We start from the raw sequence: 56,562 nt of genomic DNA, 5'->3' as shown, positions 1-56,562 counted from the left end.
GCGGGCCACGACCGGATCGTCACGCCGTTTTCGTCGTAGACGACCACGTTTTCCTGCATGTAATCGAATTCGGTCACCTCGATCTTGGCACCGTCGTCCGGCAATGCACCAGTGCGCCCGTCCAGATCCCAAGCGTATGCGGCTTTGCTACTTTCAACGAACGCCTTTATGCCCATTTCAGGGGTTGAACCGCTGGGGCCGTAAATCCGCAAAGGAGTGTATCGGCCCGACAGCCAACTACCGATGTGCAACCCCATGAAGTCGCCAACATGGTCGACATGCAGGTGGCTGATGAATACCTTGTCGATTTTCGAAAAGTCCGGCCTGAGCGAGAACAGGTTGCCCATCGATCCCATACCGATGTCGAAAAGGAACGCATCTCCATTGCCAAGCTCGACCAGGAAAGAAATGGACACCGCAGCCTTGGTCTGGTTCGGCATACCGGTTCCCAGTGCGGTGATCCGCATTTCATCAGTGCCCAGGATTTCCGTGTTCGGGAAATAGCTGGCCGGGTATTCTTCGTCACTGATCTGCGTCGCGGTTCGCCCGGCCGGCAGGTTTTCGGCGTGAACCGCCGCAGCGCCGAGAGACATGGCCATCGCGGTACAGGCCAAGGCCGCGTACCGACATCTTCTACCTATGTTTAAAAACATATTCTCCTCCATCGTTTATGCTGTTCACAAGTGGGGCGGTAATGTCGGTTCTCTGGGCTCCGGCCGCTTGTCCGAAACACCGGTTCGCTCCTGTCTCAGTTGCAAACGAGGCCGGGCCCGCAATTGCAAAGATTGTTAGAGTTATCGGGAGTGTCGGCGGCACAATGGCGTACCTCGCGACGGTCGTGTCGGCGATGCACTCCAGCCACCGAACCCGGCGACATTGGCCGACCGAAATGGTCGATGAACAACGTGCCCGGGCCTGTGACCTGCGGAATTTCACCCTTGATCACCTTGACGCCGGAATAGGTCATCGTTCCCTGATCATTCAGCGGACGCTGCGAAAGCTCCACGACCACGTCGACGGGCTGCTCGCCTTCTGAAACGATGGTCAGCACAGCGTTGGGCGGATCTGCGGCAAAGCTTTCATCACCTTCGGACACCATGTCCAGAAAGCCCTGTATGCTTTGCACACCCGCATACCGAACCGGCCGGTCACAGAAGAATGTGACGATCGGACTGACATCTTCCATGGTTATCGTGCCATCGGTCATCGACACTGAACCGGCATTGTGCACGAACAAGGCCTTGCAGTCCTGGGTGTCGCTGTCCTGCGCATGAACGGTGGATATGAGGCCGAACACAAATGGAACGGCAAAAAGCAGCGTCTTGCAGGGGCGTTTCATCATTCCCGTCTCCTTTCGTGCCGGAATTCAGGTCGCGGTATCGGGCGACCGTCATGTTGCATCATTGGCGCCCTTGCGCCTTGGGTCGGGCCGTGGACTGATCGACGTATTCCATCAATTCGATCCTCAAATCCTCGCAGATCTGCCGAAACTCAGCCGCTCGGGCTTGCCCGCGTTCTCCCTGAGCTTGAAAGCTGCGGAATGCGGTCACCGCCTCGCCGAAATCACGGCAAATGGCCTGAAATTTTGGATCGCTCCGCGACAGAGACAAGATGGTGAATTCATCGCAGGGCGATTGTTTCACCAGTTCCGAACATCCGGCGGCAAGATAGTTTTCCACTTGCTCCCCTCCCGGCAAAGCCCGTTGGCCGTCAGTGAGAAGTTGGTTCCAGCGGCCTGTCCGCTTGGACGTCCGTGGAGACATCAGACTAACATCCGAGGCCCCGGGATTGGGGTACCGAACATGTTCGGAACGTGTATCGAACGTTAATAATTCTTTTGTTTGAATGTTATGCTGGACGTGACCCGAGTGAGCCGGGTACTGTTTGATTAGTTTGGATGGAACGAAAACAACCGACAGACACTTCGATGGAAAGTCAGTTATCCGAGCGGAAGTCAGTGCCGCCTCTGGAACAGGCGGCCATAGACGAACAGCTCGACCGTATGTTTGAGAGTTCTCAGTTTGGTGCGAATGACCGCCGACGTGCGTTCCTCAAATACATCGTCGACGAAACACTGGCCGGGCGCGCTGACCGCCTGAAAGGGTATTCGATTGGTGTTTCTGTCCTGGGCCGGTCCGAGGATTTCGACGCAACTTCGGATCCCGTCGTGCGGTTGGAAGCGCGCCGGTTGCGGCGGGAACTGGAACATTATTACCTGACGGATGGCAGCAATGACCCCTTGGTGATCACCATTCCTAAAGGGTCATATGTTCCGTCTTTCGAATTTCGCGACATATCTTCTGGGCCTTCGATGGATTCGGGGCGGACAGGCAGGTCCGGCAGATCGGGTTGGCGGGCTCCGAACTGGCTCCTGCTGGTTTTATTGATGCTATTGTTGGCCGTGACGGGGGTGATGCTGATCCAAAATGTCGGAACCGAAAACCCGCCAACGGATCAGGCCACCGCGGACACCGACTTGTGGGGAGACTTACCTGTCGTTGCCGTGATGCCGTTCAACCCTTTGGGAAACAGCGCGGTTTCATCCGTAGCAGCCCGAGGCATCGCCGAGGATATCACAACCGATCTGGCGCGTGTTCAGGGTTTGCGCGTGATCTCATACGCATCCACAGCCGAACTGTCCGATGGGGGTGTCGATCTGATCGACGAAGGGCGCAAACTGGGTGCGACCCATATCTTGCGGGGTAGTCTGCAGACGATGACAGATGGCTATCGGCTCAACATCGGTCTTGTCGATGTGGACAGCCGGGGCGAGATTTGGGCCAAGCGGTTCGATTACATGACGGCGGATCGGTTCGATACGCAGACCGAGATTTCCCGAGAGATCAGCGCCACCTTCTCGATCGAGCTGTTCCCGGAACTGACCTCGCGGATCGAGGATGCACGCTGGACCCGCCGTGACGCCAGAATCCTGTACCAGCAGGCGTTGGACATTATTCACCCCCCAAGCGACCCGGCGCGGTTTGACGCGGCGCACGCCTTGCTGCAGCGGGTGGTGAGCCTGGAACCGGACGCCCCTCACGGTCATGCGGGATTGGGGTTTGCGGAATCGCATCGAGCTTGGTTCGGCTTGGCTCCGAACACAGAAGAAACCCGCGCGGTAATCAGGCAACACGCTGAAATCGCGTTGGAAAAAGACCCCGCCAACGTTCGCGCCCTTCTGACGCTGGGCAACCTAGGAATGTTGATGGGTCAGCCGCTTCAGGCGGTTGAATATGGCCAACGCGCCATTGAACACGAGCCGAGCTCCAGTCTGGCTCATGGCTATCTGGGAATGTTCCTGTTGTACGCCGGCAAGCCGGAACAGGCGATCACGCCCCTCAAACGGTCGCTGAGCCTGGACCCCCTTAGCATCCGGCGGCCCTACAGGAATATAATGGGTGTTGCTCAGTTTCACGCGGGCCACTACCGGGACAGTCTGAATACGTTGCAGGAGAACCTGGACCTCGGCGGGCCGTTTGGGCCACATATGATGGTCTACCAGGCCGCTGGGAACGCTGCTCTTGGGCAGCTAGACGAGGAAGCGGCGATCCTTGAAAGCCTCTCGGAAATGATCGCCGAAGGCGAGACGTTCCCACTCCGACGCTGGCTGGAAAAGGTGATTTATGATCCGAAAATGATGCAGCCGTTGCTGGACGAATACGAAAAGGCCAAATCTCTGGCCGAGGCGCGATAATGGCCTGTGGCTCGTCATCGGCGCGTTGATTGCATCAACTCCAGCGTCTTACGCTCGTGCAGCATTGAGCCGGGAACCTCATCCAACAGGTAGGTGAAAGGCAATCCGGAGAATGCCCGTCCCCTGCACAAAGATAGCCAAAACAAGCCGCGTGCCAAAATCGAATATTCGTATCTGTCCACTGTTTTAGTGTGGCCGCTCTTGATACGGCGGAAAGTTGAACGACCGCAACCTACCCAACGGCAAACGCTTACCTTTACGCTTTTTCCAACTTTTGCATCGACCAGCGAACAACCCCGCCTACCCAGATAAATCCAAGCAAGCCGCCAAGGTAGATATTCATCGTTCCGCCCGGTGCAATGAACCCGGAATGCCCGAAAACAGTGACCGTTTCGATGGCCTGTTCGACACCAAACACGATGCTGAGCCAGGTCAACCAGGGCGGAATAATTCTGTGCTCACCAAATCCCAACACGGCAATTGCACCGGCCATGGCGGTCGTAGAGGCGTTCACGACCGGCCCCCAGAAGGCAGCGATGGCAAAAATCGCCTGCGCCGCCCCCTCTGACAGGCCGCTCGGATTATAAGCCAGGCCAGCCCAAATCCACGCCTGAACTTGAGCTGTAAGAGCGAACCCGAAGACGCCCGCAAAAAACACATAGCGATTTGGCACGGGAAGAAGGGCTGATACCTGGCCGGCAAAAATCATCAGGCCCAGAGAGACAAAAGTTGAGGCCCAGGCATAGGTTCGTGCCTGACCTCCGTTTTCCGAGAACCAGGTAACTATTTTTGCCCCTGTGGATTCAATTGTCGGCACCGCGCTGCCAAGGGCAACAAAGCTGAACACGTAAAATGCACAGGTCAAAAGAATGTTTATGAGCAAAAAATTTCTGGCAGTCATGCGCATTGGTAGTCCTCTCATCTAGGAATTGGATGTTGGAAATTTATTGGTCGGCACATCGGATGCAGTAGGTCGAATATTGCCACCAGCCAAAAGGTTTGCTTCCCAATCGTCGGACGATGCGGGGGAAACATTGAATTCAACCAGATCGGCGCTGCTGTCATTGTAGAGCAGGAATTCCAGATCTTTCGCCTATGCTGGGGAATGAACGGCTAATGCCGCAATAACCAGTGCTGCGGAGAATAGAGTTTTCATCATGTTGATCCTATTGTTTGATCCGTGAATTGGTTGTGGACCACCTTTGCTCGAGGGGGGTTACCCCACCCGGTATCACCCTGTCTGCGAAGAGAAGCGGGCCTCAGTTGAAGACAAGACTGCAGCGGCGCAACTCTTCCAAAGCGGACGTTGAAAGAAACCGTGCATTTCGACCGACACTCAACACCTAGTTACGGGCATTGCTGCCTTTACCTTGCTAAGACAGACTGGCAACCGCGCCGACAAATTCGATCCACCGTTCGCGATCCACAAACCCAAAGTGTCCTGCATCCGGCCACTCGTGCGCTGTGCAGTTGGGAAGCTCAGAGCAAAGGTAGCGAGGCATTTCCGGTGAGAAAATATCGTCCGCAGTACCATAGAATATCTCCACTGGTTGCTGGATGTCCGATGGCGAAAATCCCCAATCCCAAAGAGCCATCGTCATTTCAAAAGCTCCTTCTTCGTGTTGCAGATAACCAAGGCGAAAGTTCTCTTCGAACACGGCTTGCTGCTCAGGATTGCGGAGCATTGTTTTGGCTTCGTTGGGCATTTGGTCAACTAAAGACTCCACGTATGAAGGGATGTCTTTCAAAGCTTTTTTAGCGCCCGTACGCTCTAGCCAGCGGATTAAAAAGGTCAGATGGCGCAGTTTCGCTATGGTCTTCAGATCCTTCAATACCAGCATTTTGGCGACGCCGGGCTTATCGAAAGGAGCCACTGGAGACGCGAGCGCTACCTTGCGAACACGTTCGGGCATGTGAAATGCCACTGCCAAAGCATGGGGACCGCCTCCGGAATGGCCCGCAACGTTGAAGGTATCAAGGCCAAGATGGTCGGCCAGATCCTCCATATCAGCGCCCCAATCGACCATTTTCCGACCCTTCTTCGGACTCGACCCTCCAATACCGGGTTCGTCCGCTGCAATCCATCGCACTCCAAGCGAAGCGGTTAGACTGTCGTCGGGGTGACGAATTACGTGGGAGTCGCAAAACCCATGGCTAAAAATCACTGGTGTTCCATTTGGGTCACCGTAAGTGCTGAATGCGAGCGTTCTACCATCTCTGAGAGTTATTTGTTTGGTCAAGTTGCTCTCCTAAATCGAAACATTATTGGGTCGTGAGTTAATTTGAGTGCTGGCATATATCCGAAACGAAAGTACGAGCCGTTTTCCTTACTAGCCACCATAACTGTTAGTTCGCGTTACGAGTCACGGATGTCTGTTTGGCTCAATCCAGACTGAGCTGCCTGATTGGTGAGGAACAGATCAAATGCATGTGGAAAGCTCCAAATTCTCGGAGCTTTCGCCGTTACGTATGCGCCCATACCTAGTCGGTGAATGTATATTCGCCCAGATCACACAGGTTCAGTCCAAAATCTTCGGCTTCGGACCCGTCGGCAAAGATGCCACGGATATCATAGACGCAGGTTGTCAGCCCGTCTGCGATATCCACGCCAATTTCATATCCAGGGGCCAGATAGCCACCCGCCAAAAGGTTTGCTTCCCAATCGTCGGATGATGCGGGGGAGACATTGAACTCAACCAGGTCGGCGCTGCTGTCATTGTAGAGCAGGAATTCCAGATCTTCCGCCTGAGCTGGCGAATGAACGGCCAATGCCGCAATAACCAGTGCTGCGGAGAATAGAGTTTTCATCGTGTTGATCCTTCTGTTTGATCGGCAAATTGTTTGTGGGCCACCTTTGCCCGTAAGTGGGGAAGTGAGTGAGCGGTGCGGTGGCCCACGAAAGACGATACGAGGGGGTCGGCACCGTCTTTGTCTCGTGGAGGATGGTTCAGAACCGGAATTCGAAACCCAGTTGGCCTGCAACGCCATAGTCGTCAGAACTGCTGCCAAATCCGCTCTGGGCGGACATTTCCCCGAACAAAGTGGTGGTTGCTGTGATGTCCACGTGGCCACCCAGTGTCAGGGCAAGGTTATTCCTGCCGCGCTCGGTCAGAACTGTGTCGTTGCCAAAAGACACCGAGGTTTCGTCATCAAACGCATGGTAGTAGTCGAACTGGCCAAAGAGGACGCTGGTGCCAAACTCTCGCTCGGCCCGCAGACCGATGCGCGCACTCAGCGTATCGCCGTCAGAAACCGTTCCAGCCGCACCACTTGAAACATCGTTGAGGTCGTCGGCATCAACACTGCTATAGAGAAGTTGCGCCTGAGGAATTAGGTTCAGCCCATTGTTCAGGGCAAACACCTTGCCGACCTCGATCGAGGCGGCATAGCCATCCCCATCCGTATCAACCTCCTGCCCTCCGGCAAGGCGGGTTGTGCTGTCGAAGAACGCATAACGCAATTGGCCATCCAGATAGAGTTGACTGTCCGCCAGCCACAACGCGCTCAGCGTCACATCGTAGGCGTCGGTGTCGATCTTGCCGTCGGCCAATGACGTTTCGCTGTCTGTTGAAAGTGTCGTTGCACCGAACTCAAGCCCACCAATCAGTGCGCCGCTGCCGATCTCGGCAAGGGGCAGGCTGGCGCCGACACGCAGGCCGCCGCTGGTCGTTTCATTCGTGCGATCACCAGACGTATAGCGGTCGCGCCCACCCTCAGCGTTCAGCCAGACCAGTGGTTGATCTGTAGAGCTGAGTTCGGCCAGCGATCGGCTGACCGTGTTCGCGTCTTCCGTACCTGTTCTGCCCGTCAGACGGCGTAGCGCCCCATCCAAGGCAATCTGGTCGCTGAACTGTTGGACACCAGCTGCAAGAAACGCGCGGTTCGGGTTCAGGTTCACCCCACCGTTCGCAGTGAAGGGGGAAAGAATGAATTCACCGGTTGCCGGATCGTAATCGAGCAGGAAAGTATATGCGCCTCCGACGATTGCGGTTTCTCCGCCTTTGGTCACGAAATCACCGTTCACCAGATGGAAATCGTCTGCAGAACTCGTGTCGGAAACCGTGGCAAGCGCATAGGTCTGGAGATTTGCAAGAGTACCGGACTTTTGAATCTGCAGGCCTTGTTGCGCTCCTGTACTGTCGCCTGTCACAATCAACTGGTCGTTGGTTCCGGCATCGAAATCGACATCGAGCGCCACAGTGCCAGACCCCGTCAGATCGCCGCCAATGGTCAGGCGATCACCTCCGCGCCCATCCGCCAACGTGATAAGACCATCGTTATCGACTTCTCCTTCAACCCTGACCGCCCCCGATCCGCCAAACCCAGCTTGGAAGCGGCTGGTCGCGTCGATCCGCAGGTTGCTGTTCAGAGACAAGTTTGCCTCCCCTGCTGCAATGGTTGATCCGTTGTTCGCCGCGAGAGAAATAATATTTGATGCTGAACTGTCCAGAGTCAGAACACTTCCATTGTCTGCCGTCAGGTTTTCCCAATTGGTGAACAGAGTGCCATCTAAATTGCCGTTGAAGGCCGAAAAGGTCAGCGAGTCCTGCGTGCCTATGCCGCCGTCGAACAGGGTTGCCGCGCTGATATCCGCACCCCCTTCAATCGTCAGCGCATCGGTACCGTCACTCAGCAGCACCTCACCTGCAATCGCTGATCCCGACCGCAGAATGACATGGCTATTGCCGCCATCGCTGTCGACAATCGCCTCGCCAGACAAGGAGGAGACCGACGCGCCGCTTTCAAGGGTGATCACGCTCGACCCGGCGGTCGTCCGGGTTAGAATCCCGGCATTGGTGTCCCCTGAAACAGCGCCGGACACGGTAATCGATGTCAGGCCTGAACCAAAGTTTTGGGCGTGGATACCATAGCGCTCACCGTTGACATTCGCGACCTCAATCGCCAACGCACCACTGCCATCGTTGCGCGCGTATATCCCGAACGATCCACCTGACACGGTTCCCGATGATGAAATCGAAATATCCGTGCCAGAGTTTCTGGCATAGATGCCATTGCCCAGGGTTCCGGAGACATCCTTCGCTGCGATCGTCAGGGCTCCACTGCCGTCGTTTCGCGCCTGGATTCCGTGCGTTGCACCGCTGATCGTGCCAGTGGATGTGACCGATAGGTTCGCGCCATAGTTGTTCAGGTTCAGCCCGTTCAGTCGGGTCGATGTGACATCCACGACCGAAACAGTCAAATCGCCGGTGCCGATGTTTCTTGCCGAAATCCCGCGCCAGCTGCTTGTCACCTGTCCGCTTGCCGTGATCGAAAGGTCGGTGCCTCTGTTAATGGCAAGAATACCTGAATTGTTGGCGGTTCCGGTGACATTGGCCGCAGAAATCACCAGCGATCCTCTGCCATAGTTACGAGCGTTGATGCCGTACCCATCATCTGTGCTGATCGCGTCTCCGACGTCGATAGTTATCCCGCCGGTCGTTCCGCGACCACTTGCGTATATCGCATCACGGGCACCCGTCACAGTACCCGACGCCGTAACCGATAATTTGGTGCCGGAGCCGTGATTTGCCGCCCTTATCCCAAAGCTGTTGGTACTGGTGACTTCCGCGGTTGTGATTGTCAGGGCTCCCGTGCCGCTGTTGAGGGCGTAAACACCGAAAGAGTCCCCCTGAACCGGTCCAGTCGCCGTAATGGTCAGATCGGAGCCTCTGTTTTGCGCGGAAATCCCTTCCGCGCCCTGGCCAACCACCTCTTCAACAGCAATCGTCAATGCCCCGCTGCCATTGTTTGTGGCTGCAATCCCCCGATCGCCGCCGATGACCCGGTCAGTTGCAGTGATGGAAAGATCGCTACCGGAATTCGCCGCCGAAATGCCGTCACCTATTGCACTGGAGACACCTGCGGCAGAGATTGTCGTCGCACCGCTACCGGTGTTTAGCGCAAATATGCCAGACCGGCCCCCTGAAACGATCCCGGAGGTTGTGATTGAAAGGTCCGTGCCACGGTCGTTCCTGGCATAGATCCCATCATCCGCCGCACCACTGACATTCGCCGCTGTAATCGAGATGCTCCCTTCCGTCAGCTCACTGTATTTTCGAGCGAAGATACCGTTGCGCGCTCCGCTGAGCGTGCCGGTCGTGGTCACCGTCACATCGCCGCCGCCATAAACGACGGCTCGAAGCGCGTCATTGGATTTCGAAGTGACTGTTGACTCATTGTTGTCGGTAAAGGTCACGCCCAAATTACTGAACAGATCAATGGCGTTATGGGAATTGAAAGGCTCAATGCCAAAGCCCGGCGTCGTTTCTACCGTTATGGGCGCGCCGTTGATGATTGTCACACTGACGTCGTTTACCGGATCAGCCGGTCCGGAGCACAAATAAACGCCGGGGACCTCCAGGCCACAGCTACCCGCAAGCGCAGAGCCCGCAGTCAGTAATGTGGTCGCGCCAAGTGCCGCCGCAGAAACGCCCGAAAGTATGCGTCCCAAAGCCGGGGCGTAACTTGCCACTTGACCCTTGTGCTTTGTCATCCGGCCGCCATGCAGACGGAGTGCTCGATAGTGCGGCACGTTCGTGCTCTGATCTGTTTTACTCATTATGTCCGTACCAATTTTGATTTTATTGTTTAGTTTTCTATGTTTGCTTCGGCAGGGTGATCAGCGTTGCGGCCTCAGGGGTGCCGGGTGCAACTGCCATCGGGCAGAGATGACCCGGCAAAAGCTCAAGGTCGTAGAGCTCGGCCACATCGCCATCTATCCGTAGCCAGTCCACACAAGTCCTGGTCTCAAGATCTATTATCTGGAGTCCGCACCATGGCGCGCTGTCGGCCTCGGTCAGACGGGCATCAAGCTCCAGCCCCTCGAACCGCTTGTAACGGGGCTTGGACAGGCCGACGAAGGCGTAACGACCATGCACGGCCAGACCACGGGCAAAACCGGGACAGAAAACATGCGGTTCAAAACGACCCTTGCCGTTCTGGTCGAACTCGACTGTGCCCAACTCTCCGCGGCCGGAATTCAGCAGCCACAACCGTCCGTCATGCCATCGCGGCGAATGCGGCATCGACAAGTTGTCGCAAACGATGTCTCCCGTCTCGACATCAATAACGATGCCTCCATCCGCACGCCGGTCGCGCCAGCCGTCGATCGTGTCCGACCGGCTGACGGCAGTGACGTATCGGGGGTGCCCGTCCTTCATCGCCAACCCGTTCAGGTGGCATCGATCCTCATCCACCAGCGATGATATGAACGGGGGTCGCCAGACCTCTCGAAAGCTATGGCGCGGGTCCGGAGTTGCGAGGCAATTATATCGTGTATTAACGAAGATCGCCTTGCCTGCGGCGTCGATGCCAAGGTCGTGCAGATCTAGCTGCCCGGTAAACTCGCTCTGACGCGGCATGAAGGCGGCGTCGAACAGATCATTCACACGCTCCTGCGGATCCAGCACGTTCTGCATGTGCAGAATTTGATCGTCCGCTGCCAGCGACAACCCGTGCACGCCATGACGGTGGATGCCCATTGGTCGGGGGAAAGCCATCTGATGGATGTTGATCCCACCACCCGGCTTGACCCCCACCATGTAAAGGAACCCCGACTGGTAGGAGGTAAAGGCGATGGACAGCCCAAGCCCTCCGAGCCGGTCGGCCAGACCCGCGGAGACCGAATAGTCGACTTTGGGTGTCCTCGGAGAAGAACCCGTTGTGTTATTTTCAGCGGCTGCGCCAGACTGAAATTGTTCGCAGAGAACATCGCTCATCGCGCGTCCTCCGGCAGAGACCAAGCCGTAACGGCAAGGTTGTGTGAACTAGTGTTGCCGCCTCTTATGCGGCTGAAAGATGACCTGCTGCGTCGCATCCCAAACCCCTGAGTACCGGATCAGCATCCGAACCAGTAAATTCATTGCCTTAGAACGGATTTGGTTTCGAGCAGGCATTCGCTGAGCTGGACGCAGTGGTACCATTTATGAACGGAATGAATCTCGTGCTGCGCTGGATGCCGGGTACAGGTGAATGCAGGTCGAAAGATCAGGAAAACTCAGCCCTGACCGACACAGTGATTACGTAGAATTCAGCCTAAAGATTCGACGAGAACGCCACCTCGCAAGACGGCAGCCGCTCTCATTCAAATTCAATGTGGTTCGGTCTTTTTTGAACCATTCGACTGCCGCTTTGGAGGCGCAACTGGCAAACGCAAAAGACTGGACTTGGAGCGGGCCCCGAGCCGTAAAAAAGCAGTGCTTTGAGTTGGCAGGAATTGTTGCGAGTTTCATAACTCACATATGCTAGCCTTCCTGTAGGTCCGGAGAGGTCTCCGGTATCCCGGCGTCAATCTAGTGCCGCCGCCTTTAGCGAAGACCTCAGTCTCCAGTCCCTTCCGGTCGGTGGGATTAGTCTTTGAAACTCAGGCAATTTTTCCCGTAGCCCCTCGCGGTAGTCTGTCGGTGAAACACCGTAGTGTTCCATGAACGCTCGGGAAAAGGCCGGGCGAGTTGAGAACCCTGTTTTATAGGCAACGTCACCAATATTGCAGTTGGCATCGGCCCTTAACAGGCCCGCGGCTTTTTCCAATCGTATCAATCGAATAAGGCGCTGAGGTGTGTCCGTTTGCTGGCAAATCTGGTACAATTTGGACCGTGATATTCCGACTGCCTTTGCAATCACTTCCGGTGTCAGGTCACGACGATGGAAGTTCTGATGGATAAAATCTACAACCGTGAAAAGGACGGTTTCATCCCGGATTTCGCGCGTTTCGAGTTCCTGTATCCGCTGATGTCTGAACGCGTCGACAGTGAGGCGATAGAGCATATCAGAAAGCGTTTCGATTTCGCGATCGTCCGCGTGATTCAATTCGCTGAACACGCCGGTAATTGCAGTTTTGAGAATTCTGGTGACCGGGCTGTCTCGCAACACCATGCCGTGTAGCCGCGAGATTCCAGGAACCTCTTCCTGAATCTTCTTCCGATGCAGATTCAACGAGTAAGACGTCGCCCCTTTATGCTGGTAGGAAAACGGTCGCTCGGTGTCGAGCGAAAGCAGGTCCCCCGTCCTGGTATGCGCCGAACCTTCCGAAAGAGGCGTCGACAGATCCTCTCCTTTGAATTGAAAGTGTACTCCAAAGTAGTCCCTTTCCGCGCGCGCCATGCCACGCTCCGATCTGTGGAAGACGCACGGCGTCAAGGTTTGGTATGTGTAAATCAAGAATTTCGGAGTTATTTTGGCTTCGCCAGTGAGGCTAAACGGGTCATCAACAGGTCCGGGGCGATCAACTTCATAACCCGCCAAGTCGAACAGTTCCTCGCGAAACAACGCGTATTGCTGCTTTTTCGGCGACAAGTTGGTGTCAAATCTGTGGGAGATTAACGTGTTTTGCTCTACCATAAGTAACCTTTGAAGACAGTACCTTTATCACTTTGAGTTCCGCACATAGTCAATTTCTCAAGACGGGCACAATAGTGCTGCGGGGGCGTACAGAGAACGTCGAATTCACGGGTTGGGCTCTCGGCTGCGGACAACGTAAGCCCAATACCAATCCTGTGACGTGAGACCGTTTCTCGAGCATGGCCCGGGACCGCCCTTCACCACAGCCGCCCACGCCGCGGTGGAACTGAGACGAAGCGGACATTGGCCGGAAACCTCATCCAACACATAGGTAGCGCAGCCACGGCACGTGTTGGACGAGAGCTTCCGAAAGTGTTCCGACCTATTCCAACAGTCCTTTTTCCTGATAATATTTCAGCGCGCCCGGATGGATTGGCGCTGAAAGACCAGCCGTGACCATTTCCTCTTTGGTCAGGTTGGCGAAGGCCGGGTGGAAGGTGCGAAAATCGTCGAAATTCTCGAAGATGGACGACACCAATGCATAAACCGCCGCATCAGATACGGTGGCCGATGTCACAAGTGTTGCACCGACCCCAAAGGTATCGACGTCGCTGTCGGTGCCGCGATACATGCCGCCGGGAATTGTGGCCGAGCGGTAATAGGCGTTGTTGTCGATCAGACCCGTTACGGCTTCACCAGTCACAGGTACCAGCTTGGCGTCGCATGTGGTGGCAGCCTCGGTCAGGTTGCCCGAGGGATGGCCAGCCGTGATAATGAACGCGTCGATCTGGTTGTCACACAAGGCACTGGATTGCTCGGCTGACTTCAACTCGGCGGCAAGGGCGAACGTGTCTTTGGTCCAGCCTTTGGCGTCCATGAGCACCTCCATGGTGCCGCGCTGGCCAGATCCGGGATTGCCGATGTTGACCCGCTTGCCCGCCAGATCGTCAAAATGCTCGATCCCCGAGTCTGCGCGCACCATCACGTTGAAGGGTTCGGCGTGGACGGAAAACACTGCACGCAGGTCTTCGAAGGGCCCGGCTTCTTCGAACTTGGAGGTGCCATTAAGGGCGTGGAATTGCCAGTCGGATTGGGCCACGCCAAATTCCAACTCACCTTCGCGGATGGTGTTGATATTATAGACCGAACCGCCTGTGGATTCGACCGTGCAGCGCACGCCAGTTTCCTTGCGGTTCTTGTTCATCAGGCGACAGATTGATCCGCCGGTGGGGTAGTAAACCCCTGTCACGCCACCTGTGCCGATTGTGACAAACTCTTCTGCCTGAGCTGCTGCAACTCCAAGCGACAGTGCCATTGCCGTAGCTAAGATCCTGTTCTTTTTCATCGTTTCCTCCCTGTGAATATGTGTTGTTTTGATTGGTAATGAACGCGGTGTCAGAGCCCTGGGTTTTGTCAGATCGGTCCAATCACGTCCTGATATCCGAACAGTGCCGGAAGCCCCCCGGTATGCAGCATGACGACCTTTTGGCCCTTGCAGATCACACCCGCGTCCAACAGTCCCAATAGCCCGGCAAATGTCTTTGCCGAGTAGACTGGATCCAAGAAAATACCTTCAGTGCGCGCCATGAGGGTCAGGGCATCACGTGTCCCTTCCCCGACTTGCCCATATCCGGGCGCGAGTGCGCCATCCCAGACGTTGATGCCGTTCATGACGATCGCCGGGTCGAAATCCATCAAGGCAGCCAATCTGCCGAGGACCTTTTCCATGCGCGCGTATTGCTGATCCTGATCGCGTCGCACACAGATGCCGTAGACGGGCGCACGCACTCCGGACAGCCGTAGCCCCGTCAGAAACCCGCCGTGTGTCGAGCCGCTGCCCGAAGGCACGACTGCGGCATCAAATTCGCTCATTTGCGCGCCCAGTTCCGCGCCCCCCTGCACATAGCCCAATGCCCCCAAAGGCGGGTGGTCGATACCAAGGTGGATGACATAGGGTCGGTGGCCGGCGGCAACCAGCTGAGCCGCCCTTTCATGCAAGGCATTGTCCGCGCCGACTTCATCTTCTCCTACCGGAAAATGCATGTGTTCAGCGCCCAGGATTTTGGCCAGCAGGACATTGCCCGACTGGTAGTACTGCTCTCCCATGCCCGGCACCCGCTCTTCCAGCTGCAGAACGGATTTCATCCCCAAACGGGCCGCCGCGGCGGCCGCCGTGCGTACAAAGTTCGACTGTACCGCTCCGGTAATCAGGACGGTGTCAGCCCGCTGTTGTAACGCTTCGCCAAAATAGAACTCCAACTGCCGAGTCTTGTTGCCACCAAAGCTAAGCCCGGTCAGGTCGTCCCGCTTAAGCCAGAGGTCAATACCCAGGCGGTCTGACAGGCGATCCAGCCTTTCGACCGGTGTGACTTCGGTCATCAAACAAGCGCGCGGGAACTCAGACAGTTTCAGGTCGATTTTCATCTGTTCAGTCATCACTTGTCATCCAACCAGATAGGCGCGGCGGAACAGGGCCGCGCACGCGAGAATCGAGATAATCCGAATGGCGTGGGTAATGGCCTGTTGCGGCAGCAGCGGACCGATCACGTGCCCCAGCAGACTGCCGGCAATTGTGGCCGCGACAAACGGCCAAAGCCACGGGGCGCTGGCAAAGGCCGCCCAGTCCGACAGGCAGTGCAACGCGAAGGCTGAACCATATGCGACCAGTGCCACGGGCTGTACCAACCGACGCGCTTCGTGCGGGGTTCGACCCGAGGCCAGAAAGCCCAGAATCATCAAAGGACCGGGAGTGGCTGCCCACACTGTGGCAAGGCCGGACAGGCCCGAAATTGCCTGAAATCCCCGCGGCCCAACCTTGTTATCCTGCGGCAGCAACGAGGTGGCTACTCCGACAAGTAAAAGAACGCCCGTCAGGACCAACACCATGCGTTCCGACAGATAAGGGTAAATCAAAAGACCCAGAGCGATGCCCGCAACGCACCCAATCACTGCATTCCGGATCAGTGCAGTGTTCATGGACCACACCCGCCTGTTCGACGCGACAAGCGAAACGAGCGTGTTCAGCATGAGCAAGACCGGAACAGCCGTGGTCGTCCCCAGCAACACCATCATCACAGGCGCTACGACGATGCTGAACCCGATTCCCACCCCAACCTGAATCGCCGCCCCTGTTAAAATGGCAAGTAGCAAGATCAGTAGGTCGGCGGGCACGTTTCGATCCATTGTTTCACTGTTCATGAACGGAACGGTAACGCCACACAGCTTTAATGAAAAATCATCTTATTGTATTTATTGATACGCTGGTGTTATCAATTCATATGCGCATAACTGCCCGACAGATTGAGCTTTTCCAGATGGCCTATCGACACCGGTCCACGCGAAAGGCGGCAGATGCCCTGCACATATCTCAGCCCGCTATAAGCCGTGTCGTCGCTGAGCTTGAGGCCGAAATGGGCGTGCCCCTGTTCGATCGATCGGGTCGTAAATTCGAGCCTACCTCCGCGGCGCACAGTCTGCAGCAGGCGGTTCAAAAACACTATCAGGGCTTGGAACGTATCCAGGAGGCCGCAATTCAAATCGCCTCTGGCACTGGAGGACATTTGCGTGTGGCAACGGTTCCGGCAGTGGCCGATACCCGCGTTGCGGTTGCAGCCGGCAAACTTATGGCAGAGCACTCCGCCCTAAGGGTCGATGTCGATGTTCTGGACGAGAGGGCCGGGATGGCCGCGTTGCGCGAAGGACGGGTGGATTGCGCAATTGTATCGTCTGACCCCGGCGATCCAAATCTGGCTTGCATCCGTCTGGCCGACCTTCACCCTGTCGTGATTGTTCCTCGCGATGATCCGCTGGCCGCGGCGCGCGGAGTATCGGCTGCCGAACTCGCGGAGGCACCTCAAGTCATGCTGACATCTCATAGCCCGTTCCGCCGCGCTGTGGAGGTAATGTTCGACAGTTGTGAGGTTTCGTTTCAGGTCAGAGCAGAAGTCCAGACACAATCCGCTTTGGTACGCATGGTCGCCCAGGGCGCAGGCCGCGCAATTGTCGACAAGAGTATTTTGGGCACTTCGCAAGCAGACGATGTTTCCACGGTACCATTAAAATCAAACCTCAGTTGGCCGGTCCGAATGATCACCTTTTCCGCATCAAATGACATTCCCGGTTTGCAAAGTTTTACGAATGAACTGAAAGAGCATCAGGGCCAGGCCAATTGAGCTCAGTAATATACCGTGCAGCAGGTATTTTCTGCATTGGCGAAGGCTGGCTAAGGTTTGAGCGGTCACTAGCCGGCAGCTGCGCGTTTGGTGTCAGTGAATGGTTGTACTTCGGACAAAGCTGAAACTAAGCACATTTATTTAATTGCCATCACTGCTATCAATCGAGCCTGGTTGCTGTCCTCAACGTAATTCAGGTTTCGTGACTAGTTTATTGTCAGAGAGTAAATTTCAACCAACTCGTCTCTGCCGCGAAGCTTGTGTGCCCCGATGCGCTTAAACTCTATTGGTTTGACCAAGGCACTACGAACAGAGCTGGAAACAAGAATATTCGCTTCCGCTTGGGTATCGCCCAATACTTTTCCGGCTTCTTCCAAACGTTGCGCGACATTCACTGCGTCTCCAACGACAGTATAGCTCAGCCTTCCTTCACTGCCGATGTTCCCAATAACCACGCGACCGATGTGAAGCCCTATGCGTAATCTGACAGAATAGGGCAAGCCAGCCGCTATTCGTTCATTTTGATTATAATTCTGAATCCAACGAGCGATCTCAATTGCTGCCTGACACGCCAGATCGGCCGCATCGTCCTGATGTTCCAAGGCACCCCAGACCGCCATGACCGAATCTCCGATGAACTTGTCGATAGTGCCGCGGTTTTTCTGGATGCAGTCCGCCAGCCCAGCAAAGTGATCATTCAGGAATAATGCCGTTTGAGAAGCCGTAAGATGTTCCGACAGTGTCGTGAACTCAACAATATCCGTAAACATAATGACCACATCTCGGTGAGATGAGTTGATCTGTTTGCCTGCGTGGTGGCGCATCAATTGGCGGACCAAACGCTTGGGCACATAAAGTTCGAACCAACGCAGGCCTTCAAGCATGAAATTGTATGATCGTGCCGCCTCATCCAGTTCTCGGAAGAAGGACCCTTCGATTTCGGCAATATTCGAAATATCCAGATCATGTACACGCTTTGCACTGTCGGAAAGCCGCCGCACAGGTTTGGCAATTTTCTGACCGATCAATGCCGCCACCCCGGCCGAAATGACTGCCATTATTGCGCAGAACCATATCGCCCATCTTAATCGAGCTGCTTCCGCAATGATGTCGTGGGTTTCAAAATATGTGGCTACGGTAAGTGCTTGATCGCCATAGTTGGTTAGCTCTTCAAAGAAAATGACATACTCCCAATCAGCGTAGGCAACGAAGCGAGTGTTCGCGCCGGTCAGAAAGTACTTTGCGACGCTAAGGTGATCATTCGGCTGCCACATGGCCGCAACGATTGGATCGGAGAAACGGTCTTGCTGCGGAAGTGGTGCCGCACGATTTAAACCAGCATACCCAAATGCCATGAGTGGGTGGGCCAATACGGCATTTCTACCGTAAAGCATGAACACATTTGCACCGAATTCCATTTCCTGATCAGCCAAGAATTCGGAAAGTTTCACGACCGAAACCCAAGCTGATAAGACCCCGATTATTCTACCTTTCTGAATGATTGGACTTTGGTAGGTCAGCACCGATTGGCCATATTCTCCGCGCCAAAGAATATTGCCCCAACGAGCTTTCCCGGTTTCAATTGCTTCATCGATAAGGTGGCGCAGATCGACATCGTCCCCAAGCTTCAAAAAAATGGGTAGTGTCTCTTCTTCGGTACGTTCAACGCCTGTTAGAATTTGGTTTCTGTCAATAAATTGTATCCGAACAATCTGGGGGGTCGCTGAAACGGCACCCAACAAAAGGCTAACAAACTCTTCTGATCCGTCCGCCTCCACTTCTCCCGAGGCAATCCTGCTCGCAATAAAATCGACTTGGTCAGAAGCTGCTGTCAAATAGCGCTCTACCTGTTGGCGCTGGGTGCCGATGATTAGCTGCGCCTTCTGTGTCAGCAAATCCGAGGTATTGCGGTAGCCAACAACTAGACCCACACCCAATACACCTGCGACTGAAGTTAGTACAAAGAAGCCCAACCCAAGCGCCAAGGCGACCGACATCGAGGCATGCCACTCGCCACCCTTCCCTTGGGAAGTATTTGCTTTTTTGCCCCCCATGACGCGCCCCGTGAACGAGACAATCTTTCGGCTTAATTCGGCGGATTATATACATTTTCTTGAATTTTTAAAGTTTTGCTTACTTGGGGTCACTTTCGGACAAACTTGATCCAGCCTCAGCTACGCCAGTAGGTCAGCTCTGGGGCTCTTCGCGGACATCGGTTGTATCGCTGCATCAGTGGATAATCCGGCCTGAACTACCGCAAAGGACGGCCCTTACCGGGCTTACAGCTGCGCAGCAGGCGGAAGTGCCGCATTGGGGGATTGCAAATGGAAGCAACCAGGGAAAAGCGCTGCTTCGCTGAAATGAGCGTCAGCTCGCGATCCGGCGAAATTCGACCAATACATTTTTAGGTTGTTAAACCGAAGCAACCCGTCTACTAACTTGCGGACCTGGAAACCCTGACAAAGGAGGGATCAAATATGCTGAATCGTCAGATTTCAATCCTTCGCGCAGCAGGCGCAGTAGCCCGTTAAAGCGGTCTGACAGGTTTCCGATCTGAAGGCCGCCTCGTGAGCGGCCTTTTTTGTGTTTTCTTCACGTGGCGGCTTTCCATCATTCATGGAGAGAACAATGCCAAGCTTATCACTATACATCCCCCTCAAACGGCCGCGCGGCCTCTTGCTGCGGTTGATGGTTGATTATGCCTCGCGGCCCAGCGGAGAACGGCCTGTTCTGCGCAGGTTAGCTGACCTGCCGGATTACCTGAGGGAAGACGTCGGCCTCCCGCCACGGATTGAACGCCCACCGCCTTCGCACCATCGGGTGCCATTCTGAACAACTGACTAAGCAGGGGCAGTTTGCTGCCCTTGCACCATTGGGCCTGACCTAGGGCAGTTTTGCGCAGATATTTGCCTTCGCAAAGACTAATGACGGATCACACCTGACATCGATTGGTCATTCATCCTCACCAACATGCCGTCCTCCGGAGAGCGGCCCAGCTTTTTCGGAGGCGTAACTATAACAGCCGCGCTGCTTGATCACATTTCGCAACACCGCCAAGGCATCGAGACTGGCTATGTTCTCAATAAGGGATGCGCGTTCGACTGATGAATTGGCGCAAAGCAAACCGTGAACGCACCACTCGTAAACCCGGCAGCCGCATTAATTTTGTCTGTAGGAACGTCTCAAACTCTTCAAGGCTTTCAACCGCAATTTCCAACAAGAAATCCTGTGCGCCGGTCATCAACGTTCCAGTTACCACTTCGTCAAACAGCGCAACCTGGCGCTGGAAGTCGGCCACTTTATCGGCGTCCTGCCGCTCCAACTCGACCGAGACAAAAGCTGTGATCGGAAAGCCTGCCGTTTTACGGTCAATTCGGGCGCTGTAGCCCGAAATCAACCCAGATTCCTCAAGGCGTGCCAACCGGCGCTTGCAAGGTGTGGCGGACAGACCAATGCGTTCCGACAGTTGGACCAATGACATGCGTCCATCCTCTTGCAGCGCGCGAAGAATCTCTCGATCCACTTGATCAGTAGTGTAAGGCACTATAAATCCTTATATTTGTAGTGAATACCACTAAGTTTGTTTCAAAGTACCTTAGAAAAGCGGTTTTTCAACCCATTACTGGACCATAAGCTGGAAGTGATGATCCTGACGGATCGAATTGATGACACTCCTGCCATGCAAACGAATGGTGAAACCATGCCCCTGATCCTCACAGAAGAAACACCGCCACCCGGATATGAACGTCTGATCTTTGCCGAGGACACCAGCAACGGGTTGCAGGCTTACATCTGCCTGCATTCGACAGTTTGCGGCCCGGCGGCGGGTGGCTGCCGAATGTGGGCTTACGACAGTCGGGAAGCTGCGCGTGAGGACGTGTTGCGACTGGCACGCGGCATGACGGCCAAGAACGTCATGGCTGGACTCGGGTTGGGCGGCGGCAAATCGGTGATCATCGGCAATGCCCGCGAAGACAAAACTCCGGCAATGCTACGCGCCTTTGGCCGTGCAGTCGATGCACTTAAGGGGCAGTATTATACCGCCGAAGATGTTGGGTTCTCGCCGGAAGACATACAGATTGTAGCTGAGGAAACGGAATTCGCGGTTGGCCTTGAAGGGGGCGAGCATGGCAGCGGCGACCCGTCACCCTTTACTGCCGAAGGGGTATTCCAATGCCTGAAGGTTGGCGCACACGACGTGTTCGGAAGCGACGATCTGACCGGGCGTCGTGTGCTGGTTCAGGGTCTGGGCCACGTAGGCATGAGCCTGGCGGAAAAACTGTATGCTGCGGGTGCGTCGCTGATCGTGTCGGATATAAATCAGGCGGCGCTGGATCTGGCCCGCGACCGGTTGCGTGCGGATATCTGCCCCGTGGATCAGGTCTTTGACGCGCAGATGGACATTTTCGCACCTTGTGCTCTGGGCGGTATACTGACCCATGAAAGCGCGCAGAAACTATCGGCGCGGTTGGTCTGTGGCGCGGCCAACAACCAATTGGCTGAAGACGACGTTGCCGAGACCCTTCGCGCGCGCGGAATTCGCTATCTGCCAGATTACGTAGTTAATGCAGGCGGCATCATCAGCGTGGCAGGTGAAATTCACAAGGCCGGTGAGACATATCGCCAGTCCAGGCTCAAGGAGATCGCCACGCGTGTTGCCGAAATCCTGGAAACCTCGAACCGCACCGGCCAATCGACCACACGGGTCGCCGATCAGATTGTCGGTGACATTCTGGACCGTGCACGTGGCCATCAACAGGAGGGGGCAGCATGAGCGATACAACCAAACCGCTGTCGCTGAATGTACCTGAGCCGGGCTGCCGTCCAGGCGACACGCCTGATTTTTCGGACTTCGAGATTCCCCGCGCTGGTGAGGTCCTGCGCCCACCGGTCGACGTGGCCGCGGATGACATTCGTGACATGGCTTTTTCGATTGTTCGGGTTCTGAACAAAGAAGGACAGGCCGTAGGTGAATGGGCAGGGGCAATGACGCCAGATGAGCTGCGTACCGGCTTGCGCCACATGCTGACCCTGCGCGCCTTTGACAAGCGTATGCTGATGGCGCAGCGCCAGGGCAAGACAAGTTTCTATATGCAGCACCTGGGCGAAGAGGCGATCAGCTGTGCCTTTGCTCGGGCGTTGCGCCCCGGTGACATGAACTTCCCGACATATCGTCAGGCCGGTCTTCTGGTCGCGGTGGACTATCCAATGCTGACGATGATGAACCAAATCTATTCCAATGCCGATGACCCGCTACATGGGCGGCAGTTGCCAATTATGTATACCTCGAAAGAACATGGGTTCTTTTCGATCTCGGGCAATCTGGGCACCCAGTTCGTGCAATCGGTGGGCTGGGCCATGGCCTCGGCCATTTCGGGGGATACCAAGATTGCCGCTGGCTGGATCGGCGACGGATCAACCGCGGAAAGCGATTTCCACGCGGCGATGGTGTTTGCCTCAACCTACAAGGCACCGGTGGTTCTGAACATCGTCAACAACCAATGGGCTATTTCGACCTTTCAGGGGATTGCCCGGGGTGGTGTCGGTACATTTGCCGCGCGCGGCCATGGGTTCGGCATCCCTTCGCTTCGTGTCGACGGCAACGACTATCTGGCCGTTCACGCGGTCGCCAAATGGGCCGCCGAACGCGCACGCTTGGGCTTGGGTCCAACCTTGATTGAGTATGTGACTTACCGCGCGGGCGGGCATTCTTCGTCTGACGATCCCTCGGCCTACCGCTCGGGTGAGGAAGCCAGCGCCTGGCCGCTGGGCGATCCAATAGAGCGGCTGAAGCAGCATCTGATCACGATCGGCGAATGGTCCGACGAACGCCATACACAGGCCGAGGCCGAAATTATGGATGGCGTCATAGCAACGCAGAAACAGGCCGAGAGCGTCGGCACCCTGGGCGACGGCAAGGCACCATCACCCCGCGACATGTTCGAAGGTGTCTATGAAACGATGCCACCGCATCTGATCCGGCAACGCCAACAAGCGGGGTATTAAGCGATGGCCCAAATGACAATGATCGAAGCCATTCGCGATGCCCATGACGTGGCCATGGCGGCCGACGACCGTGTGGTGGTGTTTGGTGAGGACGTAGGGTTCTTCGGCGGGGTTTTCCGCTGTACCGCGGGTTTACAAGAGAAGTACGGCAAGAGCCGCTGCTTCGATGCGCCGATCAACGAAAGCGGCATCGTCGGCACCGCAATCGGTATGGCCGCCTATGGGCTGAAACCGGTGATCGAGATTCAGTTCGCCGATTATGTCTATCCCGCCTATGACCAGATCGTGAGTGAGGCCGCGCGTCTGCGACACCGCTCGAACGCCGATTTTACCTGCCCGCTTGTCATCCGCATGCCCACGGGCGGGGGAATTTTCGGCGGCCAGACCCACAGCCAGAGCCCAGAGGCGCTGTTTACCCACGTATCGGGCCTCAAGGTGGTGATGCCGTCCAATCCTGCGGACGCCAAGGGGTTGTTGCTTGCCTCGATTGCCGACCCTGATCCGGTGATCTTCCTAGAGCCCAAGCGTCTCTATAACGGGCCTTTTGACGGGCACCACGACAAGCCGCTGACAACCTGGAAAAAACATGCCCAGGGCGACGTCCCAGACGGCGATGACATCGTGCCCCTGGGCAAGGCGAAGATCACCCGCGAGGGGGCGGATGTGACCGTCCTGGCTTACGGGACAATGGTTTATGTGGCTGAGGCCGCCGCGAAGGAAACCGGTATTGACGCCGAGGTGATCGACCTGCGAACGCTCATGCCCTTGGATCTGGACACGATCACCGCCTCGGTGAAGAAAACCGGCCGCTGCGTGATCGTGCATGAAGCCACGCGCACCTGCGGCTTTGGCGCTGAGCTGCTGAGCCTCGTGCAAGAGGAATGCTTCTACCACCTCGAAGCGCCGATTATCCGGGTCACCGGTTGGGACACACCTTATCCGCATGCCCAGGAATGGCAGTACTTTCCGGGTCCCGCGCGGGTGGGTGACGCCCTCAACACCGTCATGGAGGACTGAGCCATGGGCGTACATATCATCCGCCTTCCGGACATTGGCGAAGGCATCGCCGAGGCCGAGTTGACCGAATGGCTGGTCAAACCCGGAGATATCGTCAGAGAAGACGATATTCTGGCCGTTGTAATGACCGACAAGGCTGCGGTCGAAGTGCCGTCCTCCGTGGATGGCAAGGTTCTGGAACTGGGTGGCGAGATCGGCGAGTTGATGGCCGTTGGTGCCACTCTGATCCGGATTGAGGTCGATGGCGAAGGCAACGAAGGCGACGCGCCTGCTGTGGCCGAGGCGACCGATGTTGAGCCAGAACCAGAGCCGAAGGCCGAACCCAAGCCTGAACCTGCAAAGGCACCTGAGCGGGCCGCACCTGCCGTGGCACGCGCCCAAGGCACCAAGCCGCTGGCCTCACCCTCGGTGCGCGCTCGTGCCCGAGAAGAAGGGATCGACTTGCGCCAAGTGCCGGGGTCCGGTCCGGCCTCGCGGATCAGCCACAACGATCTCGACCAGTGGATTGCCTCGGGCGGCATTCAGCAGGGTCAGATCACCCGTGGCGCCAATACCGGCATCGAAGAGGTGCGCGTCATCGGGATGCGCCGCAAGATCGCTGAAAAGATGCAGCTTTCGAAACGCCAGATCCCGCATATCACCATCGTTGAAGAGGTCGAAATCGAGGCGCTCGACGCCCTGCGGGTGGCGCTGAACGACAAGCACAAAGGCGACAGGCCAAAGCTGACCATGCTGCCCTTCCTGATGCGTGCGATCGTAGAGGCGGTACGCGAACAGCCCGGACTGAACGCGCGTTTTGATGATGAGGCCGGCGTCATTCATCGCCATGGTGGGGTGCATGTGGGCATCGCCACCCAGACACCAAATGGGCTGAACGTACCGGTGATCCGCCACGCCGAGGCGGGCAGCCTGTGGGACAATGCCGCTGAGTTGACCCGCTTGGCCGAGGCCGCCCGTGACGGCACGATCAAGCGCGAGGAATTGCAGGGTGGCACCATCACCATCACCTCGCTCGGGCCCTTGGGCGCGCTGGCCACCACGCCAATCATCAACCACCCCGAGGTGGCTATTGTCGGCGTCAACAAAATGCAGATCCGCCCGGTTTGGGACGGCCAGCAGTTCCAACCGCGCAAGATGATGAACATCTCGTGCAGCTTCGATCACCGGGTGGTCGATGGCTGGGATGCGGCGGTTTTCGTGCAGAAATTGAAATCCTTGCTGGAAACCCCGGCCATGCTGTTTGTGGAGGGCTGAATGTCGGACCTGAAATGTAAGTTGCTGATCATCGGCTCTGGTCCCGGCGGGTATGTTTGCGCCATTCGTGCGGGGCAGTTGGGCATCGACACGATCGTAGTGGACGAGGCCAAGCCCGGCGGCACCTGTCTGAACGTGGGCTGTATCCCCTCCAAGGCGCTAATCCACGCTGCCGATGAGTTTCACCGGATCACTTCGGTGAATGACGGCCCGCTGGGCATCTCCGCCCCGGCCCCGAAAATTGACCTCGCCAAGACTGTTGCTTGGAAGGACGGTATCGTCAAACGGCTGAATACCGGTGTCTCGGGCCTGATGAAAAAGGCAGGCGTCAGGTTCGTGTCGGGCTGCGCCCGGTTTCTGGATGGAAAGACCGTGTTGGTCAGCGATACTGATGGCGAGAGCCGTGAAATCACTGCTGAATACATCGTCATCGCGTCGGGTTCAGCCCCGGTCGAACTCCCCTTCCTGCCATTTGGCGGCGATATCCTGTCTTCGACCGAAGCTCTGGCAATGGGTGACGTGCCTGAAAGCCTTGCCGTTGTCGGCGGCGGTTATATAGGGCTGGAATTGGGCACGGCCTTTGCCAAACTGGGCACCAAGGTCACGGTGGTCGAGGCAGAATCCCGCATCCTGCCCACCTATTACAAAGCGCTGACTGCGCCGGTGGCGAAACGTCTGTCGGCTCTGAACGTCACGGTCATGACCGGCACCAAGGCGCAGGGCTATTCCGAAGGTGTTTTGGCTACGGATCAGGGCAATGTTGTCGCTGACAAGGTACTGGTGACCGTCGGCCGCCGCCCGCGCACCCATGGCATCGGGGTTGAGGAGCTGTCGCTAACGATGGACGGACCGTTCATCCAGATCGACGAGACCTGTCAGAGCTCGATGCGCGGTATCTACGCAATCGGTGACGTCACAGGCGAACCCATGCTCGCCCATCGCGCCATGGCACAGGGCGAAATGGTAGCCGAACATATCGCGGGCCACGCCGTCGAGTGGGACAAACGCGCGATCCCTGCAGTCTGTTTCACCGACCCCGAGATCGTCACCTGCGGCGCCCTACCCGGCGAAATTGATGGCACAAAAGACAGCGACTTTCCGTTGGCTGCCAATGGTCGGGCCATGACATGCGAACGAGAAGATGGATTTGTCCGCGTAGTCTGGCGCGAAAGCGACCATGCTGTGGTGGGCATTCAGGCTGTCGGCGCGCAGATGTCGGAACTCTCGGCGGCCTTCTCGCTGGCTATCGAAATGGGCGCTTGTCTTGAGGACATCGGCGCAACCATCCACGCCCACCCGACACAGTCTGAAGGCTTGCAGGAAGCTTGTCTGAAGGCTCTGGGTCAAGCCCTGCATATCTGAAGTTCAGGTTGAAGCTTGATCAGCCCTGCATCGGCCGGGCTGGTCTTTCCCATGAAAACGAACCAGGTTCTCTTTGACGCGATTTAGCGCATAACTATCCAGGGCCAGCGAAAAGGCTGGTTTTTTCGGCGAACCCCTCAATTTGAAGTTTGTGTGACTTTGTCAGTTACAAGCCGATTGGCCTGCATACATTCCAAGCCCGGCACCAGCTGCCGTTGCAAGAGTTTTGCCTGTGCCTGAACCAATCTGGTTGCCCAATACGCCACCCACAGCGGCACCTCCCAGAATGCCCGCAGCACACCGAGCGTCGCTTTGTGCTTGAGCCTGAGTTGGCGATGTCGGGGCCCCACATGCTGCCAAGAGCAATGCGCCACCAAGCAGGCAAGCTACCGTTGTCTTTCTCATGTCGGCTTCCTCACGTTCACACGTATGCCATCGTCTTTAGTTACCAGATATGTAGGCGCTGCCGAACCGCTCTCCAACCCCTCGGCAGTCAAGGCGCAAAAACCCGCCCAGTGACCGGGCAACTTGTCGCCTGAGCCACAATGTCATGCGGTTCTGGGGTGAAGCACAGCATAATCCACACGCCTGACTTTCATGGTCAGAAATCCCACCGGCCACTTTCCGTGCTTTCATCTTTTTACGTGGGCAAAAGACCAAATTGTGATCAACTGCAGCTAAGAGATCATTTTTGAGTTTGGTCAGTAAAAAACGGCCTCTTCGTCAGTGTAAGAGATACTGTAGTCATCGTAGCGAGCAGGGAAATTTCTTGCGATACTTCGAAAAAAATCCTCTTGTTGTTCGATCTCTTTTTCGTTGCCAAAAATGGCAATTTCCGCTTCCACATCAAATGGATACGGATCTTTCTCCTCAGTTTCTCGCGTGATTTTGTAGCCTCTTTTTTCGAGCATGGCAGCCACGCTGTCGGCGTCATCAGAATCGCGGAAAGATATGTAAAACGTGAAGGGTATTAGCTGTGAGAGGTCCAAGCCCTGGTCCGCAGCGGACGATAACATTTGTGCGTTGGACGGCTTAAAAAACCGATCGATTATCCTCGTGTGAATTTCTGTTAAGAATGACTTCATCGGATCACGTCCTTAACCTTGGTAGTTCACAACTTTAAACCGGTGGTGTCTCAATCTTCAATAAGGCTGGCAATTTGCGCGCAGTGCAACTTTTGCTTGGTCATACAAAGATGGATCGCACGGTTCGGTATCTCAGCGTTGAGCTTGAGGACACCTTTGCCATAGCTGCAGCTATCGAAATTTAGTATTTCTGGGCCGTCTTCACGGGCGGCCCAAACCTGCCGCTAGACCAGCATTTGGAACGCCGCAACGCATGCCAGCCACTGGCCACCAACTTGCCAAAGAAACCGTCCTGTGCCGCCGCATCGTTAATGTGCATCGGTTGTGGGTCAAACTCCTGCGCAAAGCCGATGGCAGCCTCTCGTGTCAGCCGTGCTGACCTGCTTGTGACGCTCTCTCCAACGTTCAAAGCCGCGCGTTCAGCCATGCATCTTTGTTCCTTTGGTGATCTTGTCGACGATCTTCTTGTCTGCACGCAGGGCGATCCCCACGGTGTTGGGCTCATCCGGGCCATGTTCGGCAAAGACGGCCCGGTTCGCCTCGTCGTGGCCTGTGGCAAACATTTCCTTAATATAGGCCACGGTTTCGACGCCCCGGCTCCGGGCACGGTTGCGAATGTTGGTCAGCACATTGGACGCACCCGACAGCACGATCACCGGCTGGACCGACATCGGCAGATGGGCATTGCCGTCGCGGTCTGCATAGGGGGCACCGATCAGGTCGGGGTTCGCACCGGTGATGCCACTCATCAGAAAGGCGGTGACGTTGAGCTTCTGCCAGGTGGCTAGGTCATCGCGGACGATGATGGCAATCTTTGTGTCGAACATTCGGGGTTTCCTTCTCAAATCAGCGTGATCATCGACGCGGCGAGGCCAAAGCCAAGCGTCACGTTGAACAGGCGGGCGATGGTCAGGTTTTGCAAAAGGCTCCGCATAGCTGCACCCCCTACCAGCCAGGGCAAGCAACCGAAAACGGCAGCCAGGATGAAGATCAGGCTCAGCGTTGCGGCCTGTTCAAACACCGATCCTTCGACGGCCATGAAGGTCCCGACAACAGAGACAGACACGATCCACGCCTTCGGGTTGACCCATTGAAGCAGTATCGCAGGCAAAAAGCCAAATTGCAGAGCCCCGTCTTGTTGCACGGTATCTTTGGAAACCGGGGCAGTGGCGATAGCCCATGCCAGCCACAAAATGGCGCACATACCCACGACACGCAGCACGGAAAGCACCGTCTGATTTTCCAGGATAGTCGCACCAAGACCAAGTCCAACGATAAACAATATCAGGCCCGTCCCCAGGGCAGCCCCAATCAATGCAGGCATTCCGCGTAGAACGCCCACCTGCGCGCCAACGGTCGTCAGCAAAACGTTGGATGGGCCCGGCGTCACCGAAGCGATAAATGCAAAGATGAAGAACGCTGAGATTTCCATGGCCACTCCCCAATCCGGAAAAGTATCGCTATCTGGCATGTAAAGCCGCTCTTTCTTCGGCGTTTTTGTCGCGCTATATATCTAACATTCAGACTAAACCGCATCCACCGAATTGATTTCGGCATGGAGGGATGGAAATGGACATTGACCGAACAGATCGACGCATTCTGGCGCTTTTGTCGAAAGATGCTCGGATGACCAACAAAGAGCTCTCGCATGAGGTTGGCTTGGCCGCGTCAAGCGTGCACGACCGCCTCAAGCGGCTGCATGAAAACGGGTTGATCGCGGGAACCTATAGCGAGATTCGACTGGAGCGGCTGGGCCTGTCCCTGAAGGCGCTCTTGTTTATCCAGATGTCGGAGCACAAAAAGTCAGACCTGGACCGCATTCTCAGGGAGATCCTGAAAATTCCCGAGGTGCGCGCAGGGTGGATGATAAGCGGCCGCTTTGATGCGGTCGTAGAGGTTCTGGCCAAAGACACGTCGCATCTGCACCGGCTGGTTGTTGAACGGTTCTCCTCTCGCGAAGAGATTAGCCGTATCGAGACCTCGATTGTATTTGAAAGCGTGTCTCAGCACGATCTCACTGCAACGCTCGATTTGACTGACGAACAACAGAACACCGCCGACTAAAAGAGTGAAGGCTTACCGTTTCAACTCTTGGTTTGCGTCGATACGCCCGCAGGAACGGCCAGATGGCTACTCACAATTTGGGTGCAGAGAGCGGCCCAAACCTGGCCTTTACCCTTGGTAGTCGATGCTGCGACACGGCGCGCCGGATGAGACGTTGGCTGCGGATACGCAGCTCAGCGATCGGCTACAATCACACGACGCGGACGAAGTAAAAATTTGTCAATCTGTTGGTGACGCAATTTGATTGGACAGTTTCCCGCGAGACCAATCAAACACGATATTGAATACAAGCGTATAGACTGTGACAAATACAATCAGCACTGCCTCCAGCTTTATTGCGCTCCACAACGTCAGACCCAAGGCCCAGGCGAGCACAGGCAGGGTCAGCGCGACAAAGGTGCCCTCAAACAGCAGTGCATGGACCACCCGCACCGCCGCCGATTTATGAGTGTTTTTCCTGACTTTTGCCAAATACCAATCAAACGTCATGTTAAAGATCACATTCCACAGCATCGCCGCCAAGGAAAAGAACACCCCTAGGATCAGGGATTTCTGAACATCGACATGCGAGATAAGCGGCAGCAGCAGGGCAATGCTCAGCAACGCAAAAACCTCAAAAAGCACCGCGTGCACCATCCGACCAGCAAAACTCATGAGTATTTTCCTCAATTCATGTCCGCGGAGGAGTTTTACTCTGTTGTTGCGATCAATAAAGCCAGATAGTATCTAATCAACAGATAGATGGTGGAGACCTCCTCGTGCGTGCATCATTCGAACAGTTGGAGGCATTCGTCACCACCCACAGCGAAGGCTCCTTTTCCGCGGCAGCCCGAAAATGCAACAAAGCGCAGTCGGTGATCAGCACTCTGGTCGCCAACCTTGAGGTCGATCTGGACGTCGAGCTTTTCGACCGCAGCCGAAGATATCCGACCCTTACCCAGGCGGGAGAGGCGTTGATTTCGCCGGCCCAAATTCTGTTGGAACGGCGCAGCCGGTTTCTGGCCATCGCTGACGCTTTGTCGATGACTCTGGAGAACCGCGTCACGCTCGCCATGGCGCCGCATATCAAGCTGGCAAACCTGGGTGAGATCATCCGCACCTTCAATGCTGAGTTCCCATCCGTTGATGTGGAAATTCAGTCCTTTACTGCAGGTGAGATTCAGCGATTGATCGTCGAGGGTGGAGTGGACCTGGGCATTATTCTGGAACCCGAAGGTATCCCACAGGCGCTCGACTTTCGCTCATTGGGCACACTCAGGTTGGTCTGCGTCAGCCATCCGGAAAGCCCGCTTGCGCAGATGCCGTCGGTCTCCTGGGAGGAACTGCGTCTGCATCGTCAGATTTTGTTGAAGGAAGCCGACAACCCCAACAGCGCTATCCTTAAGGCCTCGCCTTCGATTTGGCAGGTTAGCACTGCAACGGAGGCCATCGATCTAGTGCAGGCCGACCTGGGGTGGTCGGCGCTGCCTTTGCACGCAGTGGATGTCTTTGTTCAGACCGGAGCGCTGAAAATCCTGCCCCTGCAATTTGAGACCAAACCCTATGCCGAACGCGCGGTGGATATGATCTGGTCATTCAAAAAGCCCATGGGTCAGGCAACAGCCAGACTGTTGGACCAACTATCTGAAAAAGCTGTGATCCAGAACTCCACTGTGACTTAGATCTCGCCGCGAAGTTCCTCGGCAAAAGAGGAAATCGTGTGCTTCGGCGATCCAAGTACCCGCCAGGTTTCAGCAGACACCAGCTCTTCCTTCAGCTGCTGTACGAATGTCAGCACGTGTTCGATAAATGTCGCCTGCTCGTCCGGCAATCCCATTTGGCCTACAGCCTCCATCGGCAACCGGATAACTTCTGCCTCAGGAGCGTAAGCTCCCAGAAACTCGATCGATGCCTCGGTATAGGTCTTGGCTTGTTGACCCTGAACGGCAAACTCTTTGTTTTTGGCTGCGTCATTCCCCACGGCATTGAAGACAAGTTCCGCCAGATCGCTGGAATTGGTGAACCAAATCGGATGAACGTGATTTCCAATAACGGCCAGTTGATTATCCATCAAGAGCTTGGGAAGTGAATCCAGGAAGAACGAGCAATAGAAGAATGTATAGGGAATGCCTGATGTCTTGATGGCATCGATCCCGCCTTTGCGGATGGCATTGGTGCCATAGGCCATACCCTCGGTCGAAAACTCGGGATGCGCGTAGTCGACTCCTGCAATTTGCATGATGTGCTGAACGCCGGCTTCTTTCGCCGCCGCGACGACGTTGATCACACCTTCGCGTTCGGTGTGGAACGGCAAGGTGGTGTCCAGCGACTCGGTGTTTAGTGTGATGTACAGCGTCTCAGTGCCCTGCAAAGCCGTTGTCAGGCCGGCCGGATCCGACACGTCGCCGTGAACAAGGCGTACTTCTGCGGGCAGAGCTGACTTTGCCGCCACCGGATCCCGCACGATGGCGGTCACTTCTGCGCCTTTCTCCACGAGCTTTGCGGTTACGCGATGCCCCAGATGGCCTGTGGCGCCGATAATGGTGATCTTCTTTGTCATGATGGTATCTCCTGTTTCAGCGATGCTTTTACAGGCAATCATGCGATGCGTTTAGTTACATCCTATCTGTTGACCAGATACTAGTTGAAGCGCACTGCGACGAAACAAGGCTCTCCATTGCATCAGTATCGACCACCAAGTTTTTGAACATCTGTTCCGACCACTGCAGCGCGCCAGAGGTCAGAAGAAATGTTTCGGGAACAACGATCCACTCACCGATCCAGACCCCACCGGATCGTTCGTGTTCATGGTGGGTCAGTTCGCCAATCTGCTCTGCCCGCTGGCGTCCCAGCCGGGCGACGGCTTCGCCAAACTCCGATGCCCGTTGATTTCGTTTGTGGGCCATCGCAGAGGACGCTCCTTTTCCGGGCTCGTGCCTTTCAGCGAATTCACCAATGTCGGATGATGACAGTTGATTGACATTGTGGGCAATTTTACAAAGCGTCCCGCAGAGCGCCCCAAGCGCTGTGAGAATTTCGGCGACCCCGTCACGAGCGTTCTGCCAGTGCGGCTCGACCACATTGAGCCCGAGCGCGTGCGCAACGTCCCGTTTTATCTGATGGCCGGTGCCATTTTCATAGTTACGCAAGTCCCCGACGGGACCACCAATCTGAACATTCAATCCACGTTTTGCCGCATCTTGAAGTGCCTCAGATCGCCGGCCCAGTTCAGATCGCCAGACCTCAAGTTTCGTGGCAAGGCGGATCGGCACAGCATGCTGACCATTGGTTCTCCCCATCATCATTGTGTCCGGGTGAGCAGAAACATGATGATGGATTGCTGCCATGACATTGCGGAGGGTGCATTGTATCTGCTCCAGCCCCAGTTTCATCTGCAGCGCCAATGCTGTGTCCATGACATCCTGCGTTGTCGCACGGAAATGCACATGGGCCGCGTGGTCCGGCAGTAATCCGCGCAACTGCTTTACCAGCCCAACGATTGGGCGCCCGACAAGGATCATCTCAGCCTGCAGTTCGGCCAGATTTAGATCGCAGATTGAAACCGCTTCGAGCGCGGCAGCAGCTTTGGTTGGGATCAGCCCCGCTGCTGCCTGACGCGCTGCAAAAACCTGTTCGACCTTTAACCAGGCAGATATCGTCGCGTGCTCGCACCAGATAGACCGCATGTCCGCGCTGGAAAAGCAATCCCGGTAGATACCATAGTCAAGCATCTTCCAGCCCCCCGCGTGCGATGCGGCGTTCTTTGACGATGCCTCTGATCCTGAACGCCAAGGCGGCAAGACCGACGATGATAAAAGCCAACGCTATGGGACGCTCGACAAAGATCATCGCACCGCCCTCGGACATCAGCAGGGATTGGCGGAAAGTTTCCTCGGCACCCTTGGCCAGGACAAAAGAAATTACGAACGCTGCAACGTTAAAGTCGTATTTCCGCATCAGCCAACCCGCAAACCCTGCAAACGTCATGACGGTCACGTCGAACATCGATCCGCGGGCGGAATAGGCTGCCACGAAGGCGGTCAGGAATATCAGCGGATACAGAACATTGGTCGGAATTTTCAGGATAAGACGGGCAACTTGCGTGGCACCGAAATAGCCGATCAAACCATAGGCCAGGATACCGAGCATACCGCAGGCGAAAAGTTTGTAGACCAGTTCCTTGTCTGTCAGGAACAGGGTCGGACCAACCTGAATGCCGTGGATCAGGAAAACTCCCAACAGGATTGCCCCGATGGTCGAACCCGGAATGCCCAGTGTCAGCAATGGAGCCATCGACGGACCGGACACAGCATTGTTGGCGGCTTCAGGCGCGGCAACGCCTTCCAGCGCCCCCTTGCCCCACATTTCGGCGTTTTTGGCGCGGCGCTTACCTTCTCCGTATGAAATGAATGCTGCGATGGCCGAGCCCAGACCGGGCAGAACACCGATACCTGCGCCGATGAATCCACCACGCAAGGCATGCGGTAGACAGGGTTTGTATTCCTCCCAGGTCAGGCTGTTTCCGTCTTCCGTGCTTTCGTTTTCCTCGGTCTCATCGGTCGCCTTGCGACGGGTGTCCAACTGAGCGAATACCTCGCCCAAAACAAAAACGCCAATCATCAGCGGTACAAGCCCGACGCCATTGGACAGATCGAACGACCCGAATGTGTAACGCTCCTCGCTCGAAATCGGGTCCAAACCAACCATGGCGATCAGGATCCCCAACAATGCCGACGCCAGTCCTTTGACGATGGAATTGCCGATGACCGAACCGATGACGACAAAAGCGGCAAAGTAGATGGCAAACGTTTCCGGCGGGCCGAGTTTCAGGGCAATGGCCGCGATGAAGCCAACACCGATGACAAGCAGGATATCTCCCATCAGGTCGCCGATGATGGACGAGATTGTTGCCACTTTCATCGCCTTTCCGGCCTTGCCTGCGCGCGCCAATGGGTAGCCATCGATCTGCGTTGCAGCGCTGGCCGCCGTACCCGGTGTGTTGAACAGGATTGCCGCGATCGAACCGCCATACCTACCGGACTTGCCGATCACGTACAGAAACGCCAGTGCAAAGATCGGCGACATATAAAACGTGATGGGCAGCAACATCGCGATGGCCGCAGAGGCAGTCAGGCCGGGTGTCGCACCAACTACCATCCCCACGACAGCTGCAAGAACGATGGCAAAAAGCAACGTAGGGTCAGTGATCACCGACAGAAGTGCGGGAAAAATCTCCATGGTATTTTACCCCTGAATCCAGCTGAGCAGGTCGAAGACCTCGCCGTATGGCGGGAACACGCCCAGCAGGACGAAAAAGATGAGATGGAAGATCAGCGGACAAAGAACAACGGACAGGGCCAGACCGATCCGGCTGCGTACGCCGAAAATAGAAAGGACAACCGGGGCCGCGATCGCGGTCGGCAGCAGGTAACCAAACCAGCGGAACGACTGCTGATACACCAAAGCAATGATAAACAGACCGATGATCTGCAAGGTCGCACCGCTGTCTTGATCGTTGCCAGTGTCGCCCGCCGTCTGGCGCGTAGCACCCAACAGCATCACTCCGGACAGAGCGAGCAAGGCGAGAGCGGCAGAGAATGGAACGATCCCGGCCCAGGTATCCCCCGGAGACGGCGCAGGCACTTGCCAGGCCCCCCAGAGAGCAAAAAGAGAGATAAGGGCAAGCACCAGACCTTCTGTATAGGCACGCATGTCTTTCCTCCCGAATTCAACAGGTACAAGGGGGACCGGGTGACTACAGCTCACCCGGCCCTGAGGACGTTAGTTGGTCAGGCTTTGAACCAGAGGAGTGGCGTCCTCTTTCATCGTGGACAACGTTGCTTTGGCGTCTTTGCCACTTTGATAAACTGGACCAGTTCCGCGCGAGGCGAGTAGCTCGGCAAACTCGGGCTTTGCCGCGATCTGCTCAAGTGCAGTTTCCATCGCCGCGACCACTTCTGCCGGTGTGCCCTTGGGGGCAAACACGATCACTGGCGATGATACTGCGGCAAATGGAATGCCCAACTCACCAAACGAGGGTACATCACTCATGATACCATCCCGATCCTGGCTGTTGACGGCCAGTGCGCGCAACTGTTCTTCGAAACCGGCCAGTTGCTGAACACCAAGGAACCCGAAATCAGCCTGTTCACCGATCAGAGCAGCCCGGGTCGGCCCACCGCCTTTGAACGGCACATCTTGCGCGTCGATCCCGTTGCTGGCCAGAAAGCCCAAACCGCCGACATGGTGGAACCCGCCACGCCCCGAATGCGCCCAACGCAGATCGCCGGGATTAGCCTTGGCCGCGTCGATCACATCCTGAACGGTCTGATACGGGCTGTTGACAGGCACCATAAGTGACGTCTGCAATTGTCCGACCTGGGCGACGAAATCGAAGCTCTCCAACGCATCAATGTCGGTGTCCCGGGTCATCGTCGACAGCAGGAACGATCCTCCGGACGTCATCATCAATGTGTACCCGTCCGGCCGAGCACCAACCACTGCATTGGCACCGTTCAGGCCACCCGACCCCGGCTTGTTGACCACGACAACCGGCACATCCAGCACGCCTTCCGCAGCGGCCGAGATCGCGCGGGCATAGGCATCAGTCCCACCCCCCGCCTTGTATGGTACAACCAGATTGATCGGCCGTTTCGGCCAATCTGCGGCAAGGGTCGCTGTGGCCGTTGCGGTGACGGCAATGGCGGCAATTGCAGCACCAAGTAGCGTTCTGCGTTTCATGAGTAACCTCCCAATTTAGCTTGGGATCAAACTACGCCAAAACATCAATTGTAAAAAATGCAAAGGTGTTATCTACTCTTGCAAAATACGAAAGCATTCCGGGATGAACATCAAAGCCCTGCGCGCGTTTCGCGCGACATTGTCCGAAGGCTCGCTTGTCGCTGCGTCTGAAATCCTTCACCTTAGTCAGCCTGCGATCAGCCGCCTGATCTCGGGGCTCGAGGCTGAACTCAAGCTGACGTTGTTTGATCGCAGTGGTCGCAATCTGACCCCGACACCCGAAGGGTTGGCATTCTACCGCGAGGCGGGCCGCATCCTGGACAACCTTGATGAAGTTCCGCGCATCGCCGCCGAAATCCGGGCGGGTCGCACGGAAACTCTGCGGATCGTGACCATGCCCCGAATTGCGCAATCCCTGTCGGCTCCGGCTGTAGCGCGCTTTATGAAGAACAACCCCGGCACAAATATCAACCTTGATGTTCGAGCAAGGCGTGAAGCGGGAAAATGGTTGGCCGGACGGGAATACGACATCGGAATTGGTGCGTTGCCAGTCGATCATCCGGGCATTGTCACGAAACCACTGTTGAGAGTGAGAGCCCAAGCCGTTTTGCCTCTGGATCATCGACTTTCGTCCCATAGTGAACTGACGGCGGATGATCTTGCAGGTGAGACCGTTGTACGCCTAATGCACGGTCTGTTGTTGCGTGACCAATTGGACGATATTTTTCGCTCGGCGGGTGTTGTCCCACTGCAAACCTGCGAAGTGGCAGCATCTCAACTCGCGTGCTCGCTTGTCGCGGAAGGTGCTGGCGTAACAATCGCAGACGAGTTGGTTGCCGCGCAAACCAAATCAGACAAACTTGCGCTCGTGCCAGTATCACCTGAACGTTGGATGACGTTTGGCCTTCTCTATCCCGTCTCGGGCTCGAAGTCTGATGCCCTGCTTCTGTTCGAAAAGACATTGTTTGAAGTGGTCGAAGAGCTGGCGATACAAAGTCCGACGCTTGAGCTTGCTCAATGACTGTATCTTCGACCTTGATTGGTTCAATAGACTAGGACAAACGAAAATCCGCAGTGTTTTAAGCTTCCCACCTCCATTTTTCCATCAACCACGGCCTGTTACGGTCATTCATCGAGTCAAACCGTGCTGCAATGCAGCCTAACCGACCCAGCCATTCGCTGCGCCTGTGCGCTCGACGCGCTAACCGAAGTCGGCGGTGCGCAACAATCCGAACCTTCGTCAAACGTCCGCTTCTGGTTTTTGTTTGACTACCTGTGCGAGGTGATCAGCGAACAGCGACACTCGTTTGGGGATGAGGTCGCGGTAGGGCAGAACCAGGAACACGCCGACGTCCGGAAGCTCTTCATCGAGTTCGACAACTTCTATTTCCCCGCTCTGCACCAGTGATCGCGCCACGATCATCGGTGACAACCCCAGACCAATACCGCGCGAAATCGCATCGAGATAGGTTTGTGTGTGATTGGTCACGAATTTCCAATCGGTGTTGAACTTCCTGATCTTGCCATTCGACAAGTACGGCCAGTTGCCGCCATAGCGTTCCGTGCTGAAATTTAGACAATCATGGTGACGCAGATCGCCAATGTTTCTCGGCGAGCCGTGACGTTCGAGGTATCGCGGTGAAGAAAGTAGCCGCAAACGAGTTTCCGTGAGTTTACGAACAATCAGCGAGGAGTCCTCCAGCACGGTTGCAAGACGTATTGCGATATCGACGGTTTCACCGACGATATCTGTTGGGTTGTTGTCGAGCAGAAGGTCAACGCTGATGTTTGGATGGATGTGTTGGAACGACTCTATCGCGTCCAACAACAAGGGCGTTCCAAGTCCCTCGGGTGCAGCCACCTTGATGATACCTGACGGCAGAGTGGATGGATCGTCCGCAACCGAGTGCTCCAAGGCTTCGATCTGGTCAATGAGGCGTTTGCAGCCCTCATAGTAGCGCCTGCCAGCCTCGGTGATTTCCATGGTTCGGGTTGTCCGATTCAGAAGGCGCACCGCCAAGGATTTTTCCAGATTGTCGATGTGGCGACCAACGATCGTTGGGCTGACGTTTTGGTCCTTGGCCGCCCGCACAAAGCTGCCGAGTTCCACGACACGGCAAAAGAGCCGCATGTTTCTGAGTTTATCCATATTATGAACTTTTAGTTCATTATGTTCTGCATTCAACGCTGTTTATCAACAGGCCGACAGGCTCCATGTTCTCTGCATAACCTCAAAACGCTTCCCAAAGATGGTGAACCGGAGATCAAAAAATGGCCGAAAAAACTGACAAAACCACCAAGCGGACAGTCGTCAGTCCGTGGGATGGCAGCAAGATATTCTGGATGTCGGAGACTGAGTACACGGGCGTCGTGGTCGGCAAGGACGCGACCGCGAACGAGTACGTCATCAGCGACGGTTTGATCGGCCCCGGTGGCGCAATTCCGGACCACTACCACAAGTGGGAAGATCAGACATTCCACATTATCGAAGGTGAGTTGCTGGCAAAGATCGGGGATGAGGTCCTCAAGATCGGCCCCGGAGACACCGTACACTGCCCACGCGGCGTGTCACACTACATGAAGAACGTCGGCGACAGCCCGGCAAAACTCGTCAGCTACATCTTCCCCGGCGACTGGGCGGAAGACTTCATGGCGGAAACCTCAAGGCAGAACCATACCAACGAACGCGACTTTGCGCTGATCGAAGAGCGCTTTGGTGTCGTCTATCTGCCAACACCTTCCATCCACGACTGACTTCATTTCCATGACCCGGCGATGCCGGGTCGTTCGGACCGCAAAGGAGAACTCCGATGAGAAAGCTACTGATCGCGCTTGGCACCAGCCTGCTGATGGCTGGCGGCGCACTTGCCGCAGGCGATGATGACGTCAAACCAGTGATGACCCAACTAAAAGATGGCGTGTACCAGTTCCACATGGCGCACTATTCAAGCCTCGTGGTCGTCACCGACGACGGCGTGCTCGTTGTCGATCCCAACCAAGAGTTTCGTGCAGAGGCATTGCGCGCCGAGATCGCCAAGCTGACCGATCAACCGGTGGTGAAGGTGCTCTATTCCCATCCACATTTCGATCACTCTCGGGGCGGTCAGATTTTCAAGGATGAGGGGGCCGAATTCGTCACAAACGCCGGCTGTGCAGAGCTTCTCGCCCGCGATCTGGAAAACCGCGTTGTGCAGCCAGACGTTCTGTATGAAGGAGACATTCACCGCATAGATCTGGGCGGCAAGGTTGTCGAGATGCGCTACTACGGCGCCAATGACGGCCAGTGCAACAGCGCCATCTACATGCCTGAAGACAAGGTGTTGATGGCGGTGGACTGGCATTTGCAGGGGTTTGTAAACCTGCCCGGTCGTCTTAACACCCACGACTATGTGGGGTCACTCAACACGCTACGCCGCGTGACCAATGAGTTGGACTTCGACACTGTTATCTCAGGCCACATGGCTATGTCTTCTCCCGAGCATCTGGCCGAGGATCTGGCCTTTAACGAGGCTCTGTTCAACGCGGTCTGGGAAGGCATGCAGGCGGGTAAGTCGGTTGAAGAGATGAAGGAGACCATAAAGCTGCCCGAGTTCAGCCACTGGATCATGTACGAAGAGAACCTGCCAGCGCATATAGAGCGCATGGCCTACTCGATCTGGCACGGCCAATAGGCCGTAAGCGATGCAGGTCGGGCAGATTGCCCGGCCTCGTGTCGACGGACAAAGGACTGAACCGATGAAGCGAATACTGCTAACGGCGCTTACCAGCGTTATTCTGGTCACCAGCAAAGCAGCGAGCGCCCAGGAAGTCATCACCCGCGAATTGGCTAAGAACGTCTATGCGGTCAGCATACTCCACTACACCAGCCTCGTGGTTCTGGGCGATGATGAGGTCCTGATCACGGATACGGCCAACTCGTTTCGCGCCGCCATTCTTCGCCGGGAATTGGAAAGGCTCACAGATAAACCAGTCGGAAAAATTGTTCTGACCCACGAACATTTCGACCACAATGGCGGCACTGAGTTGTTTCCGGAGGCCGAAGTCGTCGCCCATCGAAACTTTGCCGAGTATGAGGGTCTTGATCCGCTCGGGATGCTGCCGCCGAAGATTCATGTAACGTACACGCATCAGATGACAATAGACATGGGGACGACGGCCGTTGAGCTAACGCATTACGGTGCTTCCGACGGTGTAGCTGTGTCTGTCATTCATCTGCCAAAAGAGAAGACCGTCGTCACAGCAGATATGTATACGGATGGTGGGTTGAATCGCGCCTTCACCCTGACCGACACCAATTTACTGGGCAATCGGCGCCTGCTCAACATGCTCGCTGGATGGGATCTGGAGCACGCAATCAATGTTCATTCGGTCAGCACCGATCTAGCCCCTCTGCGGCGCAAGGCACAATTTCTGAATGACCTCTACGACGCCATGCTGCCAACGCTGCAAGAAGTGGCAGAGCATGATGGCAGCCAGCTTGTTCCGACCATTATCGAGATGAGTGAGACCCTGAAGCTGCCTGAGTACGCGGATTTTGAGAACTACGAAGCATCGCTCTCTACCTACATAAGGAAAATGGGCTTCGCGATGATCCATGGGGGTTGATCATGAAGCTCTATGCCTTTGACAGCTGCCCCTTTTGTACCCGAGTTCGCACTTTGATCGGGCTGAAGGATATTGCCTGTGACATGGAGTTCGTTGTGGCAGGACAATTGCCCCAAGATATTGCAGCACAAATCGACCGCTTTGCAGTACCGATCCTGGAGATCAACGACCATGCGGAAACGAATAGTACGGTGATGCAGGAAAGCGGTGCGATCATTCGTTTTCTTGATGGGCTTGCCGAGCCAAAACTGTCTTCGTCGGTCGCTCCATCAACAGAAGTTCAGAGTTGGCTCGATACCCACCGTAAAACGATCAATGCGCTGTCCTATCCCCGAATGCCGGCTTTGAAGCTTCCCGAGCTCGGGTCGCGGGAAGCTATGAATTACTTTCTGTCGTCGCGGTCCAAGAGCCTGGGAATGTCTATAAAGGATGCGCTGAACGGTACCGACGAACTTGTCGCTCAACTTGAACCGGCTTTGTTTGAACTCGCCGATCTCGCAGAAGTGGAAGCGTTTTTAGATAATAAACGACCGATCAGCTTTGATGATCTGGCCCTGTTTTCCGAAATCCGAAACCTGAGCATGGTCTACGAACTCCGCCTGCCGAAACACCTGACGGACTTTGGGTGGAATATCAGTCAGGCATCAGATGTACCATTCTTTCGAGGCATTGCAGCCTCTGACCTGGAACAGCTCGCAGTCTTATGAGTCCGCAAAAATGTTGCCGATCGGTTCGCCAGGTCGGATGTTCACGGCCAGTGTGAAATGGTGAGGAGGTGGAAATGAACTGCACGCAATACGCTGCCATTGAAACACAGCACCAGCAAGGGCAAGTTTGGCACTCGGTCAGGTCATCAATACGCGTTTGGAGAACGTCAAAGCATGGTCACTTTGGTGATGTACAGCGATCAGATCATTCCGGAGAATGAGAAGGTCGATGCACGTCTACGCGATCTCATGGCCGGGCGTGGACGACGCATCGGATACGTGCCTTCGGGACCAGAACCGGACCGGCGGTTCTATCACGGAAGACAGGCCTACTATGCCAAGCTGAACCTCGAACTTCCGGTCTTCTTCGATATCACGGCTCCAGTCGATGCGGCTCGACTAACCGCCCTGTTCGAATGTGACGCAATCCATCTTGCAGGCGGAGACACCTCAAAATTCCTTCAACTTCTAAAATTCAACGGCCTCTTAAGTCTCTTGGCTGAATGGGTGCGAAAAGACGGTCTTTTGATTGGAACAAGCGCCGGTGCAATACTCATGACGCCTACAATTGCTCTTGATGCCATCTTCAGAGACGACGACCCTTTTGGTGTTCAAAACAGCGAGGCGCTAAACTTCGTTCCCTTCGAGTTCTTTCCTCACCTGAACAAAAGTAGCGATTACCTGCCGCAGCTCTTGGATTATTCCTCACGGACATTGAGCAGCATAGCAGCGTGTAAGGACGGAGATGGCATCGTAGTGAATGACGGTAACATCGAGAGCATTGGCGCAATCGTCTGGATAAAGAATGGGGTGATAGTCGATCCGTTGATGGCGGTCCGCTGAGGGTTTGTGGTGCAGCCGGGAGCACCCCGTAAGACCCCGCTCAGATGAGGACGACCCAAAGAGGTCGCCCGCAGGAGAGGTTCGATGCTGCGGTGCGGCCCGTCAGAGGAGACACTCGCCGCGTGTGCAAAATCCCAGAAGCCACGAGTTTACAGATTGCGGGACAAAGCGGCCGCTCCTGTTCCGCTCAACATTGGCTGCTTTCACTCCGGAACGTATCGAGGATAGGTCTTCTTGCTGAATTTCGCGAAACCCAAGTCGATTTCGGCGGTAGCATAGGGATTGTCGGCGTCGGTTGTTGCCAAGACGTTGCCCTCTGGATCGATGATCCAACTCAATCCGCCCAGGTCGGGGCCGTCGCCTTTGGGTGCCCAGAGATTCGATGAAAGGCAATAGGCGCCTGAACAGACCGCCGCCGCTCGTCCGCCTGCCAACCATTTGTCGACTGAACCGTGAGGCGTAGCGCGTGGGACGCACAGCAAATCCACCCGTGCAGCCGCGTAGTGCCTCGCCCATTCGAAGAACCACATCTCAGTACAGATTTGGACACCCAGGCGCATACCAAGCACCCGTGCTGTGTCGAAGCGCCCGTCGCCACGATCATACCAGGTGTGCTCGTAGTATCCCGGCTCGTCGGGCAGGTAGTACTTTTCGTGGAATGATGTCGCGATATCGGTTTCACTTGCCCAAACATAGGCTTGGTTGCGGCGACTGCCGGCTGCGTTTACCGCTGGTCGCGTCCCCAAAACGCCGCCGACGCCGTAGCTGGAAAGCTGTGAGATATGATGATCATGCGCTGCAACGGCTTGATCCCAGCGGTTTGCATCCGGAGTCTCATCCGCCGCCAGCCAGTCCGAAAACCCCATTTCGGGCAACAACAGGAACTCGGTGCCATTGGCTTTGATGTGCTCTTTGAGGCCCGACAGGAAAGCTTCGAGTTTTGAGGCGCGCGGGTCAATCTGGCAAACTGTTACTTTCATTTCCATGGTTCCTTTTGTTTCGATCGCATTGTGACCAAACAAAACCTGTCGAAACAGATATAATTACCTTTCAAATCGCAAGGATTCTGGCGAATATGGATGCGAATTACACTTTTCGCCAGGGATTCAATGGACGACACAGACAGGGAACTGCTGAGGCTTCTCAGCATGGATTCGCGCCGTTCTGCTGCAGAACTTGCACGCGTTCTGAATGTATCGCGTGCGACGGTTCAGAATCGAATTGAAAGGCTGAAGGCCAACGGAACCATCAAGCGGTTTACATTGGAGTTGGGGATTCACTCTGAACAGGCGTTTGTCGAAGCCTTGGTTTTATTGTCTCTGAAGTCTGGTGACAGCCGCAAGACTATTGACCAACTCAAGCGTATTCCCGAAGTGGAAAGCTTAAGCAGCGCCAATGGGGCGTATGACCTCATTCTGGAACTGCGAGTGTCGTCGCTCCAGCTTCTGGATCGCATTCTTCAAGACGTCAGGCGTATGCCTATGATCTCGGACACGATCAGCAGCATTCGTCTCAACCGCTTCAATTAAAGAAACAGCAGACAGGCATGACTGGCTGACACCAGGTCGGCCCATAGCTGCCGTCCACCGCGCAAATCGAACGCTGCAGCGTGGCCTATCGAACCCGACAGTCGCTGCGGGTGCGCATTTGAAGGTCAGCCAAATTCACATTACCCCAGCAATCGGCACTCAAGCTTCAATCTTTGCCATCGCTGACAACAGCGCGGCGCGTATGTTTTCAATCTCATTCGGTCGGCTTAATTCTTCAAAATGGAGCTTGTCGTGTTCCATCACGTCTTTCATTGCGCGCTCGATGAGGTGTTCGCCTGTTTCGGTCAATTGAACGATCTTGCTGCGACCGTCATTTGGGTTGGGGGTCCGTGCAACCAAGCTTCTGCGCTCAAGGTCGAGTAAAATATTGGCCGCACCGCCTGTGGTCAGGAGCGCAGATTTACAGAGGTCTGATGGCGTTAGCTGGCGCGGTTTCGGCTGCGCTCGAAGCGCGACCAGAACTTCGAAGGCTGCGTGCGTGAGATCGAATCTGGCCAAGGCCTCCTCCGTGCGGGCCCGGATCAGCTCGTTCAAACGGATCACCGAGAAAATGATGTCGGTTTCCGGCGAAGCCGCCTCAGGCCAGTTGAGTTCGATCCGCTCGAGAAGTGATCGAATTGGAATTTGGTCGGACATGCGCACCCCCTCATTGCTGCTTCAAAAGTATTTTACCTTTACAGAAAGGTAAATGGTCATTATACCTTTCCAAAAAGGTAAACTGAGGGCCCTGCGAAATGTGTAATTTGGCGAACGCTTTGATCGATAATCTGCCCAAGGCAGAACTGCATGTTCATTTAGAGGGAACCTTGGAGCCCGAGATGATGCTGAAGTTGGCCCGTCGAAACAAAGTGTCGCTGCCCTATGAGACGGTCGAGGACGTGCGAAGAGCTTACGAGTTCGACTGCCTTCAGGATTTTCTGGATCTGTATTACCTCGGAATGTCCGTGCTTGTAACTGAGCAGGACTTCTTTGATCTGACTTGGGCTTACCTGACCCGAGTGCATTCAGACCGTCTGACCCATGTTGAACTGTTCTTTGATCCCCAACCGCATATGGACAGAAACGTCGCCTTTGAAACTGTTGTCGAGGGGATCACACGCGCGCTTGAGGCAGGGGCAAAGGAGTTCGGTATTTCGTCCAAGCTGATCATGTGCATCGTGCGCCACCTGCCCGAAGAGCATGCTTTTACCGCATTGGAATGCGCGAAGAAGCATAAAGAGCATATCTACGGAATTGGTTTGGACAGCACAGAGCGTGGAATCCCTCCTGCGACCTTTGCACGTGTTTTCAAGGCTGCGCGGGAAGAGGGGTTTGTGCCTGTTGCCCATGTGGGTGAAGAAGGCACCTCTGAAAACGTCAAGGAGGCGCTCGACCTCCTCAAGATCGAGCGCGTGGATCATGGAAACCACGCTCTGGACGATCCCTCGTTAGTGTCGCGTTTGGCGCACCAAAAAACGCCTCTAACTATGTGCCCGCTTTCCAACTGGCGGCTCAAAGTCATCCCGGATTTGACCCAGAGCCCGGTCAAAAAGGCGTTGGACGAAGGCCTCCTGGTAACAATCAACTCGGACGACCCATCTTATTTCGGTGGCTATATCAATGACAATTATCGCGCCGTTCAGAAGAACCTGAACCTCAGCGAAAAAGACGTCATTCAATTGGCCAAGAATTCCTTTGCCGGTTCGTTCTTGAGCGATCCTGAAAAACAGGCGCAGCTGGACAAGATCGACCGACAGGTCGGGACGTTGCAAAAGACCATGGGCTGATCTGGTTCATCGTCTGGACTTTGGAGCATCACTTCGTGTCCAGTTTGATGTCGATCAGCTTGGTCCCGTTCAGGCAATCCATGCCCCGCACTGTGATGCGCCCGTTCGTGATCGCCTCGATCTGCACGCGCGCAGTTGCAATCGGGTTGGGACGGTGGGGCGAGCGTAGCGCAAAGACGCCGCGCGGACTCTCCTCGCACCTGCCGCCCCGACGCTGAACCAGCAGGTTCCTGTCGACTCCTTCGAGCCAATAGAGCACAAGGATGGTTTGCCCGGCTTCAAGGCCCAAAAGCCCTTCGGCAAAACGAGGATCCAAGACAATAGCGCAGAGCGGGCCGTCGGCCTGAATATTGTTTGGGCACTCGTCCAGCGACTGATAGGGCGTTTCGATATGACCGATGAACGTTAAGTCAAATGTCATTGTCTGCTCTTTCACTTCGATGGTCTGTTCGTCAGCGTGGTGTAGGTCAGCAGTGTAGCAAGGATGACACCCCCACCTGCGAAGCTGGCCAGCGGCGGGATTTCCCCGAAGACCCCAAAAGCGAAAAGCGGGGCCAAAACCGCCTCGGCCATCAGGATCATCCCCACCTCGGGTGCTGTGATGTATCGAGTTGCCACTTGCGACAGGACCCGTCCAAACGGCGCGGTAAACAGTCCCATCACCGCCATGACCGCCCAGGTGCTTGCGCTATAGGTTGATGGTGTAGCCAGAAACACCATAACGATGGCAAGAAAGAAACCGCCCATGCCAACGCTCGCCATTCGGCTGACCGCCTGAAACCGGCGCAAAAGCACCATGTTCAGCGAGACAAAGCTGACTGCAATCAGCGCCAGGGCGTCTCCCAACAGGTTGCCCGACCCGAACGAGCCGGACACGACGATTGCGATCCCGACCATCACTGAAGCGATGGCAATCCAGGTGGCGCGCCGCGTCACCTCACCCAAGAAGACCCAACTGAATAGCGCCGCTAAGGCGGGGGATGTGCTGAGGATTACAATGGTATTGGCAACTGAGGTGTTTTTGAGACTGAAGATCAAAGCCGTCGCGCTGCCCAGCATCAAGAGGCCCGAGAGGATAACTGGCCAACCGCTTGCCTTCAGTGTTCCGATCAACCCCTTGTCCTCGCGCAGTTGAATGAAGGCCGACATGGAAAGAGCGGTGAACAGGCCAAACAGAAAGGCCGTGTCAAAGCCGCCCACACCGGACAACCGAATGAAGATTGCGTCGAAACTCATCAACGTTGCCCCGGCCAAGGCGATCAGGATGCCGGTCATCTGAGCATCACCGGACGCCGAGTGGATGGACGTATTAGTCATGTCGATTCCCCAAAATCATACTTGCCGGTATGCTTAATGATTCTTGAGAAGGAGTCAATATTGCCATACTATTTAGTATGATTATTTGAGGTGCCTACACATGAGCAAGATGGAAGCCAAACGAGAGCTAAAGCGCCAAGCCATCCTTGAGGCTGCCGAACAGGCGTTTTTGACTGACGGGTATTCCGACGCCAACATGGACGCTATCGCCGCACAGGCGGGCGTGACCAAGCAAACGGTCTATCGCTATTACCCGTCCAAGGCCGATCTATTCCGGGAAACGCTGAAAGCGATGGGTGCGCGCCATGATGATGGCGCAAGCGATCTACTTGACCTTCCTGACACCCAAGAGGCGCTGCGCTGCTTTGCCATCAGTTTCATGCAGGCCCACCTGTCTAAAGAACACCTGTGCACCTTCCGCTTGCTTGTCTCTGAAAGCGTCCGCGCCCCGGAGATGATCCAGGCCTTCTTCTCGGTCGGCCCCGCCGGAACTGAAGAACGATTGCGACGGTTCTTCACCGAGCGGCTCCATATCCAAGAGCCAGCCCCCATGATCCGCTTGTGGACCGCCATGTTGTTCGCGTTCCAAGATGAGGCCCTGTTGGACGTGCACCATCCGACCAAGGCGGAACTTGAAGAGCACGCAACAAGGGCGACGCAAGTCTTCTTGTCTGGTGTCACCGCGCAAAGCTGAACCCGAAGGTAGAAGCGGACAGCGGCCTTGTGAACTTGCACATACTGCTGCCGCAACTTCTCCTCGCACATGCAACGCGCGGATGCTGGTACGCGGCGAACGTCAACAGACCGGCCATTCGCAACCTTGAACTTCAAACTTTCCTTTCGCCACAGCCGAACAGAATAAGCCGAAATCGGGCTGGGGTAGATGGTGGCTTTTACTGGACAGCGCTACAGCCTCGGTAAGCAACCGATCCAATTTCTGTATGAAGGTGACAGCGCAAACGTCACATTTATCCGAATGGACCTCGCCTCGCTCGCCAGTGTGCGCGAAGCCGCCGCAGAAGTCCTGAAAACTGTGCCTCACATCGACGCTCTTATCTGCAACGCCGCCATCGCGCAGGTGCCAACGCAAATAATCACCGCGGACGGCCATGAAAGCATGTTGAGGACGAACCATTTTGGTCACTTCCTGCTGGGCGGACTGCTCTTCGAACGCGTCGAGGCATCGAACAGCCGGATCGTGGTTATCAGCGGCCTTGGCTACAACATGGGGATCAAAACCATCCAGTTCGACGACCTGAACTGGGACAAGAACTATCACCAGAGCCGCACCTACTGTCAGAGTAAACTGGCGCAGATGATGTTTGCATTTGAACTACGGGATCGGCTGGCCGCCGCCGGAAGAACAACCGTCGAAGTCTATGTCTGCCATCCCGGCGCATTACGCACGTCACTTGTCCAAACCAGCGCGGACCTGAAGACAAGGATCCTGTTCGGCTTGATGTCACTCCTCCCGATTGTTCAGTCGGCCGAGAAAGTCTCCTGGCCCGAAGTCATGTGTGCGACCGGGAATGATCTGGAGCAGCGCGCGCTCTATGGCCCGACCGGGCTTTTGGAGTTTGTTGGTGCGGTAGGCAAGGGCACGCTGCATCCCCACGCTCACGACAAGCAGGTTATGACCAAGCTGTGGGATGTGTCCGAAGAAGCAACGGAATTCGCCTGGCAGTTTTGAGTGAGCAGGGGTTGAACTCGCTCAATTCAACTTGCGCCAAAGCAGACGTTGCAACGCAGTGCGGCAACCTGAGATTTGGACGAATTTTCAGAGCACTTGTGATCGCTACGTTCATCGCCGCATGTTCACGTAGTGCTACGTCGGCATTCAACGCGATGGCAACTAATCGACCGCACTGACCGCAGAGTAAAGCCTGCGAAACCGCGACAATCGCTCGGACATTGCAGATGGGTCAGAGGGTTCAAACATTTCGACAGCCGGCGGCCGAAGCGCGAGATCCGTCATGCTCAATGCCCCGTCGCCACAGGCTGCCAAACGGGCCGCGCCGCAGGCCGGACCGGAGTCCGCGTCCTCTGAGCGAACAATGGGTTTGCCTGTAACCGATGCGATCATACCCAGCAAAAGATCTGATCTGCTGCCCCCTCCGATAGCGGCCAGTTCCGGCAAGCCGTTGATCGTGTCGCCGAAACTCTGTGCCGCATCAGCAAAGCAAAACGCAATGGCCTCCAATACAGAACGGCAAATGTCTGCGCGTGTCGTCGCATCCTCAAGACCAAAGAAACAGGCGCGAATATGAGGATCGCCGAGCGGGCTGCGCTCACCAGTCAGATACGGCAGGAAAATTGGAACGCGGTCACCGCTGACCGTTTCGGCAAGTGCGACAACCTCGGCTGCGGACAGTCCCAGTTGACCGCCAATCCATGAAATCGGCCTTGCGCCATTCAGCATCGCCGCCATTTGATACCAACGGCCGGGCAAAGTGTGTGCAAAAGCATGTACATAGCGTTCGGGGTTGGGTTTGTAAGCCCGATCCGCCACGAACAGCTGGCCGGACGTTCCTAACGAGATGAAGCCTCGCCCCGGTTCGGTGGCACCCAAAGACACCGCCCCGGTTGCGGCATCCCCTCCTCCGGCCACGACGGGCACGTCAGGTCTCAATCCTGTCTCAGCTGCGGCCTGTGCTGTCACAGTGCCAACGACACTGTGGCCGTCGAAAATCTGCGGCAGCCAATCGCGTGCCACGTCAGAAGCCTCGGCAATTCCGGCATGCCAGTTTCGCGACGCCTGATCCAGCCACAATGTCCCGGCGGCATCGGACGCGTCGGTTGCCAATTCTCCATGAAGGCATAACCCAATATAATCCTTGGGCAGGAGAATATGGGAAAGCTGTGCATAGTTGGCAGGCTCATGTTTTTTCAACCAAGCAATCTTGGGCGCGGTAAAGCCCGGCAAGGGAAGGACGCCGGCAATCTGGCCAATTTCCGGCTGGGCCGCGCGCAGGTCCTCACATTCCTGTACTGCCCTACTGTCATTCCACAGGATTGCTGAACGGACCGGACGCAGATCACGGTCCAGCAAAACAGCGCCGTGCATTTGGCCGGACAACCCGATGGCTTTAACCTCCGACAGCGCGATTTGCCCGGCAAGTTGCGTCAGCGCATCACGCGTCGCCTGCCACCAGAGCTCCGGGTGTTGCTCTGACCAGCCGGGCTGCGGCGAGGAGGTCTGGATCCCGACGGAAGACGACGCAAGAATTCGGTCGGTGTCCGCACAGACAAGCTTGACCGCTGACGTTCCGATATCGATCCCGAGATACATTCAAACCCCTTGCCCGACCCATGCCTGGCTATTGATTTTTTTGCGCGCGCAAAGAATATGTAAAACGATGATAAGATCAAGGCGGCGATGATCCGCAGGCAGACTGGCATGACCAAAATTAAGAATATGGAAGAGTTCGCGGCCCTCAGCGGTATCTCGCGGCCCACGGTGTCCAAATACTTCCACGATCCCGACAGTGTTCGCCCAAAAACAAGAGCACGCATCGAAGAGGCGCTGGAGCGGTTCGACTATCGTCCCAATATCTATGCGGTGAACCAAAACCGGAAGCTGACGAAGAATATCGGCATTGTCGTGCCCTATCTGGCCGATCCGTTCTTTGCCGAAATCGCGCGCTATCTTGAGCAAAGCTGTATCGCGGCGGGGTATCGCCCATTCTTGTTTAGCGCACATGGCGAGCAAAAACTGGAAAATGAGATTCTAGACGGCCTGCAATCCCTGAAACCCGCCGGGGTTTTGCTGGCGCCATTAGGACGGATTTCAGACCGATCAGCGATCGAGAAGTTCTGCGCCAATGTTCCGACAGTTCTGTTTGACAGCAACCTGGATGGTCTGGGGGCAGCCTTTATCGGGTCGGACAATTTCAGCTTTGTATCGCAGACCGTGGAATATATGACCCGGACGGGCGAACCGCCTTCGTTTTTTGAAATGCGAACGCCTGCGAACCCAAACGCCAACAAGCGCAGGAAGGCTTATGTTGACGTGATGGAGCGCCTCGGGTTCGAGCCTCATATCATCAAAGTCGACGGCAAAGGATGGGCGTTTGAAGAGATTGGGCACAGGGGCGCACTGAAAGTCCTGGAAGAGCGTGGCCTGAAGACGGATTCGGTGCTGTGCAGCAATGACCGGCTTGCCATCGGCTTTCTTGCAGCCTGTTTCGAACAAGGGATTCGGGTCGGTCGGAAAGAAGATTGCACGCTGCGCGTGGCCTCAAATGACGATCATCCGTTCGCAAAATTCACGTGCCCGTCTTTGACAACGGCAGCGCATGACTATGACAACGTGGCCGCCCGTAGCGTCGAAACTTTGTTCGAACTTATTGAAAGTGGAGGGAAATTCGATTCCCGAACTGAAACCCTCTTCCCCGCAAGACTTGTTTTAAGGGACTCCGCATAACTCACTATTTTTAACGCGCGTAAAGTTTTTATTGACGTCGCGACAATTTACGATCTACGCTCCCTGCATGACATCCAAGCTCAGGGAGGACAGGGATGTATCTGAAGCACGCACTTCGCGCGGCGACTGCATTGACGTTCGTCGCAACGGCCGCGGCCCACGCGCAGACCATCACGATCGCCACGGTAAACAATGGCGACATGATCAGGATGCAGGGCTATACTGACAAATTCACCGAAGCGACCGGCATCGACGTCGAATGGGTGACGCTGGAAGAAAACGTGCTGCGCCAGCGCGTAACCACCGACATCACCACCAAAGGCGGTCAGTTCGACATCATGACCATCGGCATGTACGAAACCCCGATCTGGGGTGCCAATGGCTGGCTGGTGCCGCTGGAAGGCATGTCCGCCGAGTATGACGTGGACGACATCCTACCCGCGATGCGCAACGGTCTGAGCAACGACGGGACGCTCTATGCCGCGCCATTCTATGGCGAAAGCTCGATGGTCATGTACCGCACCGACCTGATGGAACAAGCAGGTCTTGAGATGCCCGACGCACCGACCTGGCAGTTCATCCGCGAAGCGGCGGCGGCGATGACCGATCGCGACAATGACATCAACGGGATTTGCCTGCGCGGAAAGGCAGGCTGGGGTGAGGGCGGCGCCTTTATCACCGTGACCGGAAATTCCTTCGGTGCGCGCTGGTTCGACGAAGACTGGAAGCCCCAGTTTGACCAGCCCGAATGGAACCAAGCGCTGACGTTCTTTGTGGACATGATGGCTGAATCCGGGCCTGCTGGCTATGCGACGAACGGCTTCAACGAGAACCTGTCGCTGTTCCAGCAAGGCAAGTGCGGTATGTGGATCGACGCCACCGTTGCGGCCTCATTCGTAACCAATCCCGACGACTCGACCGTGGCGGACAAGGTCGGTTTCGCCTTGGCCCCGAACGCCGAGGGCGTTGACAAACGCTCCAACTGGCTCTGGGCATGGGCGCTGGCCATTCCGGCGGGCACACAGCAAGAGGACGCGGCCAAACAGTTCATCGAGTGGGCAACCTCCAAGGACTACATCGAGCTGGTGGCCGAAAACGAAGGTTGGGCCAACGTCCCGCCGGGTGCGCGCACCTCGCTGTATGAGAACCCCGAGTATCAGAAGGTACCCTTCGCCAAGATGACGCTGGATTCGATCCTGTCAGCTGACCCAAACAACCCGACAGTCAAACCGGTGCCCTATGTTGGCATCCAGTTTGCGGCGATCCCGGAATTTGCAGGCATCGCCACACAAGTCAGCCAGGAATTCTCGGCGGTCTACGCCGGACAGCAATCGGTCGAAGAGGCGCTGGAAAAAGCGCAAGCCTTCACCGCCGAAGAAATGGAAGCCGCAGGGTACTGAGGCATCCTCCCCGCGGGCGGGCAGAGATCTGCCCCCCGCCTTACCCTTCCACAACCCACGTTTTTCTCGCAGGCTGGTAAGCGCCTGAACAGAGAGGTCTTGCGTCATGGCAACTCAACATTCCCGATCCGTTGCGCGCCTTATGATGGCACCCGCCGTGGTCCTACTGCTTGGCTGGATGCTCGTGCCACTGACGATGACACTGTATTTTTCCTTCAAGAAATACCTGCCGCTGCGTGGTGGTGATCTGGGCTGGGTTGGTCTGGACAACTACATCCGCTTCGTCTCATCCAGCTCGTTCTGGCCCGCGGTTCAGGCAACGCTGGTGATCGTCGGCGGCGTTCTGGTGATCACGGTGGTGCTGGGCATCCTGCTGGCGATGCTGCTGGATCAACCGATGTGGGGCCAAGGCGTTGTCCGCATTCTGGTGATTGCACCGTTCTTCGTCATGCCGACGGTTTCAGCGCTGGTCTGGAAGAACATGTTCATGGACCCGGTGAACGGTCTGCTGGCCCACCTATGGCGCTTTTTCGGGGCCGAGCCGATTTCATGGCTGTCCGAAGCGTCGATGACCTCGATCATCATGATCGTCTCGTGGCAGTGGCTACCCTTCGCCACGCTGATCCTGCTAACCGCGATCCAGTCGCTGGACAGCGAACAGCTGGAAGCGGCCGAGATGGACGGCGCACCTGTCCTAAAACGCTTCTACCACATCGTCTTGCCGCATCTGAGCCGCGCGATTACCATCGTGATCCTGATCCAGACGATCTTCCTTCTGTCGATCTTCGCCGAGATTTTCGTGACCACCGGCGGCGCGTTCGGCACCCGCACACTCACCTACCTGATCTTCCAGCGCGTGCTGGAAAGCCAGAACGTTGGCCTTGGATCAGCCGGAGGTGTCTACGCCATCATACTTGCCAACATCGTTGCCATCTTCCTGATGCGCATCGTCGGCAAAAACCTGGACGCGTGAGGAGGAACGACCATGGCCCGCGCCGTCACAACCCGCCGCAAATCGCTGAACACCGCCCTTGCCTGGGCTGTTGGACTGCTGATCTTTTTCCCAATCCTCTGGACGATCCTGACCAGCTTCAAGACCGAAGCGCAAGCCATCGCCAGCCCACCGCTGTTCCTGAACTTCAACTGGACGCTTGAGAACTATGCCATCGTGCAGGAACGCTCGGATTACATGCGGTTCCTGTGGAACTCGGTCATCATCGCAGGCGGTTCCACCATTCTGGGCGTGATCATCGCAGTGCCCGCTGCATGGGCGATGGCCTTCGTGCCCTCGAAACGCACCAAAGACATCCTATTGTGGATGCTGTCCACCAAGATGCTGCCAGCGGTAGGCGTTCTCTACCCGATCTACCTGCTGTTCATCCGTCTGGGTCTGCTGGACACACGCGGAGGGTTGGTCGTGGTCCTGATGTTGATCAACCTGCCGATCATCGTCTGGATGCTCTACACCTATTTCCGCGAAATCCCCGGAGAAATCCTTGAGGCAGCGCGGATGGACGGGGCGACCTTGAAAGAGGAAATCCTCTATGTCCTGACACCCATGGCCATTCCCGGCATCGCCTCGACCGTGCTGTTGAACTTCATCCTGGCGTGGAACGAGGCGTTCTGGACCCTCAACCTGACAGCTGTTGACGCGGCCCCGCTCACTGCCTTCATCGCCAGCTATTCCAGCCCCGAAGGCCTGTTCTTTGCCAAGCTCAGCGCGGCCTCGACCATGGCGATTGCACCGATCCTGATCCTTGGCTGGTTCAGCCAGAAACAACTTGTCCGCGGCCTGACCTTCGGCGCTGTGAAATAAGGAGCCTTCCGTATGGGACGCATTCAACTCAAGTCCGTGACCAAAAGCTTCGGCGACGTACAGGTCATTCCCCCATTGGACCTGACCATCCAGGACGGCGAGTTCACCGTCTTCGTCGGTCCCTCGGGTTGCGGCAAGTCCACTCTGCTGCGCCTGATCGCGGGGCTCGAGGATATCACCAGTGGCTCCATCGACATTGACGGATCGGACGCCACCGATGTGCCGCCTGCCAAACGTGGTCTGGCGATGGTGTTCCAGTCTTACGCGTTGTACCCGCATATGACCGTGCGCAAGAACATCGCCTTCCCGCTGCGCATGGCCAAGCTGGATCAGGCTGAGATCGACAAGCGCGTCGAAGGGGCGGCCAGCGTTCTGAACCTGACCGACTATCTGGATCGCCGTCCAGGTCAGTTGTCGGGCGGACAGCGTCAGCGCGTCGCCATTGGTCGCGCGATCGTGCGGGAACCAGCGGCCTTCCTGTTCGACGAACCGCTGTCGAACCTCGATGCCGCGTTGCGCGTTGGAATGCGGTTAGAGATCAGCGAATTGCACGAACGTCTGGCGACCACGATGATCTACGTGACCCACGATCAGGTCGAAGCCATGACCATGGCTGACAAGATCGTCGTCCTACAGGCCGGTGTTATTGAACAGGTCGGCTCTCCGCTAGAGCTTTACCGGACCCCCCGCAACCTGTTCGTTGCAGGCTTCATCGGATCTCCCAAGATGAACTTCATCGAGGGCGAAGAGGCCGCGAAACACGGCGCGCATACGATTGGAATACGCCCCGAACACATCGCGGTTTCCGACAGCGAGGGCACGTGGTCGGGCGTTGTCGGCGTGTCGGAACATCTGGGATCAGACACGTTCTTCCACATCCATGAAACCGGGCTGGCTGACACGATCACCGTCCGTGCTGATGGAGAAGTCGGCTTCCGCCACGGCGACCGCATCCACCTGACCCCACGGGCAGATGTGATTCACCGGTTTGACGCACAGGGGCTGCGGATCGAATGAACCGCCTGGCTGGCAAAACCGCCCTCATCACCGGGGCCGCGCGTGGCATAGGGTTGGCCTTTGCCAAGGCGTATGCTGCCGAAGGCGCGCGTGTCGCGATAGCCGACATTGACGACCGTCGGGCGCAAGAGGAAGCGACCGAAATCGGGGACGCCGCCATGGCCGTCGGAATGGACGTAACCAACCAGAGCAGCATAGATGACGCCGTCGCGCAAACGGCCGCGCATTTCGGTCCCATCGACATTCTGATCAACAATGCGGCCATCTTCACCGCCGCCCCAATCGTCGAGATCGAGCGCGCCGACTATACCCGCGTCTTCGAAATCAACGTCGCTGGTACACTGTTCACGATGCAGGCCGTCGCGCGTCACATGATCGAACACGGGACCAAAGGCCGGATCATCAACATGGCGTCTCAGGCCGGACGACGTGGCGAGCCCCTGGTCGCTGTGTACTGCGCCAGCA

General features: G+C 56.1%; 56 protein-coding genes and 1 pseudogene (2 of these 57 running past the window's edge). 26 read left to right on the top strand and 31 right to left on the bottom strand.

Annotated elements, in window-relative coordinates:
- From gntH to GOX63_RS13805, 3 genes are all read right to left on the bottom strand, one after another.
- Positions 1–653: the 5' portion of a guanitoxin biosynthesis MBL fold metallo-hydrolase GntH gene (gene gntH, locus GOX63_RS13815; protein WP_170546044.1), read on the bottom strand. It extends 556 nt beyond the left edge of the window; only the first 653 of its 1,209 coding nucleotides appear in the window; its start codon is at positions 651–653; its stop codon lies beyond the left edge, outside the window.
- Between the two features lie 95 nt (positions 654–748).
- Positions 749–1,342, bottom strand: coding sequence for a hypothetical protein (locus GOX63_RS13810; protein WP_170326608.1), 594 nt, complete (start codon positions 1,340–1,342; stop codon positions 749–751).
- Between the two features lie 58 nt (positions 1,343–1,400).
- Complete coding sequence (locus GOX63_RS13805) at positions 1,401–1,679, bottom strand: hypothetical protein (RefSeq protein ID WP_170326609.1); 279 nt, start codon at positions 1,677–1,679, stop codon at positions 1,401–1,403.
- 248 nt (positions 1,680–1,927) lie between these two features.
- Here GOX63_RS13805 and GOX63_RS13800 point away from each other — a divergent pair, with 248 nt between their 5' ends.
- Positions 1,928–3,694 carry a hypothetical protein gene (locus GOX63_RS13800; protein ID WP_170326610.1) on the top strand — a complete coding sequence of 589 codons (1,767 nt, stop codon included), beginning with the start codon at positions 1,928–1,930 and terminating at the stop codon, positions 3,692–3,694.
- Positions 3,695–3,950: 256 nt separating this feature from the next.
- Here GOX63_RS13800 and GOX63_RS13795 read toward each other — a convergent pair whose 3' ends face one another.
- The 9 genes from GOX63_RS13795 to GOX63_RS13755 all read right to left on the bottom strand — a co-directional run bounded on the left by GOX63_RS13795 (position 3,951) and on the right by GOX63_RS13755 (position 16,144).
- The gene (locus GOX63_RS13795; protein WP_170326611.1) at positions 3,951–4,601 is read right to left on the bottom strand and encodes a hypothetical protein; all 651 of its coding nucleotides are present in this window, start codon (positions 4,599–4,601) and stop codon (positions 3,951–3,953) included.
- 466 nt (positions 4,602–5,067) lie between these two features.
- Positions 5,068–5,859, bottom strand: coding sequence for an alpha/beta fold hydrolase (locus GOX63_RS13790; protein WP_367646723.1), 792 nt, complete (start codon positions 5,857–5,859; stop codon positions 5,068–5,070).
- Between the two features lie 316 nt (positions 5,860–6,175).
- The gene (locus tag GOX63_RS13785; protein ID WP_170326613.1) at positions 6,176–6,502 is read right to left on the bottom strand and encodes a hypothetical protein; all 327 of its coding nucleotides are present in this window, start codon (positions 6,500–6,502) and stop codon (positions 6,176–6,178) included.
- Between the two features lie 139 nt (positions 6,503–6,641).
- Entirely contained in the window at positions 6,642–9,995 is a 3,354-nt protein-coding gene (locus GOX63_RS13780) for an autotransporter outer membrane beta-barrel domain-containing protein (protein ID WP_170546041.1), read from the bottom strand.
- A gap of 295 nt (positions 9,996–10,290) precedes the next feature.
- Positions 10,291–11,412: a TIGR03032 family protein gene (locus GOX63_RS13775; RefSeq protein WP_170546038.1), complete on the bottom strand. Its 1,122-nt coding sequence runs from the start codon at positions 11,410–11,412 to the stop codon at positions 10,291–10,293.
- 568 nt (positions 11,413–11,980) lie between these two features.
- On the bottom strand, positions 11,981–13,033 hold the full coding sequence (locus tag GOX63_RS13770; RefSeq protein ID WP_170546034.1) for a helix-turn-helix transcriptional regulator: 1,053 nt from the start codon (positions 13,031–13,033) through the stop codon (positions 11,981–11,983).
- Between the two features lie 322 nt (positions 13,034–13,355).
- A complete protein-coding gene (locus GOX63_RS13765) occupies positions 13,356–14,318 on the bottom strand; it encodes a TAXI family TRAP transporter solute-binding subunit (RefSeq protein ID WP_170326617.1) in 963 nt (320 codons plus the stop codon).
- 68 nt (positions 14,319–14,386) lie between these two features.
- A complete protein-coding gene (locus GOX63_RS13760) occupies positions 14,387–15,409 on the bottom strand; it encodes a D-cysteine desulfhydrase family protein (RefSeq protein WP_254435955.1) in 1,023 nt (340 codons plus the stop codon).
- Positions 15,410–15,415: 6 nt separating this feature from the next.
- On the bottom strand, positions 15,416–16,144 hold the full coding sequence (locus tag GOX63_RS13755) for a TSUP family transporter (RefSeq protein ID WP_170546032.1): 729 nt from the start codon (positions 16,142–16,144) through the stop codon (positions 15,416–15,418).
- 56 nt (positions 16,145–16,200) lie between these two features.
- Here GOX63_RS13755 and GOX63_RS13750 point away from each other — a divergent pair, with 56 nt between their 5' ends.
- Positions 16,201–17,145 (top strand): LysR family transcriptional regulator, encoded by a 945-nt coding sequence (locus tag GOX63_RS13750; RefSeq protein ID WP_170546030.1) that lies wholly within the window; start codon positions 16,201–16,203, stop codon positions 17,143–17,145.
- Between the two features lie 206 nt (positions 17,146–17,351).
- On the opposite strand, the gene GOX63_RS13745 is transcribed toward GOX63_RS13750, so the two are convergent.
- Positions 17,352–19,199, bottom strand: coding sequence for an adenylate/guanylate cyclase domain-containing protein (locus tag GOX63_RS13745; protein WP_170546027.1), 1,848 nt, complete (start codon positions 19,197–19,199; stop codon positions 17,352–17,354).
- Positions 19,200–20,224: 1,025 nt separating this feature from the next.
- Entirely contained in the window at positions 20,225–20,668 is a 444-nt protein-coding gene (locus GOX63_RS13740; protein WP_367647208.1) for an Lrp/AsnC family transcriptional regulator, read from the bottom strand.
- Positions 20,669–20,788: 120 nt separating this feature from the next.
- On the opposite strand from GOX63_RS13740, the gene GOX63_RS13735 reads away from it, so the two are divergent.
- From GOX63_RS13735 to lpdA, 5 genes are read left to right on the top strand one after another with little or no spacing between them, the layout of a single operon-like run.
- The gene (locus tag GOX63_RS13735) at positions 20,789–21,919 is read left to right on the top strand and encodes a Leu/Phe/Val dehydrogenase (RefSeq protein WP_254435953.1); all 1,131 of its coding nucleotides are present in this window, start codon (positions 20,789–20,791) and stop codon (positions 21,917–21,919) included.
- Positions 21,916–23,151 carry a 3-methyl-2-oxobutanoate dehydrogenase (2-methylpropanoyl-transferring) subunit alpha gene (locus GOX63_RS13730; protein ID WP_170326621.1) on the top strand — a complete coding sequence of 412 codons (1,236 nt, stop codon included), beginning with the start codon at positions 21,916–21,918 and terminating at the stop codon, positions 23,149–23,151. Before GOX63_RS13735 ends, GOX63_RS13730 begins: the two co-directional genes overlap by 4 nt.
- 3 nt (positions 23,152–23,154) lie before the next feature.
- A complete protein-coding gene (locus tag GOX63_RS13725) occupies positions 23,155–24,168 on the top strand; it encodes an alpha-ketoacid dehydrogenase subunit beta (protein WP_170326622.1) in 1,014 nt (337 codons plus the stop codon).
- Between the two features lie 3 nt (positions 24,169–24,171).
- Entirely contained in the window at positions 24,172–25,422 is a 1,251-nt protein-coding gene (locus tag GOX63_RS13720) for a dihydrolipoamide acetyltransferase family protein (RefSeq protein WP_170546024.1), read from the top strand.
- Positions 25,423–26,784 (top strand): dihydrolipoyl dehydrogenase, encoded by a 1,362-nt coding sequence (lpdA, locus tag GOX63_RS13715; RefSeq protein WP_170326624.1) that lies wholly within the window; start codon positions 25,423–25,425, stop codon positions 26,782–26,784. It begins immediately after the preceding gene.
- A gap of 162 nt (positions 26,785–26,946) precedes the next feature.
- Here lpdA and GOX63_RS23995 read toward each other — a convergent pair whose 3' ends face one another.
- Together GOX63_RS23995 and GOX63_RS13705 are read right to left on the bottom strand one after the other, a co-directional pair.
- The gene (locus GOX63_RS23995) at positions 26,947–27,189 is read right to left on the bottom strand and encodes a glycine zipper 2TM domain-containing protein (RefSeq protein ID WP_170326625.1); all 243 of its coding nucleotides are present in this window, start codon (positions 27,187–27,189) and stop codon (positions 26,947–26,949) included.
- 296 nt (positions 27,190–27,485) lie between these two features.
- A complete protein-coding gene (locus tag GOX63_RS13705) occupies positions 27,486–27,869 on the bottom strand; it encodes a ribonuclease E inhibitor RraB (RefSeq protein ID WP_170326626.1) in 384 nt (127 codons plus the stop codon).
- Positions 27,870–27,922: 53 nt separating this feature from the next.
- Here GOX63_RS13705 and GOX63_RS23800 point away from each other — a divergent pair.
- Positions 27,923–28,054: pseudogene (locus tag GOX63_RS23800) on the top strand (integrase); the annotation flags it as partial.
- On the opposite strand, the gene GOX63_RS13700 reads toward GOX63_RS23800, so the two are convergent.
- From GOX63_RS13700 to GOX63_RS13690, 3 genes are read right to left on the bottom strand one after another with little or no spacing between them, the layout of a single operon-like run.
- A complete protein-coding gene (locus tag GOX63_RS13700; RefSeq protein WP_170326627.1) occupies positions 28,051–28,296 on the bottom strand; it encodes a MaoC/PaaZ C-terminal domain-containing protein in 246 nt (81 codons plus the stop codon). The pseudogene GOX63_RS23800 and the gene GOX63_RS13700 overlap by 4 nt on opposite strands.
- Positions 28,289–28,696 (bottom strand): DUF2000 family protein, encoded by a 408-nt coding sequence (locus tag GOX63_RS13695; RefSeq protein ID WP_170326628.1) that lies wholly within the window; start codon positions 28,694–28,696, stop codon positions 28,289–28,291. Before GOX63_RS13695 ends, GOX63_RS13700 begins: the two co-directional genes overlap by 8 nt.
- Positions 28,697–28,710: 14 nt before the next feature.
- Positions 28,711–29,340 (bottom strand): LysE family translocator, encoded by a 630-nt coding sequence (locus GOX63_RS13690; protein ID WP_170326629.1) that lies wholly within the window; start codon positions 29,338–29,340, stop codon positions 28,711–28,713.
- A gap of 98 nt (positions 29,341–29,438) precedes the next feature.
- On the opposite strand from GOX63_RS13690, the gene GOX63_RS13685 reads away from it, so the two are divergent.
- Positions 29,439–29,933 carry an Lrp/AsnC family transcriptional regulator gene (locus tag GOX63_RS13685; protein WP_170326630.1) on the top strand — a complete coding sequence of 165 codons (495 nt, stop codon included), beginning with the start codon at positions 29,439–29,441 and terminating at the stop codon, positions 29,931–29,933.
- A gap of 219 nt (positions 29,934–30,152) precedes the next feature.
- On the opposite strand, the gene GOX63_RS13680 is transcribed toward GOX63_RS13685, so the two are convergent.
- On the bottom strand, positions 30,153–30,587 hold the full coding sequence (locus tag GOX63_RS13680) for a PACE efflux transporter (protein ID WP_170546021.1): 435 nt from the start codon (positions 30,585–30,587) through the stop codon (positions 30,153–30,155).
- 104 nt (positions 30,588–30,691) lie between these two features.
- Here GOX63_RS13680 and GOX63_RS13675 point away from each other — a divergent pair, with 104 nt between their 5' ends.
- Complete coding sequence (locus GOX63_RS13675) at positions 30,692–31,594, top strand: LysR family transcriptional regulator (RefSeq protein WP_170546018.1); 903 nt, start codon at positions 30,692–30,694, stop codon at positions 31,592–31,594.
- Here GOX63_RS13675 and GOX63_RS13670 read toward each other — a convergent pair.
- The 5 genes from GOX63_RS13670 to GOX63_RS13650 all read right to left on the bottom strand — a co-directional run bounded on the left by GOX63_RS13670 (position 31,591) and on the right by GOX63_RS13650 (position 36,653).
- A complete protein-coding gene (locus GOX63_RS13670; RefSeq protein ID WP_170546016.1) occupies positions 31,591–32,472 on the bottom strand; it encodes an SDR family oxidoreductase in 882 nt (293 codons plus the stop codon). The two genes, GOX63_RS13675 and GOX63_RS13670, sit on opposite strands and share 4 nt — an antisense overlap.
- A 55-nt stretch (positions 32,473–32,527) precedes the next feature.
- Complete coding sequence (locus GOX63_RS13665) at positions 32,528–33,643, bottom strand: lyase family protein (RefSeq protein ID WP_170546013.1); 1,116 nt, start codon at positions 33,641–33,643, stop codon at positions 32,528–32,530.
- Positions 33,636–35,150, bottom strand: a complete 1,515-nt coding sequence (locus GOX63_RS13660; RefSeq protein WP_170546010.1) for a tripartite tricarboxylate transporter permease — start codon at positions 35,148–35,150, stop codon at positions 33,636–33,638. The genes GOX63_RS13665 and GOX63_RS13660 overlap by 8 nt, the downstream gene beginning before the upstream one ends.
- A gap of 6 nt (positions 35,151–35,156) precedes the next feature.
- Entirely contained in the window at positions 35,157–35,624 is a 468-nt protein-coding gene (locus GOX63_RS13655; RefSeq protein WP_170546006.1) for a tripartite tricarboxylate transporter TctB family protein, read from the bottom strand.
- Between the two features lie 69 nt (positions 35,625–35,693).
- A complete protein-coding gene (locus GOX63_RS13650) occupies positions 35,694–36,653 on the bottom strand; it encodes a tripartite tricarboxylate transporter substrate binding protein (RefSeq protein WP_170326636.1) in 960 nt (319 codons plus the stop codon).
- A 103-nt stretch (positions 36,654–36,756) separates the two neighbouring features.
- Between GOX63_RS13650 and GOX63_RS13645 the strand changes: the two genes are divergently transcribed.
- Entirely contained in the window at positions 36,757–37,674 is a 918-nt protein-coding gene (locus GOX63_RS13645) for a LysR family transcriptional regulator (protein ID WP_170326637.1), read from the top strand.
- A gap of 219 nt (positions 37,675–37,893) precedes the next feature.
- Here GOX63_RS13645 and GOX63_RS13640 read toward each other — a convergent pair whose 3' ends face one another.
- The gene (locus GOX63_RS13640; RefSeq protein ID WP_170546003.1) at positions 37,894–38,802 is read right to left on the bottom strand and encodes a LysR family transcriptional regulator; all 909 of its coding nucleotides are present in this window, start codon (positions 38,800–38,802) and stop codon (positions 37,894–37,896) included.
- Between the two features lie 122 nt (positions 38,803–38,924).
- On the opposite strand from GOX63_RS13640, the gene GOX63_RS13635 reads away from it, so the two are divergent.
- The 5 genes from GOX63_RS13635 (at position 38,925) to GOX63_RS13615 (ending at position 42,808) form a co-directional block, all read left to right on the top strand.
- Positions 38,925–39,407 (top strand): cupin domain-containing protein, encoded by a 483-nt coding sequence (locus GOX63_RS13635; protein WP_170546000.1) that lies wholly within the window; start codon positions 38,925–38,927, stop codon positions 39,405–39,407.
- 56 nt (positions 39,408–39,463) lie between these two features.
- The gene (locus tag GOX63_RS13630; RefSeq protein ID WP_170545997.1) at positions 39,464–40,324 is read left to right on the top strand and encodes an MBL fold metallo-hydrolase; all 861 of its coding nucleotides are present in this window, start codon (positions 39,464–39,466) and stop codon (positions 40,322–40,324) included.
- Positions 40,325–40,388: 64 nt separating this feature from the next.
- Positions 40,389–41,258, top strand: coding sequence for an MBL fold metallo-hydrolase (locus tag GOX63_RS13625; protein ID WP_170545994.1), 870 nt, complete (start codon positions 40,389–40,391; stop codon positions 41,256–41,258).
- Between the two features lie 2 nt (positions 41,259–41,260).
- Positions 41,261–41,965 (top strand): glutaredoxin 2, encoded by a 705-nt coding sequence (gene grxB, locus GOX63_RS13620; RefSeq protein ID WP_170545992.1) that lies wholly within the window; start codon positions 41,261–41,263, stop codon positions 41,963–41,965.
- A 174-nt stretch (positions 41,966–42,139) separates the two neighbouring features.
- Positions 42,140–42,808 (top strand): Type 1 glutamine amidotransferase-like domain-containing protein, encoded by a 669-nt coding sequence (locus GOX63_RS13615; protein WP_170545989.1) that lies wholly within the window; start codon positions 42,140–42,142, stop codon positions 42,806–42,808.
- A 203-nt stretch (positions 42,809–43,011) separates the two neighbouring features.
- Here the strand turns inward: GOX63_RS13615 and GOX63_RS13610 are convergent, their stop codons facing one another.
- Positions 43,012–43,788 (bottom strand): carbon-nitrogen hydrolase family protein, encoded by a 777-nt coding sequence (locus tag GOX63_RS13610; protein ID WP_170326643.1) that lies wholly within the window; start codon positions 43,786–43,788, stop codon positions 43,012–43,014.
- A 129-nt stretch (positions 43,789–43,917) separates the two neighbouring features.
- On the opposite strand from GOX63_RS13610, the gene GOX63_RS13605 reads away from it, so the two are divergent.
- A complete protein-coding gene (locus GOX63_RS13605; protein ID WP_170326644.1) occupies positions 43,918–44,337 on the top strand; it encodes an Lrp/AsnC family transcriptional regulator in 420 nt (139 codons plus the stop codon).
- 159 nt (positions 44,338–44,496) lie between these two features.
- Here GOX63_RS13605 and GOX63_RS13600 read toward each other — a convergent pair whose 3' ends face one another.
- Positions 44,497–44,994: a MarR family winged helix-turn-helix transcriptional regulator gene (locus GOX63_RS13600; protein ID WP_170326645.1), complete on the bottom strand. Its 498-nt coding sequence runs from the start codon at positions 44,992–44,994 to the stop codon at positions 44,497–44,499.
- A gap of 119 nt (positions 44,995–45,113) precedes the next feature.
- On the opposite strand from GOX63_RS13600, the gene GOX63_RS13595 reads away from it, so the two are divergent.
- Positions 45,114–46,124 (top strand): adenosine deaminase, encoded by a 1,011-nt coding sequence (locus tag GOX63_RS13595; protein ID WP_217356200.1) that lies wholly within the window; start codon positions 45,114–45,116, stop codon positions 46,122–46,124.
- A 28-nt stretch (positions 46,125–46,152) separates the two neighbouring features.
- Here GOX63_RS13595 and GOX63_RS13590 read toward each other — a convergent pair whose 3' ends face one another.
- Together GOX63_RS13590 and GOX63_RS13585 are read right to left on the bottom strand one after the other, a co-directional pair.
- Positions 46,153–46,545 (bottom strand): SAM-dependent methyltransferase, encoded by a 393-nt coding sequence (locus tag GOX63_RS13590; protein WP_170326647.1) that lies wholly within the window; start codon positions 46,543–46,545, stop codon positions 46,153–46,155.
- 11 nt (positions 46,546–46,556) lie between these two features.
- Positions 46,557–47,441 (bottom strand): DMT family transporter, encoded by an 885-nt coding sequence (locus GOX63_RS13585; RefSeq protein ID WP_170326648.1) that lies wholly within the window; start codon positions 47,439–47,441, stop codon positions 46,557–46,559.
- A 100-nt stretch (positions 47,442–47,541) separates the two neighbouring features.
- On the opposite strand from GOX63_RS13585, the gene GOX63_RS13580 reads away from it, so the two are divergent.
- Both GOX63_RS13580 and GOX63_RS13575 read left to right on the top strand, forming a co-directional pair.
- Complete coding sequence (locus tag GOX63_RS13580) at positions 47,542–48,135, top strand: TetR/AcrR family transcriptional regulator (RefSeq protein WP_170326649.1); 594 nt, start codon at positions 47,542–47,544, stop codon at positions 48,133–48,135.
- A 189-nt stretch (positions 48,136–48,324) separates the two neighbouring features.
- Positions 48,325–49,131, top strand: coding sequence for an SDR family NAD(P)-dependent oxidoreductase (locus tag GOX63_RS13575; RefSeq protein WP_170326650.1), 807 nt, complete (start codon positions 48,325–48,327; stop codon positions 49,129–49,131).
- A gap of 162 nt (positions 49,132–49,293) precedes the next feature.
- On the opposite strand, the gene xylB is transcribed toward GOX63_RS13575, so the two are convergent.
- The gene (gene xylB / locus GOX63_RS13570; protein ID WP_170545986.1) at positions 49,294–50,730 is read right to left on the bottom strand and encodes a xylulokinase; all 1,437 of its coding nucleotides are present in this window, start codon (positions 50,728–50,730) and stop codon (positions 49,294–49,296) included.
- 108 nt (positions 50,731–50,838) lie between these two features.
- Between xylB and GOX63_RS13565 the strand changes: the two genes are divergently transcribed.
- From GOX63_RS13565 to GOX63_RS13540, 6 genes are all read left to right on the top strand, one after another.
- Positions 50,839–51,864 carry a LacI family DNA-binding transcriptional regulator gene (locus GOX63_RS13565; RefSeq protein WP_170545983.1) on the top strand — a complete coding sequence of 342 codons (1,026 nt, stop codon included), beginning with the start codon at positions 50,839–50,841 and terminating at the stop codon, positions 51,862–51,864.
- Positions 51,865–51,959: 95 nt separating this feature from the next.
- Positions 51,960–53,264, top strand: a complete 1,305-nt coding sequence (locus tag GOX63_RS13560) for an ABC transporter substrate-binding protein (protein ID WP_170545981.1) — start codon at positions 51,960–51,962, stop codon at positions 53,262–53,264.
- Between the two features lie 106 nt (positions 53,265–53,370).
- Positions 53,371–54,237 (top strand): carbohydrate ABC transporter permease, encoded by an 867-nt coding sequence (locus tag GOX63_RS13555; protein ID WP_170545979.1) that lies wholly within the window; start codon positions 53,371–53,373, stop codon positions 54,235–54,237.
- Between the two features lie 12 nt (positions 54,238–54,249).
- A complete protein-coding gene (locus GOX63_RS13550; protein WP_068333782.1) occupies positions 54,250–55,080 on the top strand; it encodes a carbohydrate ABC transporter permease in 831 nt (276 codons plus the stop codon).
- Between the two features lie 12 nt (positions 55,081–55,092).
- A complete protein-coding gene (locus GOX63_RS13545; protein WP_170326655.1) occupies positions 55,093–56,097 on the top strand; it encodes an ABC transporter ATP-binding protein in 1,005 nt (334 codons plus the stop codon).
- On the top strand, positions 56,094–56,562 hold the 5' portion of the coding sequence (locus GOX63_RS13540; RefSeq protein ID WP_170326656.1) for an L-iditol 2-dehydrogenase. Its footprint extends 305 nt past the window's final position; the window shows 469 of its 774 coding nt (coding positions 1–469); the start codon lies at positions 56,094–56,096; its stop codon lies off the right edge, out of view. The genes GOX63_RS13545 and GOX63_RS13540 overlap by 4 nt, the downstream gene beginning before the upstream one ends.

It is taken from the genome of Ruegeria arenilitoris, from assembly GCF_013031355.1.
GTDB lineage: Bacteria > Pseudomonadota > Alphaproteobacteria > Rhodobacterales > Rhodobacteraceae > Ruegeria > Ruegeria arenilitoris_C.
This window is presented reverse-complemented; position numbering and strand designations above follow the sequence as displayed.

What these genes read in the sequence shown, in the direction of transcription:
- GOX63_RS13810 (WP_170326608.1), bottom strand. Translation starts at nt 1,342, where the DNA reads ATGATGAAACGCCCCTGCAAGACGCTGCTTTTTGCCGTTCCATTTGTG.
- GOX63_RS13800 (WP_170326610.1), top strand. Translation starts at nt 1,928, where the DNA reads ATGGAAAGTCAGTTATCCGAGCGGAAGTCAGTGCCGCCTCTGGAACAG.
- GOX63_RS13795 (WP_170326611.1), bottom strand. Translation starts at nt 4,601, where the DNA reads ATGCGCATGACTGCCAGAAATTTTTTGCTCATAAACATTCTTTTGACC.
- GOX63_RS13785 (WP_170326613.1), bottom strand. Translation starts at nt 6,502, where the DNA reads ATGAAAACTCTATTCTCCGCAGCACTGGTTATTGCGGCATTGGCCGTT.
- GOX63_RS13775 (WP_170546038.1), bottom strand. Translation starts at nt 11,412, where the DNA reads ATGAGCGATGTTCTCTGCGAACAATTTCAGTCTGGCGCAGCCGCTGAA.
- GOX63_RS13770 (WP_170546034.1), bottom strand. Translation starts at nt 13,033, where the DNA reads ATGGTAGAGCAAAACACGTTAATCTCCCACAGATTTGACACCAACTTG.
- GOX63_RS13765 (WP_170326617.1), bottom strand. Translation starts at nt 14,318, where the DNA reads ATGAAAAAGAACAGGATCTTAGCTACGGCAATGGCACTGTCGCTTGGA.
- GOX63_RS13760 (WP_254435955.1), bottom strand. Translation starts at nt 15,409, where the DNA reads ATGACTGAACAGATGAAAATCGACCTGAAACTGTCTGAGTTCCCGCGC.
- GOX63_RS13750 (WP_170546030.1), top strand. Translation starts at nt 16,201, where the DNA reads ATGAAAAATCATCTTATTGTATTTATTGATACGCTGGTGTTATCAATT.
- GOX63_RS13745 (WP_170546027.1), bottom strand. Translation starts at nt 19,199, where the DNA reads ATGGGGGGCAAAAAAGCAAATACTTCCCAAGGGAAGGGTGGCGAGTGG.
- GOX63_RS13735 (WP_254435953.1), top strand. Translation starts at nt 20,789, where the DNA reads ATGATCCTGACGGATCGAATTGATGACACTCCTGCCATGCAAACGAAT.
- GOX63_RS13730 (WP_170326621.1), top strand. Translation starts at nt 21,916, where the DNA reads ATGAGCGATACAACCAAACCGCTGTCGCTGAATGTACCTGAGCCGGGC.
- GOX63_RS13725 (WP_170326622.1), top strand. Translation starts at nt 23,155, where the DNA reads ATGGCCCAAATGACAATGATCGAAGCCATTCGCGATGCCCATGACGTG.
- GOX63_RS13720 (WP_170546024.1), top strand. Translation starts at nt 24,172, where the DNA reads ATGGGCGTACATATCATCCGCCTTCCGGACATTGGCGAAGGCATCGCC.
- lpdA (WP_170326624.1), top strand. Translation starts at nt 25,423, where the DNA reads ATGTCGGACCTGAAATGTAAGTTGCTGATCATCGGCTCTGGTCCCGGC.
- GOX63_RS23995 (WP_170326625.1), bottom strand. Translation starts at nt 27,189, where the DNA reads ATGAGAAAGACAACGGTAGCTTGCCTGCTTGGTGGCGCATTGCTCTTG.
- GOX63_RS13705 (WP_170326626.1), bottom strand. Translation starts at nt 27,869, where the DNA reads ATGAAGTCATTCTTAACAGAAATTCACACGAGGATAATCGATCGGTTT.
- GOX63_RS13700 (WP_170326627.1), bottom strand. Translation starts at nt 28,296, where the DNA reads ATGGCTGAACGCGCGGCTTTGAACGTTGGAGAGAGCGTCACAAGCAGG.
- GOX63_RS13695 (WP_170326628.1), bottom strand. Translation starts at nt 28,696, where the DNA reads ATGTTCGACACAAAGATTGCCATCATCGTCCGCGATGACCTAGCCACC.
- GOX63_RS13690 (WP_170326629.1), bottom strand. Translation starts at nt 29,340, where the DNA reads ATGCCAGATAGCGATACTTTTCCGGATTGGGGAGTGGCCATGGAAATC.
- GOX63_RS13685 (WP_170326630.1), top strand. Translation starts at nt 29,439, where the DNA reads ATGGACATTGACCGAACAGATCGACGCATTCTGGCGCTTTTGTCGAAA.
- GOX63_RS13680 (WP_170546021.1), bottom strand. Translation starts at nt 30,587, where the DNA reads ATGAGTTTTGCTGGTCGGATGGTGCACGCGGTGCTTTTTGAGGTTTTT.
- GOX63_RS13670 (WP_170546016.1), bottom strand. Translation starts at nt 32,472, where the DNA reads ATGACAAAGAAGATCACCATTATCGGCGCCACAGGCCATCTGGGGCAT.
- GOX63_RS13665 (WP_170546013.1), bottom strand. Translation starts at nt 33,643, where the DNA reads ATGCTTGACTATGGTATCTACCGGGATTGCTTTTCCAGCGCGGACATG.
- GOX63_RS13660 (WP_170546010.1), bottom strand. Translation starts at nt 35,150, where the DNA reads ATGGAGATTTTTCCCGCACTTCTGTCGGTGATCACTGACCCTACGTTG.
- GOX63_RS13655 (WP_170546006.1), bottom strand. Translation starts at nt 35,624, where the DNA reads ATGCGTGCCTATACAGAAGGTCTGGTGCTTGCCCTTATCTCTCTTTTT.
- GOX63_RS13650 (WP_170326636.1), bottom strand. Translation starts at nt 36,653, where the DNA reads ATGAAACGCAGAACGCTACTTGGTGCTGCAATTGCCGCCATTGCCGTC.
- GOX63_RS13645 (WP_170326637.1), top strand. Translation starts at nt 36,757, where the DNA reads ATGAACATCAAAGCCCTGCGCGCGTTTCGCGCGACATTGTCCGAAGGC.
- GOX63_RS13640 (WP_170546003.1), bottom strand. Translation starts at nt 38,802, where the DNA reads ATGGATAAACTCAGAAACATGCGGCTCTTTTGCCGTGTCGTGGAACTC.
- GOX63_RS13635 (WP_170546000.1), top strand. Translation starts at nt 38,925, where the DNA reads ATGGCCGAAAAAACTGACAAAACCACCAAGCGGACAGTCGTCAGTCCG.
- GOX63_RS13630 (WP_170545997.1), top strand. Translation starts at nt 39,464, where the DNA reads ATGAGAAAGCTACTGATCGCGCTTGGCACCAGCCTGCTGATGGCTGGC.
- GOX63_RS13625 (WP_170545994.1), top strand. Translation starts at nt 40,389, where the DNA reads ATGAAGCGAATACTGCTAACGGCGCTTACCAGCGTTATTCTGGTCACC.
- grxB (WP_170545992.1), top strand. Translation starts at nt 41,261, where the DNA reads ATGAAGCTCTATGCCTTTGACAGCTGCCCCTTTTGTACCCGAGTTCGC.
- GOX63_RS13615 (WP_170545989.1), top strand. Translation starts at nt 42,140, where the DNA reads ATGGTCACTTTGGTGATGTACAGCGATCAGATCATTCCGGAGAATGAG.
- GOX63_RS13610 (WP_170326643.1), bottom strand. Translation starts at nt 43,788, where the DNA reads ATGAAAGTAACAGTTTGCCAGATTGACCCGCGCGCCTCAAAACTCGAA.
- GOX63_RS13605 (WP_170326644.1), top strand. Translation starts at nt 43,918, where the DNA reads ATGGACGACACAGACAGGGAACTGCTGAGGCTTCTCAGCATGGATTCG.
- GOX63_RS13600 (WP_170326645.1), bottom strand. Translation starts at nt 44,994, where the DNA reads ATGTCCGACCAAATTCCAATTCGATCACTTCTCGAGCGGATCGAACTC.
- GOX63_RS13590 (WP_170326647.1), bottom strand. Translation starts at nt 46,545, where the DNA reads ATGACATTTGACTTAACGTTCATCGGTCATATCGAAACGCCCTATCAG.
- GOX63_RS13585 (WP_170326648.1), bottom strand. Translation starts at nt 47,441, where the DNA reads ATGACTAATACGTCCATCCACTCGGCGTCCGGTGATGCTCAGATGACC.
- GOX63_RS13580 (WP_170326649.1), top strand. Translation starts at nt 47,542, where the DNA reads ATGAGCAAGATGGAAGCCAAACGAGAGCTAAAGCGCCAAGCCATCCTT.
- GOX63_RS13575 (WP_170326650.1), top strand. Translation starts at nt 48,325, where the DNA reads ATGGTGGCTTTTACTGGACAGCGCTACAGCCTCGGTAAGCAACCGATC.
- xylB (WP_170545986.1), bottom strand. Translation starts at nt 50,730, where the DNA reads ATGTATCTCGGGATCGATATCGGAACGTCAGCGGTCAAGCTTGTCTGT.
- GOX63_RS13565 (WP_170545983.1), top strand. Translation starts at nt 50,839, where the DNA reads ATGACCAAAATTAAGAATATGGAAGAGTTCGCGGCCCTCAGCGGTATC.
- GOX63_RS13560 (WP_170545981.1), top strand. Translation starts at nt 51,960, where the DNA reads ATGTATCTGAAGCACGCACTTCGCGCGGCGACTGCATTGACGTTCGTC.
- GOX63_RS13555 (WP_170545979.1), top strand. Translation starts at nt 53,371, where the DNA reads ATGGCAACTCAACATTCCCGATCCGTTGCGCGCCTTATGATGGCACCC.
- GOX63_RS13550 (WP_068333782.1), top strand. Translation starts at nt 54,250, where the DNA reads ATGGCCCGCGCCGTCACAACCCGCCGCAAATCGCTGAACACCGCCCTT.
- GOX63_RS13545 (WP_170326655.1), top strand. Translation starts at nt 55,093, where the DNA reads ATGGGACGCATTCAACTCAAGTCCGTGACCAAAAGCTTCGGCGACGTA.